This window comes from Robertmurraya sp. (assembly GCF_036676585.1).
GTDB lineage: Bacteria > Bacillota > Bacilli > Bacillales > Cytobacillaceae > Robertmurraya_A.
On sequence record NZ_JAKFCQ010000039.1, the window covers coordinates 1 to 40,431 of the forward strand.

Here is a 40,431-nt window from a genome sequence, read left to right on the forward strand (position 1 = left end):
ACTCTTTTCGAACGAATTGAGGAAAAGTTGGCAAGGTTCACTGTAAATACGGATATACGCCAAATTCAAGCTTTTAACAATGAGGTTTATCAAGCAGCTGTTGCGATTTGGAGTTACAAAAGAAAGGTATTAGGATTAACTTTAAGATGTGAAATTCGAACAAATAACTTTCCGTTGTTAGTTGACCATGTTAGCCGAGAAGCTGCTTATTTTGCTAACCGATTAAAAGAACTTAATGAAGGAAAACTTGCCCCCCAACCTGACTCGATTATCCAAGAAAACTTGTTCTTTTTAAAAATTATGGCTGACCATGCGAAATTTATCGGACATCTATTAGATCCTTCTGAAAGAAAGCTAGTGGACCAAGCGAGAGAATTTAGTCATGATTTTGATCAACTGGTTTTTCAGGCAGTGGATTTGGACTCTATGCGTCCTCAATCTGAAACGGTTCCCATTTTGGACCAATTCTTAGATCAAAACAAAGTTTCCGTAACCTCATTAAGAGATTTTAAGAAAACAGCAAGAGACTTAATAGAGGCCTGCCGTATTAAGAGTAATATTCATCCACTTCTTGCTGATCATACATTTAGAGAAGCAGAAAGATTTTTAGAAATTATAGATTTATTTGAGGCTCATCTCACAGGACGCAAGTAATACATTCGTTTACTACGAAACACTATGATGGAGGCTATGCAATCTCACGAAGGCCAAACAGCTATAAAAAGGTGGTAGAATGGTTGAAATTCTACCACCTTATTTTTTAATGCCGTAATAATTTCGTATCATTTGCAAAACTGAACACCTTTTAACTACCCAGAGTAAGAACTGGATATAAAGTATGAATCAATAATAATATGAGTCTTATTTAATATGATATAATTATTGCTATTAGGTACAAACCTAAAATTTTCATATTATTAAAGGAACGGTGAAGATTTCTTTGGACAGTAGTATTTGGGCTTCCATATTAATTGTTTTAATCCTTATTGTAGCAAACGGTGTATTTGCTATGACGGAAATTTCTATTGTAACCTCCAAGAAGAACAGGCTTGAAAAACTAAAAGCAGAAGGCGACTCGCGGGCAGGTTACGCTTTAAAATTAGCCGAAAACCCTAACCAATTATTGTCAACTATTCAAATTGGGATTACGTTAATTGGTGTTATTACGGGGGCATATGGTGGTGCCACAATAGCTGGGCAGTTAGCTGTCTATGTTAAACAAGTTGAGGTACTTGCGCCTTTTAGTAACGAGTTGAGTTTTGCAGTAGTTGTCGGCCTTTCCACTTATCTATCATTAATTATCGGTGAGTTAGTTCCGAAAAGGATTGGAATGGGAAACCCTGAGAAAGTGGCTTGTTTAGTTGCTAAACCAATGTTCTATTTTTCTAAAATTGGAAAACCTGTTATTTGGTTTTTAAGTAAATCTACAGAAGTAGTACTGAAATTATTAAGAATAAAACCAAACGATGAACCTGATGTAACAGAAGAAGAAATTACCCAATTAATTGAACAAGGTGTCTATAGTGGAGTTTTAGACGAAATTGAGCAGGATCTTGTTGAGCAAATTTTTCATTTGGGAGACAAACATCTAGGGAACATCTTAACTCCAAGAACAAAGCTTGTTTGGATTGATATAGAAGACTCATTTGAAGAAAATATAAAAATAATGACAGAAAGTTCGTATTCGAAGTTTCCTGTTGGGCAAGGAAGTTTAGATAATTTTCGGGGAATCATTCATACAAAAGATGTTTTCTCTAAAGTCATGCAGAAGAAAGAATTTAAATTAGTAGATTGTATTGAAAAAACGCTTGTACTTCCTGAATCTATGAAAGTATTCCAAGCACTAGAAAGTTTAAAAAAGGCTGGCCAACATCATGCAATGGTCATAGATGAATATGGTGGAATTGAAGGGATGGTTACTCTTCATGACATTTTAGAAAATATAGTCGGTGACATGCCTGAAGAAGATGAGACTGAACCTCAAATTATTGAAAGAAATGAAACTTCATGGTTAGCAGATGGACTTGTTTCATTTGATGCGTTTATAAGATATTTTGATTTAGAAGATATACCAATCCAGTCGAGTAGCAAAACCTTTCACACTTTAGGCGGTTTTATTACGAATCAAATTGGGGATATACCTTCTGTCAAAGATATTGTACAAGTCAAGGATTTGCAGTTAGAAGTAGTAGACATGGATCAGTATAGAGTAGATAAAGTAATGATTTCAAAGGTGGAAGTTAAAGAGATCGTATAATAATTTTCAAATAAACATGGTTATGAATTTATTCCCTCTATTGTTAGACAGGAATGGCAAAGGTTGCCCAGTCTAGAATAGAGGGTTTCTTTTTAACAACGACTTTTAGCTATCTATTATTACGCATTTTTTTCATAATAAAGCTTACAATTAAAACTAATATTATAGAACCACTAATGATCATCTACTTAACCATATTCATTAGAATAGAAAGAATGTGATTAACCCTCTGTCAAGAATAGGTCATAAAAGGAGTCTTTAAAATGGGGGAAAGTGCCGAACAAATTAAAACCACTAAACAAAAACTTTCTATCATTATTGCGCTAGCTGTACCAGCAATGATAGAAAATATATTACAAACGATCGTTGGTTTTGTTGATACGCTATTTGTTGCAAAGTTAGGCTTGAATGAAGTAACGGCAGTAGGTGTAGCGAATGCCGTCCTAGCTGTATATATGGCGATCTTTATGGCGATAGGGGTAGGAACTTCATCCCTTATTGCTAGAAGCATTGGGGCCGGAGACATTACTAAGGCGAAATTGATTGCTAGACAATCGACGATTATATCAGGAATGATTGGATTGTTGTTTGGTTTGATTTCGCTATTTTTTAGCGAACCATTACTGCGTATGATGGGAGCTGAATCACAAGTATTAGTCGATGGTGTGACATACTTTCGAATAGTTGGGGTACCATCCATCTTTATTTCACTGATGTTTACCTTTGGGAGTATTCTTAGAGCTTCTGGAGACACGAAAACCCCAATGAAAGTTAGTTGGTGGATTAACATTGTCCATATTGGCCTGGATTACCTATTCATTTTTGGTTTCTTTGGAATGGAAGGGTTAGGGGTTGCGGGGGCAGCCTGGGCAACAGTCATTGTTCGTATCATTGGGACCATTGCGCTGTTTATTTATATAAGACGGTCACAAGTATCATTTTTATTATTTACAGAGGGTTCAAAAGAGGAATCTCTGTCCATTTTAAAGTTATCTACCCCAACTGCGTTAGAGCGAATAATTATGAGATTTGGACAGGTGCTTTATTTCGGCTTAATCCTTAAGATAGGAGCCGACACATATGCGGCCCATTCCATCGCGGGAAATATAGAAACTCTTTCATACATGCCTGGTTACGGTCTGGCTATAGCAGCAACTACTTTGGTGGGGCAAAGCATTGGGGGTAATAGATTTAAAGAAGCCTATCAGTACGGGATGCTTACCACAGGAATGGCTGTTATCTTTATGTCTTTTATAGGCCTCCTTTTATTCTTCTTATCTCCTTGGTTTGCCACTTGGTTTACGACAGATAAAAATGCGATTGATATGGTAGTAACAGCTTTAAGGATTGACGCTTTTGCGCAACCTGCATTAGCTGTGGGCTTAGTGTTGGCAGGTGCCCTACAAGGAGTAGGAGACACAAAAAGCCCGATGTACAGCACAGCAATAGGAATGTGGGTTTTTCGAGTGTTAGGAGTTTATTTCTTAGGTATACAATTAGAATTGGGTATTACAGGTATTTGGATTTCAATTGCAATAGACTTATATGTTCGAGCGATATACTTATTTTATAAATTTAAAAAAATGCATAAGTAAGAAGAGCCGAAGATCCCTTATGGATCAACGGCTTTTTTTGATGTAATCGTGAAAAAAATGTAACCAGTATTACTAATAGCAGGGGACTGATTAAATTAATTAAGTGCTTGCTTTAAAGCTTCAATATTTTTTTTCATAATAACAAAGTAATCTTCCGAATTCTCAATATTCTCATCTGTAATGGACTCAAGATTATGCAGTGTGAGAGCTTCTGTGCCTGTTTCATTTTTTACAATCTCAGCCACTTTATTCTCCAAATTCTGTTCGAAAAAGATATACTTTAGGTCATTTTCTTTAACCAGGTCAATTATATTGGATAATTGTTTTTGTGAAGGTTCGTCAGTTGGAGATAGACCACTGATCCCAATTTGCTTTAATCCATAAGCATCTTCCCAATATCCATAAGCAGAATGGGAAACAATAAAAGTTTTGGTTTTTGAACTATCTACCATATTATTAAATTCTGAATCCAAGTCTTCTAGTTCGGTTTTTAAAGCAGAGAAATTATCCTCGAACTCCTGTTTTCGTGCAGGTTTTAATTCCACTAGAGCATTTTTAATGTTTTCTGCAATAACAATAGCTCGTTCGGGATCCAACCATACATGAGGGTCCTGGTCAGAAGTATGTTCTTCATGTTCTTCATGTTCTTCTGCGGTTTCTTCGCTATGATTTTCCTCATCGTGTTCTTCATGTGTTGTTTCTTCGGCTTCTTCGTTATGTTCTTCCCTTTCTAGTGCACCTATAAATGAGACGTTCTCAGTGCCGTTGACAATGATTACATCTTCCTTCTCGAGTGAATCAATGACGGCATCTGCAAATCCTTCTACACCAGTTCCTGTATAAATGAAGGCATCGCTTTCTGCAACATCTACCATTGTTTTTGTCGTAACTTCGACACTATGCGCATCTGCACCAGGAGGTACTAAATTTTCTGTTGAAACATAATCTCCTCCGATTCTCTCGGTAAAATATTGCATCGGATAAATAGTTGTATAGATTTTGAGTTTGTCACTCGTGTTCTCACCATCACTTTCTGTTTGAGTGGCACTGTTACAAGCTGCCAATGTGAATACAATCATTAGAACAGCCATAAGTGAAAATGTTTTTTTCTTCAAGTTTATTCTCTCCCTTTTAAAATAAAGATCTCTCTAACTTAATAGGAATAATTTCGATTTACGTCGATTATAATAGTAATCATTACGATTTGCAATGTAAATATTTTTAGCAAAACAGCTCATAAAATATAGCTCGGGAAAATAAATCAAATGGCTAGGAACTTTTTCTAGATACAAAAAAGAGGACTTGTAATTATTTATTATTTTGTTTAGAATGTAAATCGTAATAATTACGATTAAAATAGGAGGTACATAAATGTTTGATTGGTTAGTTATTGGGGGAGGGATTCATGGCTGTACGATCTCAACCTATCTAATTAAACATAGGAAAGTTCAAAGTGAGAAACTATGTATAATTGATCCGCATTCCGAGCCGATGGCCAGATGGAAACGAAATACGGCAAGAATATCCATGCAATATCTACGTTCTCCGTCCGTTCATCACATTGATGTCCATCCTTTTAGTTTGCAGCATTTTGGCAAAATAGCCGAAGAACATAACCCATTTTATGGTATGTATAAACGCCCGTCGCTCCAATTATTTAATGAACATAGTGATAAAGTAATATTCGAAACAAACTTAACAAATAGTTGGCATAGAGGTTTAGTTACAAATGTTCAAAAAGTAATGGACTTTTGGGAAGTGACTACCGAAAAAGGAGAAATAATCAGGTCGAAAAATGTAATCATTGCTATTAGTGTGAATGAGCAACTATTGATACCTGATGGGGCAGAAGAACTTGCTGTCGAGTCTCCAAATCGAGTACACCATATATTTGATGATAATCTTGGTGATCTAACGGAGATGAGAGCACCAATTGCTATTATTGGTGGAGGGATTACTGCAGCACATCTTGCCATTAAAATGGCAAAAGAATACCCAGGGGAAGTGACTTTGATAAAACGTCATCCATTTCGGCTACACGACTTTGATAGTGATCCTGGGTGGTTAGGATTAAAACGACAGGGACCATATCGCAAGGTGAAAGATTATACCATTCGTCGAGAACAAATTAAAGAAGCTAGATTAAAAGGTTCCGTTCCTAGGGATGTACTACATAAAATAAAGAGATTAGAGATCGAGCATAAGCTACGAGTTGTTGACGGTGAGGTAAACTCTTATATTACCGAACAGGAGTATCTAAGGCTTAACGTAAACTCTCTTTCAATTAAAGTTCGAAATGTATTACTAGCAACAGGTTTTTTACCAACAAGACCTGGAGAATGGGTAGAAAAACTGATTGAAGCAGAAAATTTAAGTTGTGCGAATTGTGGCTACCCAATTGTAAATAAAGACCTCGAGTGGTGTCCTCATTTGTATGTCATGGGGCCGTTAGCAGAATTAGAGATAGGTCCAATTGCTAGAAATGTTTCTGGTGCTAGACAGGCAGCCGAGAGAATTGTGAGTAGTTTATAGAATTTAAATCGTAATGATTCCTAAAAATAAACACAAAGGGAGAGAAGATGATGAGAAAGGTACCAGTAACTGTTTTAAGTGGGTATTTAGGTTCGGGGAAGACGACATTATTAAATCATGTATTACAAAACAAAGAAAATTTAAAGGTTGCTGTCATTGTTAACGATATGAGTGAAGTAAATATTGATGCCTCGATGGTGAAAAAAGGTGGGTTTAGCCGTACAGATGAAAAGCTCGTTGAAATGCAGAATGGCTGTATTTGCTGTACACTGCGCGAGGATTTAATAGTGGAAGTGGAGCGACTTGTTAAAGCAGGAGACATTGATTACATCTTGATTGAATCATCGGGTATCTCTGAGCCTGTGCCAGTTGCGCAAACGTTTAGTTATTTTGATGAAGACCTGGGAATCAACCTGTCTGAGTATTGTCAACTTGATACGATGGTGACAGTGGTGGATGCGAATCGTTTTTGGCATGATTTTGCTTCAGGAGAAAGTCTTCTTGATAGAAAACAGGCCAATGACGAAACAGATTCACGGGAAGTGGTCGATCTTCTTATTGACCAGATAGAATTTGCGAATGTTCTAATTTTAAATAAAATTGATTTAGTCGATCGAGAAAGTATTGAGGAACTCAAAGCTGTGCTTCAAAAATTAAATCCTGAAGCGAACATTGTTGAAAGTGCACATTCGGTTGTTGCTTTATCGAACATCTTAAATACTGGACTTTTTAATTTTGACAAAGCCAGTCAAGCGGCTGGTTGGATTAAGGAATTAAATGAAGAGCATACACCAGAGACAGAGGAGTACGGAATCTCTTCCTTTGTCTATCGTAGAAGAAAGCCGTTCCATCCAGAAAGATGGAAGCAATGGTTAGAAAACTGGCCCGTAGAGATTGTACGCGCAAAGGGGTTCTTCTGGTTAGCGACTCGAAACAATATGACAGGTTTACTCTCGCAGGCTGGTCCCTCAATTATCTTTCAAGGAGCAGGAGAATGGATTGCTGCAGCTTCTCAAGAAGAACAAGCTAGAATTCTGGAGGAGGAACCAGAATTACGGGAACGTTGGGATGAGGAGTATGGTGACCGAATGAATGAACTGGTTTTTATCGGCATAGATTTTAACAAAGAAGAACTGATAGACAGTTTAGATGCCTGTTTATTAACAGAAGAGGAAATGGTTCAGGATTGGAACAAGCTAAGTGATCCACTGCCACCTTTTTATGTAGAAGAAGTAACGGTGTGAGGGAGATTTATGACTCGTTGGGTATCAAATAGGAGGTTCCAGAGGTCATAAAGTGAAAGTTATGACGTCTGGTGCATGGGAAAAGCAAGAGCAGAGGTCATAAAGAGAGTGTTATGACTTCCGGAGCGCGAAAAAGGAAGAGCATTTGTCATAAAAAATAATCTGAGGTGAAAAAAATGAAACCCAATACACATCCTAGTTACGATAAAGTAGTTTTTATGGACGTAAACAGTGGCTATAAATTTTTAACAGGTTCGACAAAGAAATCGAAGGAAATGATTGAATGGGAGGATGGAAAGACGTATCCCCTACTAAAAGTAGAAGTTAGCTCGGACACTCATCCATTTTACACAGGCAAGCAGAAGTTTGCGGATAAAGGGGGAAGAGTGGACCGTTTCCTTCAAAAATACAATATGAAGGATAAAAAATAAATCGTAATGATTTTGTTTATCATAGAGGAGGCAATCAAATATGGCAAAGAAGTCTAAAGTGGCAAAAGAGCTTAAGAGACAAAAGTTAGTGGAACAATACGCAGATATTAGAAGGGAACTAAAAGAAAAAGGGGATTATGAAGCATTGAGTAAGCTTCCACGTGATTCAGCACCATCCCGCCTTCACAATCGCTGTTTAGTGACCGGTAGACCAAGAGGATATTTAAGAAAATTTAAGATGTCACGGATTGCCTTTCGTGAACTTGCCCATAAAGGACAGATCCCTGGTGTAAAGAAATCGAGCTGGTAAGAGAAAGAAGGGTTTGGGCCATGAATGAAAAATTGATGGAGGTTTTTGTAAGAAATATTGTAGCCTCCTTGCCAAGGAATAGGAGAAAGCTGTACCAATTTATTGAAGGAATAGAAGATTCTCTTGCTCAGCAATCTGATACAAGAGAACAATTCCTAGCACTTCTTAGGGAACATTCACCACATCATCAAGCTGCCAAACGATTTAATATGTCAGTAGAGGAAACGGTAAGGTTTATGCATGACATTGAAGATGAAATTAGTGAAAAGCTTGAAAAAAAACTTAATAATTATACTTGGATTGATTTTACCGAACAATTACATGGTGACCAAGTTGAGACAAATAGAACAGTACAGTATTTCTTTGTTAACTCTTAGTTTGAATGGCTGATTTCAAAGGGAAATCAGCCTATTACTTATTTATTCACAATGAAAATAAAGGAAATATTTTAATAAATTCCTAGTTTTTCATTGTCAAATCGTAATCATTTCGATATAATGCAAATCATAATGATTACGATTATTAAATATATATTACGGAGAAGGAGATTAAAATGATTACCAATTCCCATAAATACATAGGAGTTAGCTTCCTAAAATTGGCTATCTTTTTGATATGTGTCACTTTGTTAAGTGCTTGTACAAAATCTTCAGATAGTAATGGAGCAGAAAACTCAAAAGGCAAGAACATTAGTTTTCTATATAATTTCTCGACTAACTCTCTTGATCCTCATGTTGATTCAAGCTACGTTCCATTAAGAGCAGGGATAACGGAAACATTAGTCCGACTAGACGAAGAAAATTTAACGATTGCCCCATGGCTAGCAGAAAGCTGGGAAGGGGAGGATGGACAACATTGGACGATTCATCTTCGTACAGATGTCACTTTCCATAATGGTAAAAAGATGGATGCGGAAGCAGTGAAAGCCTCACTCGAACGAGCACTGCAGGAGAGTGTGGCCATTCAAAATGCTTTAAAAATAGATTCGATTGAAGCGGAAGGTTATACGTTAAAAATCTCTACTAAAGAGGTTTTTCCAGAATTTGTTTCTGAACTCGTGAATCCCAATGTCTCCATCATCGATGTAACAGAAAAGGATATTGTTAATAAACCAATCGGTACAGGGCCATTTGCTCTTGAATCCTTTACACCAGGAAGCAAGCTTGAGGTAAAGCGCTATGATGAGTATTGGGATGGAGCTTCTAATCTTGATTCTGTGACATTTGCTTTTAATGAGGATGCAAATGCTCGTTCCCTTGCTTTGAAGTCTGGACAAGTGGATATTGTGTATCGTCCAGAGGTAGAAAGTTTAGAGTCGTTACGTGATAAAGAGGGAATCAAGGTGGAATCCACATCCACCTTCCGTGTGCATCAAATGACGATGAATATGGAACGTAAAAGTTTACAGGATGTGAATGTACGTCGTGCGGTTGATGCATTGATTGACCGCCAAAAGATTGTAGATACCATTCTTCTAGGATATGGGGAACCCGCAGTTGGACCGTTTTTACCATCCTTACCATTTGCTCCATCGTATGAGAAAAGCGAATCGGCAACAGCTGTTAAGTATTTAGAGGACGCAGGATATTCACTTGTAGATGGAAAAATGCAAAAAGATGGAGAACCACTAACCTTTACCTTATTAACCTATAGTGCGAGAGCAGACTTACCATTAATTGCTCAAGTCTTCCAATCAGATGCGAAACGAATTGGAATTGACGTGGAAATTCGCCAAATCGATACCCCTGAGGAATACATGGCGTCAAACCGTGATTGGGATTTAGCCACCTATAGTAATTTAACAGCTCCACGTGGGGATGCAGGCTACTACTTAAATGCCACCTATCACCCAACGGGCGCTCTTAACTTTAGTGGGGCAGAAGAGCCTGAACTGACGGCGATCATTGATCAACTGAATCAAACCGTCAGTCAAGAAGAACGAGCGGCACTTGCGGAGCAAGCGGCGGACTATGTCCATAACAATGTCATCAATTCCTTTGTTTTGCACCCGTCTACCATTGTTGCTTATGACGAAAACAAAGTGAAAAATTGGGTAACGACACGAAGTGAATACTATATGATCACAAACGAGTTGGATGTGAAGTAATGATCCAAATCATCACAAGGAAATTCTTTGAAGTATTAGTTTTTGTACTATTTATTACATTTGTTAGCTTTTTGTTTGTTCGAATGGCACCTGGCGATCCTGTATTGACGATTTTGAATGTGGATGAGCTATCCGTTAGTCAGGAGCAAGTAGAAGCGCTAAGAGAGGATATGGGGTTTAACAAACCATTAATCGTTCAATATGGATTATGGCTAATGAATTTTATTCAGTTTGATTTTGGGTTGTCCTATGCTACAGGGCAACCCGTATTGGATATGATTCTCATGGGGTTACCTGCCACCATCGAATTATCGGTTGGAGCATTGTTCGTCATGTTACTGGTATCCATCCCTCTAGGCTCCTTGTCTGCTCTTTATCGAAATAGCTGGATCGATCAAATCAGTAGAGTCTTATCCATTCTAGGTGCGGCTATTCCAAGTTTTTGGCTTGGTCTCATATTTATTGATCTATTCGGTGCGCGTCTAAATATCCTTCCGACCATGGGAAGAGATGGGTTGATCTCATTGATCTTGCCATCATTGACCCTAGGTCTGGCTATTTCAAGTGTGTACGTGCGTTTGCTTCGTTCTAGTTTACTAGATTCTCTTAGCCAAGAATTTATTAGAGCAGCTAGAGCTCGTGGATTATCAGAAACGCGAATTTTCTTCGCACATGCCCTTAGACACAGTCTCCCTCCAGTTATCACCGTATTTGGTGTGAGTTTAGGTAGCTTAATTGGTGGTGTTGTGGTGATTGAAGTGTTATTTGCGTATCCAGGGATAGGAAAGCTCGTTGTTGATGCGATTCGCCAACGTGATTATCCGCTTATTCAAGGATATATATTAATCATGGCCATCATTGTTTTTATAGTAAATACTTGTGTAGATCTATCCTACCGCTATTTAAATCCAGAAATGAAACTAAAAGAAAGGGAGACTAAGTAATGACTGGGTTGTCAATACGTTTGCCGAGGGCAAAAAAACATAGATTCCAAGCGGTAACAGCCTTATTATGTGTAGTCTTTTTTTCGGCAGTATTCATTTATACGTTTCTATATTTACGGCATGATCCAACCTTAACCGATCTTGATAGACGTCTTCTTGGGATGAGTTTGCAGCATCCACTTGGAACCGATCAACTCGGTCGGGATGTGATTACGAGGTTATTATTAGGTGGTCAACAAACCCTAGGGTTTAGCTTGCTAGCATTGATTGTTGCCCTTTTCATTGGAGTTCCTTTTGGATTGATTTCAGGATATAAACGAGGGCTCATTGACCGGGTGTTTATGAGAATAGGAGACGCATTTTTAGCTTTTCCAGATACCATTGTGGCCATTGTTCTTAGTGGGTTACTAGGGCCTGGAATCGGTAATCTAGTATTAGCAATCGTAATGGTGAAATGGGTGAGTTATGCCCGTCTGGTCCGCAGTACCGTATTAGCGGAATCCCAAAAAGATTATGTGTTGATCGCTCGAATCAACGGACTTTCTTCAAGAAAAATTATGCGTAAGCATTTGCTTCCACATGTCGTAGGACATGTTCTTGTTCTCGCAAGTCTTGACCTTGGGAAAATTATTTTGCTTATTTCTGCCTTTTCCTATATTGGACTGGGTGCGCAGCCTCCCATGCCTGAATGGGGAGCCATGTTAAATGACTCACGACCTTATTTTCAATCTAGACCAGAATTAATGATCTATCCTGGTTTAGCGATTGTAAGTGTTGTGTTACTAACCAATATGCTGGGCGATTATTTACGGGATCGTTTTGATGTAAAGAAAGAGGTACGGCAATGATATTATCACTGGAGCAAGTATCAATTGGCACTAGAGAAAAGAAAATTGTTGATCATGTATCGCTTTCCATTCGTGAAGGAGAGTGGTATGCATTAGTGGGACAAAGCGGAAGTGGAAAAAGCTTACTCTCACAGGCCATTGGACGTATGCTTTTACCTAATTTACAGGTAGAGGGAAAAATACTTTTTAAAGATCAAGATTTACTATCCTTATCACCCAAAGAAATGAGGGCGATCCGGGGCCAAAAGCTTGCGTATATTTTTCAAGATTATCAAGGATCTTTTACCCCTTTTCGAACCATCGGTCAGCATTTTGGGGAGTACCTGAAGGCTCACGGGAATCGTGATTCGAAAAGCAGGAAAGCGAAGACAATCGAAGCACTAGAATCGGTTGGCTTAGATGAAGCGTTATACAATAGATATCCTTTTCAGTTAAGTGGGGGACAGCTCCAGCGCGTTTCAATTGCGTTGGCCCTTTTATTGTCGCCTGATTTGATTATCGCTGATGAAATTACAACGGCTCTTGACAGTGTATCCGGGCACCGAGTCTTAGAATTACTTGCCAAAAGACAGAAGGAAACAGGATGTACGATTTTGTTCATTACTCATGATTGGCGTCATGTGAGACGCTATGCTTCACGATTAGCGGTCATGAAGGAAGGGAAAATCGTAGAATCAGGTGGAAAGCATCGAATCCTAGACCATCCGCAACATGAATATACGAAACAGTTAATACAAGCAGCACCGATCTTACAACGAGGGCTTCCATCAGGGTTAGAGGAGGTGGGAAGTGTATGAATTTACTTTCAGTGGAAAATCTAATGAAAACATTTCCTGGAGGAAAAACGGCAGTAAACAACCTTTCCTTTCAACTCAACAAGGGAGAATGTCTCGGCCTAGTCGGTGAAAGCGGCTGTGGCAAAAGTACATTGGCTCGGTGCCTACTGAGGATTGAATCAGTAGATAGCGGCTCTATTTATTTAAATGATATAGCCATAGAGAAACTGAACGAGCGTCAGTTATACCCTCATCGAAAAAAAATACAAATCGTATTTCAAAACCCAACAGCCGCTTTAAATCCAAAGCTGAAAATAAAAGATTCCATCATGGAACCTTACGAACAGTATAGGAAAGAACTGACCCTTAGCCATTTTTCGTATACATCAAGGGACGCATTCATCCAACAGCTTCTCGAAGCGGTTGAACTACCGTCAAATGTAGCGAATCAATATCCTCATGAGCTAAGTGGCGGGCAACGCCAACGTGTGACGATTGCCCGTTCGATCAGTATTGAGCCGGAGTTGATCGTCCTTGATGAGCCGACCGCAAGTCTGGATGTCATTTCCCAGGGGGCAGTGCTCACTCTTTTAACAGAACTTCGGGAAACATTACATCTTTCTTACTTGTTTATCTCACATGACCTAGCTGCAGTTAAGCAAATGAGCCAAAGAATTATGGTAATGAAAGATGGTAGGATCGTCGATAAGTTCAACCGAGAACATCTATTTAGTACGGATCGCCATCCTTATACAAAAGAACTAATATCAATTTTTTAATAGGATTAAAATTAGTAAGCGATGTTTTAAAAAAGCATCGCTTAATCTCTTTTTTTATTGTGTCCTTGACAAAGGTGCTAGTATAGATCTTACATACTTTTTATATTAAAGTGTGTAAGAACATAAATAGACATCCCTATAATAGGAATGCCTAGAAGTTTCTATTTTTATTTCTCGGAAAGCTCACTTTCTGTTACCCATTGATGATTGGTTACTTTTTCTCCATCTGTCGTCGATGTGTAATCAACCATGTATACAGTTGTTTGTTCTGCTGAATCGATTACAACAGTTGCACCCTCCATCCCTTCCATATGGTCAGCGTTTACGGTAACCTCATCACCAGTTTGATAAGGTTGGTCACCAGCATCTTTAATTTCTTCGTGAATAATCCATTTGTGATTCGTTACTTTTTCTCCGCCAGTTGTAGGTGTATAAGATATAGTATAGACGGTGGTATCATAAGCACCAACAATGGTTGCTTCAGCGCCGTTCATCCCTTCCATATGGTCTGCATTAATAATCGCTTGACTACCAACTGCAAATTTTGGATTTTCAGCATCTTGTAGGCCTTCAGGAATTTCCCCTGATCCAGAATGATCCATTCCTTCATGACCTCCGTGACCTTCACTGCTAGTATCCTGTTCTTGTCCTGTTTCCTCACTGCTGTTATTCGAATTGTCTTGTTCATTCTCCTGATTATTGGAACATGCTGCTAAAAAAACTGCGAAAATCAAGGAAAATAGAAATAAGGTAGTACGTTTAATACTCACTATAGCAACCTCCTTTATATTATTTACAATCATACTACTATAAAAATTTGCAGAAATTGTGGAGAATACCTACCGATTTTTGAGAAATCCTTTAACTTTTAAGAAGTTACATTATATTTACTTAGCTTATTAAATTCACAAAGCTGTCAAACTCCAAGTCGGATTCTGCAAATTTTCTGCACAAGTATTTACTATATTGAACTTACCAAAGATAAGGAGTGTTTATAGATGAAAAAAACCATTTTCATAAGCTTGTTATTATTATTTAGTATTACTCTAGCTGCATGTGGTAATACAGCAAATAATGTGGTGGAGGAGAAGAATACCGACACGATAAAAAATAATGAATCCAATCAGGATGGTAAAGAGCAAGAGAAAGCTTCGTTCTACTATACCGCGGAAAATGGAGGCATCACAAAAATCGACGCTACAACTAACAAGTCAGTGAAATCAATCGAAATTGAGGGTTCGGTTCATAATGTTCAACTTTCACCAAACGGAAAATTAATAGGAGCGACTGTTGCTCCTGAAACTGGTGAACATGGGGGACACGATAGTGGACATGAAGAAAAAACAGCAGGACTGGCGCTGTTTTATGATGCGGAAACAGATGAATTAATCAGTCAAGTGGAAGTCGGATCTCATCCTGCTCATATTGTGTTTACTGAGAATATGAAATATGCATTAGTAACAAACAATGAAGATAATCATGTATCTGTAATAGATGTAGAAACATATAAAGTGATTCAAAATATTTCAACAGGAAATGGACCACATGGTTTTAGAGTAGCAGTCGATAGTAAAACAGCTTATATTGCAAATATGGGTGAGAACACGGTAAGTGTAATAGATTTAGAGAGTATGAAAGAAACCAAAAAGATTGTAGTAGGGAATAATCCTGTTACATCAGGGATAACTCCAGATGGGAAAACACTTGTGGCAACGTTAAACGCTGAAAACTCCCTAGCCGTGATTAATCTCGATTCTGAAAAGGTTGAAAAGATTCAAGTGGGAGAAGGCCCTGCTCAAGTGTATATTCAATCAGACGGTAAATATGCATTCGTTGCAAATCAAGGAACGCCTGAAAATCCATCGAATAGTGTATCTAAAATCGAGCTAGAAACCAGAAAAGTGGTGGCAACCATTGAAGTGGGCGAAGGTGCCCATGGGATTGTGACGAGTGAAGACAACCAGTTCGTTTATGTAACCAATATGTATGATCATACAGTAAGCGTAATTAAAAATGATGATAACCAAGTAATTGCAACGTTAGAAGTTGGAGAGGAACCAAATGGGATCACCATAAAATGATATTTTTTTAAAAAACAAGAGTGTCAGTTTAGAAACCGTCTCTTTTCTAATAAGCAATACTTCATTGGTATTGATTGGAAAAAATATATTAGTCTATTATTATTCCTACCTCATATATTCAAATTAAGAGAGTTAAAACGCTAGACTTAAGGAGGAGTATATGAGGAATAAAAATAGCCAGATGGTTTTTATAGATCTTAAAACTGTTTTCGTTATCCTTTTCTTTATGATATTCTTACTCATTTTTATGATTAATTTTATTAATATTAAAGACAAATTTACGTCAGAGCTATTATATAGAACCAGTAATAGATTACCTACTGAGTTTTTTCTTGAGTTAACGTCTAATGAAATCGCTCTTTTAGGTGAATCCGATATAGTTGATGTTAGTAACGAATTACCATCACTCTCTGAATTTATTACAAGGTCTGTATTCGATATTCGGCACAAAGATATAACAACGTTGTTTGGTAACGAAATTCCTAGTTTTCGTACGTTTAATACAGAAATAGCAGTTGCAGGTATGGGAACAGATCTTTCGAATCTCCCAACGGAATCTTCCCCACCCCTAGACATCTTGCTGAAAGAAAGAGAACTGGCAGGTCAGGAATTGGAAGAATCGAATAGTAATCAGGGGAATACATTACCACCAAAAGAAACAGGAGAAGAAGAAATTTTTATTTACCATTCACATAGTTGGGAAGCGTTCTTACCGGAATTAAACGGCGTTACGGATCCAGATTCAGCTGTTAGCTTTAATGAAAATAAAAACATCATTGATGTCGGAAAAAGCTTACAAGAAGAATTGAATAAGAAAGGGATAGGTTCAAAGCATAGTACAACCAATGCGACGGAGGAATTAAAAAAGAAGGATTGGAATTATTACCAGTCTTATACTCTTTCTAGAGAAATTGTTCAACAAGTTATGGCACAGGAAAAGACCATCCAATATCTAATCGATATACACAGAGACTCGCAACCGCGGAGTGTCACAACAATGGATATCAGCGGGAAACCATATGCTAGATTATTCTTTGTGGTTGGGAAGGAAAATGCGAATTATGATAAAAATCTAAGTTTAGCTAAAGAACTGAATCAAAAACTGGAAGAAAAATATCCAGGCATTAGTAGGGGAGTGTTTGTAAAAACAAAAGATGATGGAAACGGAGTTTACAACCAAGACCTATCCAGCAAATCGATGCTGCTTGAGTTTGGCGGTGTTGAAAATACAAAGGAAGAACTCGACAATGCCATAAAAGCATTTGCAGAGGTTTTTAGTGAGTATTATTTGGATGCAGAACAAGTAAATGGGGGTTCAGAAGTGGATGGAGTTTAATTAACATAAGTATCTTTGGATAGAAATTTATTTAAACAAGAACCTTCTTTAGTAAAGGAGGTTTTTTTTGTGTTCTTTTATTGAAGTGGTAATACCTTCATTTTAAAAAAGAAGGCAATCATATGAACTGTTAGGTATTGGTGGACAATCAATATAATAATAGGTAAATAATATTTTGGTTAAAAATTGAAATGTAATTGACCAACATTAAAAAAGTTTAGTAATATAGGATTTACAATAGAAAACGTTTTCTTAATACCAAGGTGGTGATTTTATGTCAATTACTATTCAAGATATTGCTAAAGAGGCGAAAGTTTCAATTTCAACTGTTTCAAGAGTAATTAATGATTCAAAAACAGTTAGTCCAGAATTAAAAAAGAGAGTAGAAGAAGTTATAAAAAGAAACGATTTCAAGCCTAATTCTTTAGCAAGAGGTTTAATTACTAATAAAACAAACATTATCGGAATTATAGTACCAGATATATCAAATCCAGTATTCGGTGCTTTAACGAAGGGGATAAACAGTGTTTGTGAACAAAAAAACTATACTTTAATGGTTTGTGAATCAGGGGGAAAACAGGAAAAGGAAATCGAACTATTAAAGATATTAGGAGATAAAAAAATCGATGGTGTTTTATTTGCAGGAGTCGATGTTAACACCACTCTAATAGATGGAATGAAAAAGAATGAATTTCCTGTAGTTTTGGTCACTCAAGAAGCATCAGGTGGCGAAGAAATGTTATATACAGTCGTTCATGACAATATTCGGGCAACATACGATGCGGTCTCTTTTTTAATTGAAAATAATCATAAAAAAATCGCATTTATAGGTGGACCAGAAAATGATTATTCGTCTGGGCAAAAACGACTGACAGGATTTCAGTTAGCCTTAAAAGAAAACGAAATTGTAGTTCCAGATTCATATATTGAACATGGAGATTTCAGTTTCGACTCCGGCTATAATTGTATGAAAAGAATTTATGAAGAGAATTTAGTATTACCAACTGCTGTAATGGTCTGCAACGATGTAATGGCTATTGGGGCGATAAGATTTTTAAAGAGTGCTAATGTTTCAGTGCCTGATGATATTTCTATTTTAGGCTTCGATGACTCAGAGATAGGGAAATACTTTACCCCTGAATTATCGACGGTTAGAATTTCTTACTTTGATGAAGGTGTTAAAGCAGCAAAGACGCTATTTAAACTTATGAGTAAAAAGAATACACCGATACCAAAGACACAATTTGTACCACATAAAATAATCAGAAGAAATAGTGTGCGTAGAATTTAGATTTAACTTTAAAGAACAGGAAATCCTTTTCCTGTTCTTTTTGTTTTTTATATTATTTTTTGACTTAAATGATACGACTTTAAAAGATAGTGGGGAGAATTTGTAAAAATCTATCAAAATAATATGATTTTTTTAAAAATTTTGATTGATTTTGGACATTCTTATAATCTATAATTCTTATTAACAAAGGAAAACGTTTTCATATTAGGAAAAGGTTTTCCTAAGTGTTTTTCAAATTTAATTTAAGGTGGAGGATACTTAATGAAGCAAAAAGTAAAAAAATTATTGGCGCCATTAGTTGCAGGTTCACTCATTTTTTCTTTAGCAGCATGCAGTGGTACTACCTCATCTTCAAAAACGGATTCAAATGATCCGGTCACAATCACGTTCTCATTTGACCAAGGGATTGGAAAACCGGCTCAACAGCTGATTGATGAGTACAATGCGAGTCAAGACAAAGTGAAAGTTGAAACGAATATTTTGCCGCAGGATGCAAACGTGGTGCACGATGATTTCGTCAACAAGCTAGCATCTGGTGATAAAAGTGTAGACGTTATGGCTGTTGATGTTGTCTATATATCAGAGTTTGCTGCCGCTGGCTGGTTAGAAGATTTAACTCCCCATTTTGATCAATCTACACAAGATAAGTACCTACCTGGAACCATTGATGCCGCAACGTACGATGAAAAACTGGTTTCGTTCCCATGGTTCACAAATGCAAGCGCTCTATTTTACCGTAAGGACGTACTCGAACAATTGGGAGTACAACCGCCTACTACATACCAAGGATGGATGGACCTCTCAGAAAAAGCAAAAGGTGTGAACGGGGTTGAATATGTGGCGGATTTCCAAGCAGCACAATCCGAAGCTTTAGTATGTAACTGGGTAGAATTTATAGCAAATAATGGCGGGGAAGTATTAGACTCATCTGGCAAGCCTATTGTGAATTCTGAAAACAATATCGAAGCTACAAAAATTATGGCTGATTTAGTGAAAAATTATGCTCCAGAAGGAATTACCACTTATACAGAACCAGAAAGTGAACAAGTATTTTTAGATGGTAAAGCCTTATTTTTACGTGATTGGTCCGGATTCTGGAGCCAAGCGAACCGTGAGGGTTCAAAAGTAAAAGACCTAGTTGGGGTCACCACTTTACCAATTGGTCCAAATGGAGAAGAACCACATTCTACTTTAGGTGGTTTAAATCTAGTCATCAATAAAGCCATTGACGAAGACCAAAAAGAAGCAGCTGTTGACTTTATAAAGTATCTGTCTGGTGAGAAAGCGCAAAAAGAAATGAATTTAATTGCAGCACAACCACCAGTATTACAATCGGTATATACGGATCCAGAGGTTCTAGAAGTTAATCCGTTTTATGAAGAGTTTTATGGCATTATTATGAATGGTAAAGCAAGACCGATGTCTCCTAAGTACGCAAAGGTTTCTGATGCCATTCAACGAAACATTCACTCTGCTTTAACAGGGGAAGTGAGCGTGGAAAAGGCGCTAGATAAGACCCAAAGCGAACTTGAAGAGTTAAGCAAATAAAGAAAAAATGAATATCACCTGCAGAATACCTGGCTTTCTGCAGGTGATTTCATAAGAAAGGATAAATGTGGGAATGAAAAGTTCACTACAAAAACAGGAAACGAGAGACGCCTGGATCATGATGTCCCCAGCAATCATCATTTTGGTGATAATTGCTGTTTATCCAATCGTAAGAACCTTTTGGATTAGTTTACATGAAATGGTGTTGACAGATCCAGGTTCGGGATTTCCTTTTATCGGTTTAGAGAATTATATGAAATTGTTTCAAGATCCAAGAGCATTAGCTTCCATTGCTTTTACATTTAAATTCACGATTACGACCGTTGTCCTGGAATTGATCATTGGTGTAGGTGCTGCACTCATCATGAATAAAAAGTTTAAAGGACGGGGATTGGTTCGAGCAGCCATTTTGATTCCATGGGCGATTCCAACAACAGTATCTGCTCTAATGTGGAAATTTATCTATAATGACCAGTATGGTTTGTTTAATGATGTGTTATTTAGACTTGGTATTATTGATGGATATAAAGCTTGGTTAAGTACAGAAAGTGGCACCTTCATGGCACTTGTGATTACAGATGTGTGGAAGACGGCGCCCTTTATAGCTTTATTAATACTAGCTGGACTTCAAATGATCCCGAATGAATTATATGAATCTGCCAAAATTGATGGAGCAAATGCTTTTCAGTCGTTTGTGAAAATTACTTTGCCAATGGTAAAAAGTACGATATTAGTTGCATTGTTATTCAGAACCTTAGATGCATTTAGAGTCTTTGATTTGGTTTCGGTTATGACCGGTGGGGCAAATGGATCTGAAAGCGTATCTTTATATGCGTATAATAATCTGATGAAATTCCTTGATTTCGGATATGGTTCTGCATTGTCTATTCTGATTTTTATCATCGTCTTTATCATTAGTCTGATTTACATGAAAGCGTTAGGGAAAAATCTAGCTTAATTTCAGGAAAGGAAGGTATAAGATGGATGTTAAAACGAAGAGGATGCTAAAAAACTCCTTATTTTATGTCATGGTCTTATTGTTTTTAGTCTTTATTATGCTGCCGTTTATCTGGCAATTTTTAACGTCAATAAAACCACTGTCGGAAATAGCATCTATACCTGCAAAATGGTTTCCAAGCAAAATAAACGTCCAATTTTACTTTAACGTGTTTGAAAAACATCCGTTTGCACGGTATCTATTAAATAGTTTTATCGTTGCCTCGATAACGACATTTTTAAGCATTTTAATTGGTGCTTCTGCCTCCTATGCTTTGGCAAGGCTTCGCTTTAAAGGAAAAAAAGTACTGCTTATGGCTATTTTAAGCATTTCGATGTTTCCTACAATTTCAACCGTAAGTCCGTTGTTTTTAATTTTAAAGAATTTGGGATTATTGAATACATATGCCGGGTTAATCATTCCGTATATCACATTTGCCTTGCCGTTATCTATTTGGCTGTTAACTAATTTTTTCAGTCAATTGCCAAAAAGCTTCGAGGAAGCAGCTATTCTTGACGGGTGTACTAGGATTCAAATCTTCTTTAAGATTATGCTACCATTAATCAAGCCTGCCACATTCTCGGTAGCCTTGCTGGTGTTTATCAATTCATGGAATGAATATATTTATGGATTAACGTTTATGACAGATGACAATATGAGAACGGTACCGGTGGGGATTTCTCTATTCCCAAGCAACTATGAACTTCCATGGGGTGATATGGCTGCCGCTTCAATTGTTGTAACCGTACCGCTTATTATTTTAGTCTTATTATTCCAAAAGAGGATAATTGCAGGATTAACATCAGGTGGAGTAAAAGAATAAAGGAGGAGTCAACATGGAGAAAATTCGATTTGGACTAATAGGTTCTGGGTGGCGTGCTGAATTTTACATACGAATTGCAAGGGCGGTCCCTGATAAATTTGAATTAACAGAAGTATTGATAAGGGATAAGGAAAAAGGGGAGAAATTCGCTGAAACCTTTGGGGTAAAAGTAGTGAATTCTTTGGATGACTTGATGAAAAGTAATCCGGATTTTGTAGTATTATCCATCAAAAGAGGCGCTGTAACAGATTATTTGATTGATTTATTCAGAAAAGGGATTCCCGTTTTATGCGAAACACCTCCTGGCGAAACAATTGAATCGTTGGAAGACCTGTGGGAACATGCGAAAAAATACGATGCAAAAATACAAGTAGCCGAACAATATTTTCTTCAGCCTTTATATGCTTCCTGGCTGAAAGTCATTCAAGACGGAAAACTTGGAGAATTAAGCAACATTAGTATCTCATCGCTGCATGGATATCATGGAACGAGTATGATTCGAAAGTATCTCAATGTCGGTTTTGAAAATTGTGTGATGTACGGGAAAAGGTTTTCCTTTGATGTGACAGAGACCTATGGACGTGAAGGAATGCTTTTTGATGGAGAGGTTTTTTCCTGCACAAGAGACCGTTTGACATTAGAATTCGATAATGGGAAAGTTGCTTTTTTTGATTTTTCCGACCCAGCTCAGTACCACTCCTTTATTCGAACACGTCAATTGACCGTACAAGGAGGAAGAGGGGAAATTGATGATTTGACTGTTCGTTACCTTACACCTGAAAACGTACCTGTTACACAAGAATTAAATCGGATCGATTTAGGAAGATACAGCAATCAGGAATGGTCGCACTTCGCACTAATGCTTGGCGATGAATTTGTCTATAAAACTCCGTTTAGGAATGCTAGATTGAATGATGATGAAATTGCCGTGGCTACCTGCCTACTATTGATGGGTGAATATTTGTCTACCGGCAAGCCCTTTTATTCGTTAGATGAAGCCTTACAAGATACATATCTTTCTCTGATGATGGAAGAGGCTCTTAACCATCCGAATAAAGAAATTAGAACGTCAACCAGAGCGTGGGCGGAGGCGTAACATGTTTTGCTTAACCTCTTTTTTAAGAGATTCGTCGATTTCATCAAGTTGAAACAGATTCCGAAATGAATACGATGCTTTTAATGGGGAATTTTCTGTATTGGATTCGGCCAATGATGAAATCCGGCTTTTATGGAAAAAACATGATGTGCACTGCACGTTGTTTATCGATTTGAAAACAAATCAATCAGTCATTGACTATGTAGATGAAAACGGAAAAATTGCTCAATACTGCATATAAAAGGAGAGAGAATGGATATGAAATTACCAATCAATGAAAGTGGATTAGCGGCTAGTCAACTTATTTACGGATGCATGGGACTTGGAGGTGGATGGAACCGGGATCCGATCCAATCGGAGCATATTACGCAGGCACACGAAATAGTGGAAATGGCGCTGGAAAACGGAATCAATATGTTTGATCATGCCGATATTTATGCATTTGGTAAAGCGGAAACTGTCTTTGGTCAAGTATTGAAAGAAAAACCAACATTACGTGAAAACATGATAATTCAATCGAAACTGGGGATTCGCTTTCCTGATGAGGAAAAAGGCGTGCCTGCACGCTATGATTTTTCAAAGACTTATATTCTCAATAGCGTCGATAGCATTCTTTCTAGGTTAAATATAGATTACTTGGATGTTCTCTTGTTACACCGTCCAGATGTCCTCATGGATGCAAGAGAAGTAGGAGAGGCTTTTCACCAATTAAAATCTTCAGGAAAGGTCCGTTACTTTGGTGTTTCGAACATGAGTGCCGGGCAAATCCGTTTATTGCAAAGTCACTGCAATGAAAAACTTGTTGTTAACCAATTAGAAATGAGTTTAGATAAAATCGGTTGGCTTGAAACAGGAGTCCATGTGAATCAAGTGGCGGCACGTGACAATGTGTTCCCTGAAGGAACGCTTGAATATTGTCAATTAGAAAATATCCAACTGCAGGCGTGGGGTTCACTGGCAAAAGGAATATATACAGGGCGCGACCTTGAAAATGCAGGCGAGAATGTTAAGAATACGGCTTTGTTGGTGCAAAGGTTCGCAGAGGAAAAGCAAGTTTCGAGGGAAGCCATTGTGCTGTCGTGGTTGATGAAGCATCCAGCAGCGATACAACCGGTTATTGGAACAACAAACCTTGCCCGGATTCAGGGGTGTGTCGAGGCATTAAAGGTGACGCTTAGTCGAGACGAATGGTACAACTTGTATGTTAGTTCAAGAGGAGTAAGCTTGCCATAGAACAGTAAGAAACTATTAACCAAGAGAGCCAACAAGTAAAATAGATTACTAAACAAAGAAAGGGTCCTTATACAGGGCTCTTTTTATTTTGTCTCGAAGGTGGGACGGTGTCGGTTACGTTAGTGACTATAGAGAATTGCGGTAAAGTCCCACACGTGAGAAAAAACACTGTTAAATAATATGACCAAAACATTTAATATTCTGAAAATTAGTTATAGGATAACAATCATAGAAGAAAAGTTGGAAAAACAATTTCTTTCAGCTATTCAATACCAGCCGAATAGGGCTATATTTTTTTACCTCAAAAAATTGTATACAAAAATACAAGTATTCTTTATTGATTAAAGAACGAAATATTGGAGGGGGAACATGAATAAACAGAGTCGTTTGTTAACGAAGGATATTGCTTATTCGAATATAAAACAAAAAATCATTTTTGGTGAGCTGAAGTCTGATCAAATTGTAAGAGAGGAACAACTGGCTAGTATGTTAGACATTAGCCGCACCCCGTTAAGACAAGCCATTCAGATGCTAGAGATGGAGGAATTTTTAATTCGTCAAACGAATGGAAGGCTCAAGGTTGCATCTATTACGAAAGAGGAGGTAGAAGAGATTTTTATGATTCGTAGCATGCTAGAAGGAAAGATTGCCAACCATGCTGCAGGGAACGCGACAAAAGAGGATGAGGTTGTCCTTTCTGAGATATTGGATAAGATGAAATATTCATTTCGGTTAGGAAACAATCAAGATTTTGTCACCTATGGAAATGAATTTCATGATTATATTGCTGAAATAAGTGGACTTAAGACTACTATAAAACTCCTAAATATGGTTAAAGATCATGCGAACAGGTACTGTCATTTGGTTTCCATGTTTGGGAAATGGAATGAGAAAGCGGACGAGGAGCATGACTTAATTTTTCAGAGTATTAAGAAAAAGGATGGTGATGGTGCAGAAATGGCCATGAAGGATCACATCATGAGTAGTTTGAGAGATGTTCTTAATAGAATCCAAGAAAAAGAACAATTAGGCGAGTTGGTGTAAATATGGATATGAATTGGAGTATGGATACCCAAGTCATTCATTCGAATCACCAAGTATTCGAAAAGCCAAAGGCAATCTCACATAGCATTGTTCCAGCAGTTGCCTACGCTTTTCCAACTGTTGAATCGGCTGCTGATGTTGTTTCAGGGAATGTTGAGGGTTTCTATTATGGTCGATACGGCAATCCAACCTTACAAGTTCTGGAAACTAAAATAGCTGATTTAGAAAAAGGCGAAGCTGCATTAGGTGTAGCAAGTGGGATGGCTGCTATATCGATCGCGTTATTAGCTTATTTAGAAAAAGGGGACCATGCATTGGTGACAAAAGATGTGTATGGGGGAACGTATCATTTTTTAACATCATTGGCGCCTCGATTCGGAATCGAATTTGATTTTGTGGACTGTACGGATGTAGAAGCAATCATCACAGCGATCAAACCAAATACAAAAGTAATCTATATTGAAACACCATCGAATCCCACTTTAACCATACTGGATATTCCTTTAATTTCAGAAATTTGTCAACAAAACGAGCTTGCTTTAATTGTTGATAATACATTTATGAGTCCGTATTTGCAAAATCCGTTATCACTTGGAGCAGATGTAGTTGTCCATAGTGCGACGAAATATATTAACGGGCATGGAGATGTTCTTGCTGGTTTTATTGTTGGGAATAAGACTGACATTCAGTTCATGCGTAAGAAAATTATGGGCGATTTAGGTCAAAACTTAAATGCTTGGGAAGCCTCCTTAATACTAAGAGGATTAAAAACAATGGTTCTACGAGTTCAACGACACTGTGAAAATGCTCAACAAGTTGCTGAGTTTTTACAGGACCAACACTCTATTGCCAAAGTGTATTACCCGGGGTTACCCTCTCATCCCCAGTTCGAGCTTGCTCAACGTCAAATGAAAGGGATGGGTGGAATTGTTTCGTTTGAAGTAAAGGGAGGATTAGAGGCAGGAAAAAATTTGATAAATAGCTTAAAGCTAGCGATGATTTCCTTTAGTTTAGGCGATCCTGAAACCCTTGTTCAGCATCCAGCATCTATGACGCATGCTTCCATTCCTAGAGAAGAACGAGAAAAGTATGGAATTAATGATGGATTAATACGAATTTCAGTTGGATTAGAGGCTGCTAAAGATATTATAGCTGATTTAAGCCAAGCATTATCAGCTATAGAAGTAGAGGTAAAAATGAGGGGTGGAGCAGAATGACTATGATTGAAATGAAAGGCGTGTATAAAACCTATCAACGAAAAAACGTGACGACGGATGCTCTTAAAGGCATTGATTTACAAATACAAGAGGGAGATATTTTCGGGGTTATTGGTTACAGTGGTGCCGGAAAAAGCACATTGGTTCGCCTTGTCAATTATTTAGAGCAACCAACGAAAGGGGATGTAATGGTTAATGGCCAAGTGCTCGCTCATCTATCTAATGAGCAGCTTAGAGCAATGAAGAAACAAATAGGAATGATCTTTCAACACTTTAACCTACTAGAATCGAAGACTATTTTTGATAACGTGGCTATTCCACTCGTGCTGTCTAAAAAGCCGAAGCAAGAAATAAAAGCCCGTGTGATGGAGCTATTAGAGTTCGTCGGATTAAGTGATAAAGCAAAAAGTTATCCGAAGGAACTGTCAGGTGGTCAAAAGCAACGGGTGGGGATTGCTAGAGCATTAGCATCCAATCCGAAAATATTGCTTTGTGATGAAGCCACATCTGCGCTTGATCCACAGACGACTCAGTCGATCTTACAGCTACTAAAAAAGATTAATACAGATTACAAAATTACGATTATGATCATTACCCATGAGATGTCGGTTATACAGGAGGTGTGCAATCGGGTGGCTGTAATGGAGGATGGAAGGATCATTGAGCAAGGATCTGTCCTAGATGTGTTTGGTCACCCGAAACATCCAACCTCCAAGAATTTTGTTAAAACAGTGATTCACAATAGTATTCCGAACAGTGTGAAGCGCAACTTAATCCGATCGGAAAATAGCCGAGTGTTTAGACTGGAAGTGAAAGGTGATTCAGCATCTGAGCCAATAATCTATCAATTATTGAAAGATTATGAAGTAAAAGTGAATATTTTGTTTGCTAATATGACGGAAATTCAGGAGACCACCCTTGTGATTATGTACTTGCATTTCGATGGAGATACAACTGAAATTGATAAAGCCTTAGAGTTTGTGAGAGGAAAAGTTACTGGGATTGAGGAGGTCGTTGAACATTGTTAGAAACAACCATTACATTAGATCAGTTTATCCAAGCAAGTATTGATACGCTTTATATGGTAGGGGCTTCTTTACTCATAGGCTCATTAATAGGCATCCCATTAGGTATAGCTTTGGTCATTACAAGGCCGGGTGGAATTGTACAAAGTAAAATTTTCTATTCTATCTTGAATCCGATTATTAATATTGTTCGTTCTTTGCCATTTATCATCTTAATGGTAGCGATCATTCCGTTTACACGGATGCTTATTGGTACATCAATTGGAACAAATGCAGCGATTGTGCCACTCATTATTTTTATCTCTCCATTTATTGCTAGATTAGTAGAAAATTCTTTATTAGAAGTAAACCCAGGTATCATTGAAGCCGCGGAATCAATGGGTGCAACACCCTTTCAAATGATTTGGTATTTTTTACTTCCGGAAGCATTTGGTTCATTAATTCTATCGATTACTACAGCAACCATCGGATTAATCGGTGCAACTGCGATGGCAGGAACCGTTGGTGGCGGTGGTGTTGGTGATTTGGCAATTGTCTATGGGTATCAGCGCTTTGATACATTTGCGATGGTTTCTACCGTTATCATTCTTATCATTTTCGTACAAGGAATTCAATCATCCGGAAATGTGCTAGCACGTAAAGCCAGAAAAGAATAGAGAAAAGGGGAGTAAAAAATGACGAATTTAACGAAAATGCAACGATTTGAACAGCTTTTATCTGGAGAAAAGGCCGACCGACCCATTGTAAGTGGATGGCATCATTTTCTCGAAAAAGAACAAACAGCCACAGATCTAGCCGAAGCAACGATTACGTTTGCTAAACAATATGACTGGGATTGGATAAAAATTAATCCACGAGCTACTTATTTAGCCGAAGTCTTTGGAAATTCATATGATTTTAACGATTACAGATGGGTGTTTCCAAAGCAAAGTAAGCAAGTGATCCAAAAGTTCTCCGATATATGGGATGTGACAGAGGTCGATGTAGCTAAATCGGCAGCACTTCAAGAACAAATAGAGGCTGTAGGGTTAATTCGAGATGGTTTACCAGACGTTCCAATTATACAGACGGTTTTTTCACCACTAACGATTTTGATGTTTTTAACAGGAAACTCATCATATGTTGACCAAACGATGTATGGGAGTGAAGCACCGGTAGATTTTATGGAATTGTTAAAGACCGAACGGGCCGGTGTTCATCAAGCATTACATGCGATAGCGTTGACGATGGCTAACTATGTGAAGGAATTAGAAATAGTAGGCGTCAACGGGCTATTTTATGCAGTTACAGGAACGGCTCATCCTGAATTGTTTGATGAGGCTATATTTAATGAATTTTCAAGGCCCTATGATTCAATCGTTCTGCACGCGATGAAGAAAGGAAAACGAATCTTACATACATGTGGCACTTACTCACAGCCGGATCGATTTATCGATTACCCAATTGAGGGTATCAGTTGGGACACAGAAGCAGAAGGAAATCCTGGATTAGAAATCAAGTTAGATAAAACAAAAGTAGCAGGTGTGGACCATCGTATTTTTGAAGGAAGAGATGACTCCCTTATTGATCAGCAAGCAAAACAAGCAATCGATGTGATGGAGAATCAACCATTTTTATTGGTTCCTAACTGTGCAGTTTCTATAAAAGCCACTGAGGGAGCATTAAATACATTACGAAATAGTGTTTTATAGTATTCATGGTGTTTTATTTATAACCAATATATTAAAAAACTAAGAGGGGGCAAGAAGAATGAAGAAAGTGTTTTTGTTTTTGTCTATTATTCTGGTGTTGTTCTTAGCTGCGTGTGGAAGTGAGGAGTCTGCTGGTCAAGAAGAGAAAAAGGACCTTATTTTTGGATTTGGAGTGGGTACGTATGAAGAACAGTTTCGTAAAGGAATTTTACCAATCCTAGAAGAGAAGGGCTACAATGTAGAAATTAAAGTGTTCTCACAGAACATGCAGGTTAACCCAGCGATGGCAGAGGGAGCTATTGATGCGAGTGTCTTCCAAAGTACTTCATATATGGAAGGAATTAATAAGGAACTAAATGTAGAAATGGTTCGCCTTGCATTTTCTCCTGGTGCACCGCAAAGTTTACGCTCTGTGAAGCATGATTCACTTGATGCGGTTAAGGACGGTTCAACGGTTGCTTTACCTAATGATCCGGTCAACCAAGAACGAGCCGTTCGTATCTTAGAAGATTTGGGATGGGTTAGTGTAGAAAAGGATGCGGGGACAACAGATTTTAATTTAAATAGCGTGAAACCAGCTGCATATGACCTGGATTTCAAAGTATTAGATCCCGCACAAATATTAGCGTCTTTAGAGGATGTGGATTTCGGAGTTGTAAACGGAAACTATATTGCTAGTTCAGGATTAAAAATTTCAGATGCTTTACAAATTGAAAATACTCCTGAGGAGCATCGTATCATTGTATCTATTTTAAAAGAGAACTTAGATACACAATGGGCTAAGGATGTAAAAGCAGCCTTTGAATCACCTGAATTCGAAGAATCTATTTTATCAGAAGAAAAGTACGATGGCTTTATATTACCTGAGGTTTGGGAAACTAATTAAAAATGGTGTTTATGGAATAAGTAGAGGGATCCCCCTACTTATTCCACATAATATTTGACTTAAGGAGGTTGTTTCGATGATTCATTTTGTTGGTGGTGGACAAATGGTTGAAGCGATTATTCGTGCGAGTTTAAGAAATGGAACGCTAACAAAAGATCAAATTACCGTAACGGATGTGTCGGAAGAACGAAATACATATTTATATGCAACTTATCAGGTAAAAGCGAGTAAGGAACTAGAACCTTCTTTACAACAAGCGAATATGATCGTGATTGGAGTACGTCCACAGGATGACCTTGCATCTATTGGCGAAGCAGTACGAGAATATTCTAATAAGGATGCAATAATTGTATCCATTATTGCAGGTGTAACGATAAATAGGCTGGAGTCATTTTTGGGAGACGAGCGACCGATTGTCCGCGTGATTCCAAATACATTGACAGATACGGGATTTGGATATAGTGGAGTGGCTTTAAATGAACAAGCGTCTATAGAGCAAGTCGATGATTTTTTAAACGGATTTGGAAAAGTCATGTATATTGAAGAACGATTAATTGATATTTTTACAGGGTTCGGTGTGGCTGGGCCTAACTATGTCTATTATTTTATCGAATCGTTTGCAGATGCTGGGGTGTTAGCTGGTTTATCGCGAGAACAAGCATGGAAAATCACTTTGGAAAATATAGTAGGTTCTGTAGAGATGTTAAAGCAAACCGGAAAGCATCCACGTCAATTATTGGATATTAATAATTCTGCTGGGGGAGTCGGAATTAATGCCTTACATGAGCTAAATGGTTCAGACTTTGCTGCTGGTTTGCAAAGAAGTGTATTAAAGGCGGTCAAGCGGACGACGGAGTTAGGGTCTTAAATTTGGAGGTGGTAAGATGGTAAACTTAAAATGGGATCATACGGTTCATTATGTTAACAGCTTAGAGTCAGCGATTAAGAAGTTCCGAGAGAATGGGTTAATCGCCTTTCAAGGTGGTTCTCATAAGCAATGGGGTACATACAATGCATTAAGTTATTTTGACCTCTGTTATATAGAATTTCTTGGAGTGGAAAATCGAGAATTAGCCGAAAACGTTGTAGAACCAAATGAGGTGGTACGAGATTCGGTTAAGTTATTACCAGGTCAGGAAGTGTTAAGCAGAGTAGCTTTGCGAACGGATGATATCGAGGAAGTAGCAAGCCATTTAACCAAGCTCAATTTGGATGTTTCACCCATTATGGATGGAAAGCGATTAGACGCACAAGGCAATTTGATTGAATGGCGGATGATGACCATTGCTGGGGACTATCAAGGATTGCCGTATCCATTTGTTATTCAATGGAACGAGACGGATGAAGTACGGAGAGAAAGATTAATAGATTCAGGAATTATTAAAGAACATCATACAGGTGAAGTGACGATAAAGAGTGCTGTATTCCAAGTGAGTAATCCGTCAGCAGTAGCGATACACTGGCATCGGTTGTTTGGATTTGAAATGTTTGAACAGAATGTTTCTTCTGATTCGGATAAATGGATGTTGGTGGTAGGGAATCAAACCTTTATTTTTATTAAAGGTGATGAAAACCGAATGCAACAACTAGTTTTTAACACTGCAGCTCCTGATTTAAAAGGAAAATTGATCACAATTGGAGAAGGGGAATATTTATTCGAAGGGTGAAGCACCAAAAAAGTCATCATTCATAAGAACAGATGAAGGTTTTATTAAATAAATTTTCATCTGTTTTTTTAATTTACGAGAGGAACAGACCATTTTCGAGACCCCCTTTATGGTATAATTTGTATCATAATAGAGTAAGAATTGACAGCTTACCAGTTTCAGAGGAGAGAGAACATTGAGCAGAAAAGGGGAAGAAAATGACAAGATTCACCCTATGAGGAAAGATTGGTTAAAGGTTTCTCTTATTGTGTTATACGTCCTGGGTATCGCTTTTATTATTGGTCTTTTTATAAACGACGTGTTCTTTACTGATCATTCATCAAAAAATACAACTAATAATAATGTACCAGCAGCTGAAACTCAACCAAAGAATACAAACACAAAAGCACCCACACTGACCACACTGGTGGTTGAACCGATTGTTACGGATCCAACCATTATCAGTATAGTAAAACACGTTTTCTATTTTTTAGTTTGGATTCTGTTGTTTTTACTATTCCCAATAGGATTTACTAGGTTAAAGAGGTTAAAGCTTTTTAATTTTGAGTTAGAAGTTGAAAAGCAGACGGAGAATTTGATTGATGTCATCAATGTCACAACCCAAAAAATAAATTTTCTATCCAAATGGGCTACCGAAGAATACGCTAATGGTTATGCTAGTATAGCAAAGGATTTCACCCAAATTGATGATGGCATGGGGATTGTTTTGAAGTCTCTAACCGACTATTATTCTGAAAATTGGCAAGGAAACGTGGAGTATAAGATTTACCCCACAAAGACTTTTGAATCAACAAGAAGAATACCCAAGGTAGTTCGTGATTCATATAAAGCTTCTTTAGCAAGAGCGCAAGCCATACCAATTAACAAAGAAAATAAGGACCAGGCTTACATAAAAAATTATCTTCTATTAGCGATTTCCTATGAAAATACAGAATATGCGATTACTTTATCGAGTTATTCTTTGGAGTTCGACGAATATGATGCCGTATTACTATATGGACTTATATCATTGGCTATCCAATATTATGAACGGACCGAAATGCTGGGGTTACTAGAACGGATTGATATCGAGCAAGCTTGAACAATATTTTCAAATACAGTAAAATAATGATAAGAGGTGATGGAGATGGCTAAAAACACTACCGTTACAGTTATAGTAGAAGAAAACGATCCAGCACTAAAAGATTTTCAGAAATACACAAACAAGGCTAAAACCATCCTTAATGGTAAACATTCTTCGAACAACAGCGTCCCAAACATTAAGATTACGAAGGATAGCATTATTGTTAAAAAACTCGTTCACCAATAAAAGGTGGTAGAATCGTTGATGATTCTACCACTTTATTTTTTTATGCGGTAATATTTTGCTATCACATGCTGAACACGTTCATTATTTCCAAACCAATTTGTCGCTCTTTTAATATTCGTCATTTCCCAAGGCTTAACCTGCAAATCAGGATTGACATCTGTATGTAGGATGTTTTTAGCCTTATTAATTAGTCTATTTTTATTACTAATGTCCACATCCATCATCCTCCTCTTTATAGTGTATTAAGAACCTTTTTAAATATCCCTTTTAGGTATTTAAAATCGATTATTTAATTGCTTTAAGAGTAGGGTACAGGATGTTTAAGGTAGGAAAGAAGTACCTAAATTCCAAACAAGAACAACAAGCATACCTATTATGTACCGAATTTCGTCAAAATCATGTCCATCCATTAGCGTTGAAGCAATTATAGAAGGTAGATCTGATCCTACTGAATGGTTTTGTCATACCTATGTTTTTCCTTGTAACTATAAGGTGTCTCATGAAACAATTCTTTGAATTTTTTATAAAAAAACGTAACACTTGAATATCCGACTTCCTCTGCTATTTGTGGAATAGGAAGATCAGAATGAGATAAGAACAAGGCTGCCTGATTTAACCGTTGAATTTGGAGAAGTTCTTTGAACGATTTTCCTGTTCCTTTTTTAAGCAAGGTGGAAAGGTAACTTGGATGGAAGCCGAACGTCTGACCCATATCCACTAGGGAACAGTCCCTAAAATGCTCTTCAATATATCTCAAAAATTCTAACAGAGAAGCATCCTTATTTTCTTTCGAGTACTCATTTCTAGTAGGGTAAGTGTTATAACGAAGGAGTGTGGAAAATAAAACGATCATGTAAGAGTCTATAATTTCTTCAGAACAGAAATCCCGATCAAAAAATTCACACATCATATTCTCCATAACTTCTATGATTTTCGTCTGTTCACCAGGACGGAAAATTAGACAGTGATTTTGTTTCCGTTTGCTGACTAGCGATTCAATCATAAATTGAGAGATAATGCTTTTTTGCGACAATCTTCTTAGAAAACTTGGAGAAAGATAGTCCTGCTTCATGATCATATTTATAACGATATCCTTCTTCGTGGTAGCATCCACACTATGAGGTGTTTCTTTGTTAATGAAAAGCAGTTCTCCTTTTTTCAAAACCACCTTTTTTCCTCTTACTGTAACGGTACAACTACCTCTGTAGACAAACATCATTTCAATATAATCATGCATATGGAGCGGAATTACCGAGTGATATGGCTGCTGTGAAATAGAGATGTTCTCTTCAATCGGTGAATCGTTAATATCAAATCCTTTGCTAAAGAGAAACACTTCCTCTCCATCTACTGTCATTATGGAGGGTTTATACTCCTTTAAGACTTTTTCCTCATCGACCTCAAAATGTACTGATTTCAAATAGCTTTCCAGTTCTAAACGTTCCATGGCTTCGCACCCTTTTTCGATTCGAGTAATCATTTTCCTAATTCTAATATAAAAAGTGATCGGTGTTAACCCTGAAACTTTTTATCATTCATGAAAGTGTCATTCAAAAAGAAATCTATGATTCGAGCAATCAATTCCTTGTATTTTAACATTATCTGAACGGAAAGCGTTTGCTACTATCAAAGTATAGCCTTGTAAAATATCATTCGGAGGTAACTTACTATGAAATATACATTTCCTGAATCTTTCCTATGGGGAACAGCGACATCTGCCTACCAGGTAGAAGGAAACAATGATCGATCAGATATGTGGGCAGAAGAGTATTCAGAAGGATCACCGTATAAAGATTTTTCCGGTGATGCGGTCGATCATTACAATAGATACAAAGAGGATATTGAACTGATGGCGAGTCTAGGGTTAAACAGTTACCGTTTTTCAATCGAGTGGTCAAGAATTGAACCGGAGCCAGGTGTGTATTCCAAAGAAGAAATGGACCACTATCGTGATGTGATCAAAGTTTGTTATGACAACAACCTCACACCTGTTGTGACCATGATGCACTTTACTTCTCCACAGTGGCTAATGCAGATGGGCGGGTGGAGAAATCCAAAAACGGCAGACCTTTTTGCCCAGTATTGCGAGGTTGTGTTTAAAGAGCTGGGGCAGGACATCCCTTATGTGTTGACGATGAATGAAGTCAATTTACCGGTGATGTTAAAAGAACTGTTCATTAATCTAGACTTTATGCCGCCTGTTGGTATGGATGCTAAGTCATGGACAGCACCCGGCTGGCGTGAATCAACTGCCCAAAAATGCGGAACAACGGTAGATGAATATTTCACTTTTCATATGGCTTCTGATGAGCAGTCTTTAAAAATTGTGAAAGATGCTCATTGTAAAGCCCGTGCGGTTATGAAGAAAATAAACCCCTTAACCAAAGTAGGATTATCCTTGGCACTTCCAGAAATTCAAGCAGTTGAAGGTGGGGAAGAACAGGCGGCAAAGGTTTGGCATGATTACTTTGGACAATTTACATCCGCTATTAAAGGAGATGATTTCATCGGCGTACAAAACTACACCCGGGAAATTTACGGCCCACAAGGACAAGTTCCGGTTGCGGAAGGAACAGAAGTGACGGCGATGGGGTATGAGTACTATCCGGAAGCTTTGGCCGGTACGATTAGGAATGTGGCTAAAGAGCTGGATATCCCTGTGATGGTGACAGAACACGGCATAGCCACGAATGATGACAGCCGCCGGGTCGAATTTATCCAACGAGGACTGAAAGGGCTACATTCGTGTATTGAGGATGGTATTCAAGTAATAGGGTACCTTTATTGGTCCACATTTGATAACTATGAATGGACGTTTGGATATGAACCGAAATTTGGGATTATCGGGGTGAATCGAGATACGCAAGAGAGACAGGTGAAAGAAAGCGGACGTGTGTTAGGGGCTATTTCAAAGAACAATGCTGTACGCGGGTAGGTTGACGCAAACTTTTTAACATAGAAGGAGATTTATCATGAAGTATACCAATCCTATTATTTCTGGCTTTCATCCAGATCCAAGCATTTGTAAAGTGGGAGAAGATTTTTATCTTGTGACTAGTTCATTTGAATATTTCCCAGGTGTCCCGATTTTTCATTCGAAGGATCTCGTGAATTGGAAACAAATAGGCCATTGCTTAACACGTGAAAGCCAATTGCCGCTGCATCAAGCCAAAAGTTCCATGGGGATATTTGCCCCGACGATTCGATACAACAATGGTCGTTTTTATATGATTACGACGAATTTGACCATCGGAAAGAACTTTTTTGTTTGGACGGATAATCCAAAAGGTCCTTGGTCTGAACCGATTTTTCTGGATTGGCCAGGCATTGATCCTTCGTTATTGTTTGATGAAGATGGAAAGGTGTATCTAAGCGGTACACAAGATATTTTTAGCGGTGAACCTATGGGGATTTATCAAGCAGAAATGGATATGGAGACGGGTAATCTGCTTTCTGAACGACGGTTGATTTGGGAAGGAACGGGCGGTGCTCATCCTGAAGGACCGCATCTTTACAATATTAACGGGACCTACTATTTACTGATTGCTGAAGGAGGAACAGAATACGGGCATATGGTGACGATGGCTAGAAGCCAACAGCCATTTGGACCGTTTGAAAGTCATCCGAATAATCCGATCCTTACCCACCGGAGTAGTTCAAAGCCCATTCAAGCTACTGGCCACGCTGATTTCATTCAATATACCGATGGCAGTTGGTGGACGGTATGTTTAGGAATACGACCAGCCCCTATTCCTTTTAGTGGAAAACACCATCATCTAGGGCGAGAAACGTTCTTGGCACCTGTTGAATGGAACGAGGATGGCTGGCCAACTATTGGTGGACCAATTGAATTAGAAATGGACGGAAAATCACTCCCGATAGAGGAAAGAGTACAGTGGAAAGTAAAGGACGATTTTGATGGGAGTACGTTAGATTTTCCCTGGAGTTTCTTAAGAAATCCTAACAAAGATAGTTGGTCCTTATCTGACCGACCTGGTTACCTTACGTTATATGGCTCTTCGATTCGTTTAGATGACTTGGATTCCCCGTCATTTGTCGGCAGAAGACAACAGCATTTTGATTGCAACATCTCAACACTTCTGGAGTTCTCTCCAACAGAGGAAGGGGAGGAGGCTGGGCTGACCCTCTTCATGAATGAACGATTTCATTATGAGATCGCGGTGGGAATCCGTGATGGGGTGAAAAAGGTCTTCATCAGACGAAGAATTGGTTCACTTTGGAAAGTAGAGTCGGAGTATGAGTATGCACAAGATGCTATTATTCTATCGGTTCAGGCAGATGCCAAAAACTATACATTCAGCTATCAACAGCCAGACGGAGAGTCCATTACTTTAGGTTCGGGAGAATGCTCTCTCTTATCGACAGAAGTAGCGGGTGGATTTACAGGAGTATTCTTTGGACTTTATGCTACTGGGAACGGACGTCATGCTACAACCCCGGCGTATTTTGATTGGTTTGAGTATCGATTGTAATTGTTCAGAGAGCACCGTAACTTATGGTGCTCTTTTTGGTCGTTTGAGGTGCCTTAAGCCTTGTGTCTTGCCAAATAATACTTTATAAAAAACTGCGTCAACCCATAAGCAATTCCTGAAATGGTTATATCTATAAAGAATAGGTGAACAATTGTAAATCCCTTAGTGATGGAGACGAGACCTAATAACTTCTCTATAGGTGCAAAACCCAAAGCAAATAAGGCGCTAAGTCCAGTAGTCCATAAAATGAAAGGTTTTTCTTGATTTATACAATATTGATAAAGAAGCATAAAGGAAACAGGTAAAAGAGATGCTGTTATTCCAAAAGCTTGTGGCAAGAATGGCATGAGGAAATAATAATGGTCTATATAGCCCTGTCTAATAAGTGCTAGATCTGTATATGTCCATAACATATGTACTGTATAACCAAAGAAAAGAATTTCAAAGGTTCTATTTCGGTCAAGCTTAATCAGAAGCACAATCAGTGGAACAAGTAAGCAGAGAAGTAAGACCCAGAACTGCCAGTTTCCCCAGTCAGAATGCTCATACCAATAAGAATACATTAGAGAGGTAACTTTCTTACTCGCCTCGTTTATTTCCTTCCAATATTGCATAACTGGCATGCTAACACCTCTTTTTAAGCTGAAAAGCCACCAATATCCGAGTAATGGAAGCCTTTCCTTCTATTTACATTTTTCTGCAATAATCGCATGTTATTAAATTAGCCAAGCACCTTCTTTTTATACTAAAATACAGTAAAAGTAATGGAGAATTTATTTGGGATAAGGTTTTGAACGAAAACTTTTATACCTAAAATCATTGAATTATTTTAAAGCGAAAATCCCAGGACATTAGCGTTTGCTTATAAAAGGTTATGTTTTATAAGACGATTTAAAATTTAGTTTTTTATATTTTCAAATAAATCTAAATGTAAGCGTTGACAATCTTTGCGAGATTTAGTAGTTTTATATAGAAATCTATATCATTCAAAGGAATGTTACCTCTTTTGGGCATAACCTGGACAGATTTGAATCACACTCGTGTTTCATTCTGTTCGGGTTTTTTGTTTTTAAAAAGAAAGTGAGGTGTTTAGATACATAGGCCATAACCTATTGAATGACATCAAAAAAGTAACGTTCATTCTGAGTGATTAAGATTTTAGTATGATTCATTTTTCAAATAAATTTCTAGAAGGAGTGGGGGAAAAGTGAAAAGAGTTTTTAATTATTTACTGGCTTTAGCACTCGCTGTAGGTTTAGTAGGTAGTAATGTATCAGCTGCATCTTTAACATCTACAAATGTAACGGAAGAAGTTTCATTCTCTCAAACTTATAAAAAAGGAATCACACAAGAAACAAATTACGGAAATGTAAAAGGATATGTGAATGTAGAAGAAAATGCGTTGGTATGGAAGGGAATTCCTTATGCAAAAGCTCCAGTTGGGGATTTGAGATGGAAAGCTCCAGAAGACCCAGCACCATTTGAAGGTACCTTTGATGCAACGAAGGCTGGAAATATTGCCATTCAGTCATCTGCTCAAGGGATTATCGGGAGCGAAGATAGCCTGAATATAGACATTTATCGACCGAATACAAATAAAAAGAATCTTCCTGTTTTATTTTTCATTCACGGAGGTAATAATCAAACGGGGAAATCCGAAGAAATAACAGGTGAATCGTTTGTTAATGACTTAGACGCTATTTTTGTTTCGGTCAATTACCGACTTGGGCCATTAGGTTTTAATCCTCTACCAGCCCTAAATACAGGTAACGGGTTAGAGGATTCAGGAAACTATGCGTTATTAGATATTGCTAAATCCCTAGATTGGGTAAAGGAAAATATAAAAAGCTTTGGAGGCGATCCAAACAACGTAACGATCTCTGGATTTTCTGCTGGCGGTAGAGATGTCATGGCTGCGTTAGCCTCTCCCATCTTTGAAGGGAAATTTCAAAAGGCCATTGCCTTCAGCGGTGGAATGACTATGGCAGATCAAGATGATAGTATTAAAGTCTTTGCGAAAGCAATCGCTCCATTAGTCGTACAGGATGGAGTCAAATCTTCAGAAGAAGAAGCATACCAATGGCTTCAGACTAAGGATGAGAAAGTAAAAGATTATCTCTATTCATTATCTGCTGATAGATTAAGTGGATTAATGAGTAACGCAGCCATTCGAATGAGTGTTTTCCCTCATCTGTATAATGATGGTGTGGTTCTTCCAAAGCAAAAGTTTGATACAAAGAATTATAATTCTGTTCCTTTAATCATGCTGACTGGAGCATCAGAATTCTCCTTCTTTGCATGGGGAGATCCATACTTTGCAAGTAGTGTTCAAGATGGTAGTTTACTAACGGACGAAACGAAGTATGCTGAATACACTTTTGCTAAGAAATATGGAAGTGATCTATACAGATTGTTTAACACTCAGGAATCAGCTGAAAAAATGTATGATAGCTATAAGGCACCTATTTACACTGTTGAAATGCCTTTTGGGGAAGAACTTACTGGAGCCACGGATATGATGTCTGTTTTCGGATCCTTCCATGGTGTCTTTGTCCCTCTATTAGACAGTAACAATAAAAGTTATTTATCTATGATGAAGGAATCATATAGTCTAGATGGAGCGAAGGAACTGAGCGTTCAGTTCAAAGAATATTTGGCTAACTTCCTTCATAAGGGTAATCCTAATGGCAAAAAGTTAACAGAATGGGAAACCTGGACGAAAAAGAAGCCAGCTACCCTGGTATTAACTGCGAATGAAACAAATGCCTTGGCAGAAATGTCTGTGGTTTCTACTGATAAATTAGATGTGATAAATGAGATAGAAAAAGATACTTCTATTTCTTCAGAGGCCAAGAAAAAGATCATTAGTGA

The 40,431-nt window shown here is 37.9% G+C and carries 40 protein-coding genes; 35 read left to right on the forward strand and 5 right to left on the reverse strand.

Going from position 1 to position 40,431, the window contains the following annotated elements:
• The 3 genes from ACGLXV_RS04560 to ACGLXV_RS04570 all read left to right on the forward strand — a co-directional run.
• Positions 1–654: DUF2935 domain-containing protein (locus ACGLXV_RS04560; protein WP_391557694.1), on the forward strand; the 654-nt coding region annotated here is incomplete at its 5' end.
• 286 nt (positions 655–940) lie between these two features.
• Complete coding sequence (locus ACGLXV_RS04565) at positions 941–2,257, forward strand: hemolysin family protein (RefSeq protein WP_391557695.1); 1,317 nt, start codon at positions 941–943, stop codon at positions 2,255–2,257.
• Positions 2,258–2,520: 263 nt separating this feature from the next.
• Entirely contained in the window at positions 2,521–3,852 is a 1,332-nt protein-coding gene (locus tag ACGLXV_RS04570) for an MATE family efflux transporter (RefSeq protein WP_391557696.1), read from the forward strand.
• Between the two features lie 95 nt (positions 3,853–3,947).
• On the opposite strand, the gene ACGLXV_RS04575 is transcribed toward ACGLXV_RS04570, so the two are convergent.
• Complete coding sequence (locus ACGLXV_RS04575; protein WP_391557697.1) at positions 3,948–4,967, reverse strand: metal ABC transporter solute-binding protein, Zn/Mn family; 1,020 nt, start codon at positions 4,965–4,967, stop codon at positions 3,948–3,950.
• A gap of 256 nt (positions 4,968–5,223) precedes the next feature.
• Between ACGLXV_RS04575 and ACGLXV_RS04580 the strand changes: the two genes are divergently transcribed.
• The 10 genes from ACGLXV_RS04580 to ACGLXV_RS04625 all read left to right on the forward strand — a co-directional run bounded on the left by ACGLXV_RS04580 (position 5,224) and on the right by ACGLXV_RS04625 (position 13,823).
• On the forward strand, positions 5,224–6,384 hold the full coding sequence (locus tag ACGLXV_RS04580; protein ID WP_391557698.1) for a Rossmann-fold NAD(P)-binding domain-containing protein: 1,161 nt from the start codon (positions 5,224–5,226) through the stop codon (positions 6,382–6,384).
• A 47-nt stretch (positions 6,385–6,431) separates the two neighbouring features.
• On the forward strand, positions 6,432–7,628 hold the full coding sequence (locus tag ACGLXV_RS04585) for a GTP-binding protein (protein ID WP_391557699.1): 1,197 nt from the start codon (positions 6,432–6,434) through the stop codon (positions 7,626–7,628).
• A gap of 176 nt (positions 7,629–7,804) precedes the next feature.
• A complete protein-coding gene (locus ACGLXV_RS04590; protein ID WP_391557700.1) occupies positions 7,805–8,059 on the forward strand; it encodes a type B 50S ribosomal protein L31 in 255 nt (84 codons plus the stop codon).
• Between the two features lie 40 nt (positions 8,060–8,099).
• The gene (rpsN, locus tag ACGLXV_RS04595; protein ID WP_391557701.1) at positions 8,100–8,369 is read left to right on the forward strand and encodes a 30S ribosomal protein S14; all 270 of its coding nucleotides are present in this window, start codon (positions 8,100–8,102) and stop codon (positions 8,367–8,369) included.
• A gap of 20 nt (positions 8,370–8,389) precedes the next feature.
• Positions 8,390–8,746: a hypothetical protein gene (locus tag ACGLXV_RS04600; RefSeq protein ID WP_391557702.1), complete on the forward strand. Its 357-nt coding sequence runs from the start codon at positions 8,390–8,392 to the stop codon at positions 8,744–8,746.
• A 176-nt stretch (positions 8,747–8,922) separates the two neighbouring features.
• Positions 8,923–10,476, forward strand: a complete 1,554-nt coding sequence (gene nikA / locus ACGLXV_RS04605) for a nickel ABC transporter substrate-binding protein (RefSeq protein ID WP_391557703.1) — start codon at positions 8,923–8,925, stop codon at positions 10,474–10,476.
• Positions 10,476–11,420, forward strand: a complete 945-nt coding sequence (nikB, locus tag ACGLXV_RS04610; RefSeq protein ID WP_391557704.1) for a nickel ABC transporter permease — start codon at positions 10,476–10,478, stop codon at positions 11,418–11,420. The genes nikA and nikB overlap by 1 nt, the downstream gene beginning before the upstream one ends.
• Complete coding sequence (gene nikC, locus ACGLXV_RS04615; protein WP_391557705.1) at positions 11,420–12,268, forward strand: nickel transporter permease; 849 nt, start codon at positions 11,420–11,422, stop codon at positions 12,266–12,268. The genes nikB and nikC overlap by 1 nt, the downstream gene beginning before the upstream one ends.
• Positions 12,265–13,065, forward strand: a complete 801-nt coding sequence (locus ACGLXV_RS04620; protein WP_391557706.1) for an ABC transporter ATP-binding protein — start codon at positions 12,265–12,267, stop codon at positions 13,063–13,065. Before nikC ends, ACGLXV_RS04620 begins: the two co-directional genes overlap by 4 nt.
• Entirely contained in the window at positions 13,062–13,823 is a 762-nt protein-coding gene (locus tag ACGLXV_RS04625) for an ABC transporter ATP-binding protein (protein WP_391557707.1), read from the forward strand. The genes ACGLXV_RS04620 and ACGLXV_RS04625 overlap by 4 nt, the downstream gene beginning before the upstream one ends.
• A 167-nt stretch (positions 13,824–13,990) precedes the next feature.
• Here ACGLXV_RS04625 and ACGLXV_RS04630 read toward each other — a convergent pair whose 3' ends face one another.
• Positions 13,991–14,587 (reverse strand): YdhK family protein, encoded by a 597-nt coding sequence (locus ACGLXV_RS04630; RefSeq protein ID WP_391557731.1) that lies wholly within the window; start codon positions 14,585–14,587, stop codon positions 13,991–13,993.
• A 234-nt stretch (positions 14,588–14,821) separates the two neighbouring features.
• On the opposite strand from ACGLXV_RS04630, the gene ACGLXV_RS04635 reads away from it, so the two are divergent.
• From ACGLXV_RS04635 to ACGLXV_RS04725, 19 genes are all read left to right on the forward strand, one after another.
• Positions 14,822–15,904: a YncE family protein gene (locus ACGLXV_RS04635; RefSeq protein ID WP_391557708.1), complete on the forward strand. Its 1,083-nt coding sequence runs from the start codon at positions 14,822–14,824 to the stop codon at positions 15,902–15,904.
• Between the two features lie 160 nt (positions 15,905–16,064).
• Entirely contained in the window at positions 16,065–17,240 is a 1,176-nt protein-coding gene (gene spoIIP, locus ACGLXV_RS04640) for a stage II sporulation protein P (protein ID WP_391557709.1), read from the forward strand.
• 274 nt (positions 17,241–17,514) lie between these two features.
• A complete protein-coding gene (locus ACGLXV_RS04645) occupies positions 17,515–18,531 on the forward strand; it encodes a LacI family DNA-binding transcriptional regulator (protein WP_391557710.1) in 1,017 nt (338 codons plus the stop codon).
• Positions 18,532–18,792: 261 nt separating this feature from the next.
• Positions 18,793–20,079 (forward strand): ABC transporter substrate-binding protein, encoded by a 1,287-nt coding sequence (locus ACGLXV_RS04650; protein ID WP_391557711.1) that lies wholly within the window; start codon positions 18,793–18,795, stop codon positions 20,077–20,079.
• Between the two features lie 73 nt (positions 20,080–20,152).
• The gene (locus ACGLXV_RS04655; protein ID WP_391557712.1) at positions 20,153–21,037 is read left to right on the forward strand and encodes a carbohydrate ABC transporter permease; all 885 of its coding nucleotides are present in this window, start codon (positions 20,153–20,155) and stop codon (positions 21,035–21,037) included.
• A gap of 22 nt (positions 21,038–21,059) precedes the next feature.
• Entirely contained in the window at positions 21,060–21,899 is an 840-nt protein-coding gene (locus ACGLXV_RS04660) for a carbohydrate ABC transporter permease (protein WP_391557713.1), read from the forward strand.
• A gap of 13 nt (positions 21,900–21,912) precedes the next feature.
• Entirely contained in the window at positions 21,913–22,995 is a 1,083-nt protein-coding gene (locus ACGLXV_RS04665; protein WP_391557714.1) for a Gfo/Idh/MocA family protein, read from the forward strand.
• A 100-nt stretch (positions 22,996–23,095) separates the two neighbouring features.
• A complete protein-coding gene (locus ACGLXV_RS04670; protein WP_391557715.1) occupies positions 23,096–23,236 on the forward strand; it encodes a hypothetical protein in 141 nt (46 codons plus the stop codon).
• Positions 23,237–23,247: 11 nt separating this feature from the next.
• Positions 23,248–24,228 (forward strand): aldo/keto reductase, encoded by a 981-nt coding sequence (locus ACGLXV_RS04675; protein WP_391557716.1) that lies wholly within the window; start codon positions 23,248–23,250, stop codon positions 24,226–24,228.
• 369 nt (positions 24,229–24,597) lie between these two features.
• Complete coding sequence (locus ACGLXV_RS04680) at positions 24,598–25,272, forward strand: GntR family transcriptional regulator (RefSeq protein ID WP_391557717.1); 675 nt, start codon at positions 24,598–24,600, stop codon at positions 25,270–25,272.
• A gap of 2 nt (positions 25,273–25,274) precedes the next feature.
• Positions 25,275–26,489: a trans-sulfuration enzyme family protein gene (locus tag ACGLXV_RS04685; protein ID WP_391557718.1), complete on the forward strand. Its 1,215-nt coding sequence runs from the start codon at positions 25,275–25,277 to the stop codon at positions 26,487–26,489.
• Positions 26,490–26,491: 2 nt separating this feature from the next.
• Complete coding sequence (locus tag ACGLXV_RS04690; protein WP_391557732.1) at positions 26,492–27,517, forward strand: methionine ABC transporter ATP-binding protein; 1,026 nt, start codon at positions 26,492–26,494, stop codon at positions 27,515–27,517.
• Positions 27,518–27,570: 53 nt separating this feature from the next.
• Positions 27,571–28,170 carry a methionine ABC transporter permease gene (locus ACGLXV_RS04695; protein WP_391557733.1) on the forward strand — a complete coding sequence of 200 codons (600 nt, stop codon included), beginning with the start codon at positions 27,571–27,573 and terminating at the stop codon, positions 28,168–28,170.
• Between the two features lie 18 nt (positions 28,171–28,188).
• Positions 28,189–29,205 (forward strand): uroporphyrinogen decarboxylase family protein, encoded by a 1,017-nt coding sequence (locus ACGLXV_RS04700; RefSeq protein ID WP_391557719.1) that lies wholly within the window; start codon positions 28,189–28,191, stop codon positions 29,203–29,205.
• 58 nt (positions 29,206–29,263) lie between these two features.
• Positions 29,264–30,091 (forward strand): MetQ/NlpA family ABC transporter substrate-binding protein, encoded by an 828-nt coding sequence (locus tag ACGLXV_RS04705; protein WP_391557720.1) that lies wholly within the window; start codon positions 29,264–29,266, stop codon positions 30,089–30,091.
• Between the two features lie 76 nt (positions 30,092–30,167).
• Complete coding sequence (locus tag ACGLXV_RS04710; RefSeq protein WP_391557721.1) at positions 30,168–30,959, forward strand: pyrroline-5-carboxylate reductase family protein; 792 nt, start codon at positions 30,168–30,170, stop codon at positions 30,957–30,959.
• Positions 30,960–30,975: 16 nt separating this feature from the next.
• Positions 30,976–31,758, forward strand: coding sequence for a VOC family protein (locus ACGLXV_RS04715; RefSeq protein ID WP_391557722.1), 783 nt, complete (start codon positions 30,976–30,978; stop codon positions 31,756–31,758).
• 175 nt (positions 31,759–31,933) lie between these two features.
• Positions 31,934–32,839 carry a hypothetical protein gene (locus ACGLXV_RS04720; protein WP_391557723.1) on the forward strand — a complete coding sequence of 302 codons (906 nt, stop codon included), beginning with the start codon at positions 31,934–31,936 and terminating at the stop codon, positions 32,837–32,839.
• Between the two features lie 45 nt (positions 32,840–32,884).
• Entirely contained in the window at positions 32,885–33,067 is a 183-nt protein-coding gene (locus ACGLXV_RS04725) for a hypothetical protein (protein WP_391557724.1), read from the forward strand.
• Positions 33,068–33,099: 32 nt separating this feature from the next.
• Here the strand turns inward: ACGLXV_RS04725 and ACGLXV_RS04730 are convergent, their stop codons facing one another.
• On the reverse strand, positions 33,100–33,282 hold the full coding sequence (locus ACGLXV_RS04730; protein ID WP_391557725.1) for a hypothetical protein: 183 nt from the start codon (positions 33,280–33,282) through the stop codon (positions 33,100–33,102).
• Between the two features lie 230 nt (positions 33,283–33,512).
• On the reverse strand, positions 33,513–34,514 hold the full coding sequence (locus ACGLXV_RS04735) for an AraC family transcriptional regulator (protein WP_391557726.1): 1,002 nt from the start codon (positions 34,512–34,514) through the stop codon (positions 33,513–33,515).
• A 222-nt stretch (positions 34,515–34,736) separates the two neighbouring features.
• Here ACGLXV_RS04735 and ACGLXV_RS04740 point away from each other — a divergent pair, with 222 nt between their 5' ends.
• Together ACGLXV_RS04740 and ACGLXV_RS04745 are read left to right on the forward strand one after the other, a co-directional pair.
• Positions 34,737–36,002, forward strand: coding sequence for a glycoside hydrolase family 1 protein (locus tag ACGLXV_RS04740; RefSeq protein WP_391557727.1), 1,266 nt, complete (start codon positions 34,737–34,739; stop codon positions 36,000–36,002).
• Between the two features lie 37 nt (positions 36,003–36,039).
• Entirely contained in the window at positions 36,040–37,560 is a 1,521-nt protein-coding gene (locus ACGLXV_RS04745) for a glycoside hydrolase family 43 protein (RefSeq protein ID WP_391557728.1), read from the forward strand.
• A gap of 53 nt (positions 37,561–37,613) precedes the next feature.
• On the opposite strand, the gene ACGLXV_RS04750 is transcribed toward ACGLXV_RS04745, so the two are convergent.
• On the reverse strand, positions 37,614–38,183 hold the full coding sequence (locus ACGLXV_RS04750; RefSeq protein WP_391557729.1) for a hypothetical protein: 570 nt from the start codon (positions 38,181–38,183) through the stop codon (positions 37,614–37,616).
• Between the two features lie 584 nt (positions 38,184–38,767).
• Between ACGLXV_RS04750 and ACGLXV_RS04755 the strand changes: the two genes are divergently transcribed.
• The coding region (locus ACGLXV_RS04755; protein ID WP_391557730.1) for a carboxylesterase family protein at positions 38,768–40,431 on the forward strand (1,664 nt) is incomplete at its 3' end.

Bases quoted from the DNA above. Each gene is read 5' to 3' on its own strand.
- ACGLXV_RS04570 (WP_391557696.1), top strand. From the start codon at position 2,521: ATGGGGGAAAGTGCCGAACAAATTAAAACCACTAAACAAAAACTTTCT.
- ACGLXV_RS04580 (WP_391557698.1), top strand. From the start codon at position 5,224: ATGTTTGATTGGTTAGTTATTGGGGGAGGGATTCATGGCTGTACGATC.
- ACGLXV_RS04585 (WP_391557699.1), top strand. From the start codon at position 6,432: ATGATGAGAAAGGTACCAGTAACTGTTTTAAGTGGGTATTTAGGTTCG.
- ACGLXV_RS04590 (WP_391557700.1), top strand. From the start codon at position 7,805: ATGAAACCCAATACACATCCTAGTTACGATAAAGTAGTTTTTATGGAC.
- rpsN (WP_391557701.1), top strand. From the start codon at position 8,100: ATGGCAAAGAAGTCTAAAGTGGCAAAAGAGCTTAAGAGACAAAAGTTA.
- ACGLXV_RS04600 (WP_391557702.1), top strand. From the start codon at position 8,390: ATGAATGAAAAATTGATGGAGGTTTTTGTAAGAAATATTGTAGCCTCC.
- nikA (WP_391557703.1), top strand. From the start codon at position 8,923: ATGATTACCAATTCCCATAAATACATAGGAGTTAGCTTCCTAAAATTG.
- nikB (WP_391557704.1), top strand. From the start codon at position 10,476: ATGATCCAAATCATCACAAGGAAATTCTTTGAAGTATTAGTTTTTGTA.
- nikC (WP_391557705.1), top strand. From the start codon at position 11,420: ATGACTGGGTTGTCAATACGTTTGCCGAGGGCAAAAAAACATAGATTC.
- ACGLXV_RS04620 (WP_391557706.1), top strand. From the start codon at position 12,265: ATGATATTATCACTGGAGCAAGTATCAATTGGCACTAGAGAAAAGAAA.
- ACGLXV_RS04625 (WP_391557707.1), top strand. From the start codon at position 13,062: ATGAATTTACTTTCAGTGGAAAATCTAATGAAAACATTTCCTGGAGGA.
- ACGLXV_RS04635 (WP_391557708.1), top strand. From the start codon at position 14,822: ATGAAAAAAACCATTTTCATAAGCTTGTTATTATTATTTAGTATTACT.
- spoIIP (WP_391557709.1), top strand. From the start codon at position 16,065: ATGAGGAATAAAAATAGCCAGATGGTTTTTATAGATCTTAAAACTGTT.
- ACGLXV_RS04645 (WP_391557710.1), top strand. From the start codon at position 17,515: ATGTCAATTACTATTCAAGATATTGCTAAAGAGGCGAAAGTTTCAATT.
- ACGLXV_RS04650 (WP_391557711.1), top strand. From the start codon at position 18,793: ATGAAGCAAAAAGTAAAAAAATTATTGGCGCCATTAGTTGCAGGTTCA.
- ACGLXV_RS04655 (WP_391557712.1), top strand. From the start codon at position 20,153: ATGAAAAGTTCACTACAAAAACAGGAAACGAGAGACGCCTGGATCATG.
- ACGLXV_RS04660 (WP_391557713.1), top strand. From the start codon at position 21,060: ATGGATGTTAAAACGAAGAGGATGCTAAAAAACTCCTTATTTTATGTC.
- ACGLXV_RS04665 (WP_391557714.1), top strand. From the start codon at position 21,913: ATGGAGAAAATTCGATTTGGACTAATAGGTTCTGGGTGGCGTGCTGAA.
- ACGLXV_RS04675 (WP_391557716.1), top strand. From the start codon at position 23,248: ATGGATATGAAATTACCAATCAATGAAAGTGGATTAGCGGCTAGTCAA.
- ACGLXV_RS04680 (WP_391557717.1), top strand. From the start codon at position 24,598: ATGAATAAACAGAGTCGTTTGTTAACGAAGGATATTGCTTATTCGAAT.
- ACGLXV_RS04685 (WP_391557718.1), top strand. From the start codon at position 25,275: ATGGATATGAATTGGAGTATGGATACCCAAGTCATTCATTCGAATCAC.
- ACGLXV_RS04690 (WP_391557732.1), top strand. From the start codon at position 26,492: ATGATTGAAATGAAAGGCGTGTATAAAACCTATCAACGAAAAAACGTG.
- ACGLXV_RS04695 (WP_391557733.1), top strand. From the start codon at position 27,571: ATGGTAGGGGCTTCTTTACTCATAGGCTCATTAATAGGCATCCCATTA.
- ACGLXV_RS04700 (WP_391557719.1), top strand. From the start codon at position 28,189: ATGACGAATTTAACGAAAATGCAACGATTTGAACAGCTTTTATCTGGA.
- ACGLXV_RS04705 (WP_391557720.1), top strand. From the start codon at position 29,264: ATGAAGAAAGTGTTTTTGTTTTTGTCTATTATTCTGGTGTTGTTCTTA.
- ACGLXV_RS04710 (WP_391557721.1), top strand. From the start codon at position 30,168: ATGATTCATTTTGTTGGTGGTGGACAAATGGTTGAAGCGATTATTCGT.
- ACGLXV_RS04715 (WP_391557722.1), top strand. From the start codon at position 30,976: ATGGTAAACTTAAAATGGGATCATACGGTTCATTATGTTAACAGCTTA.
- ACGLXV_RS04725 (WP_391557724.1), top strand. From the start codon at position 32,885: ATGGCTAAAAACACTACCGTTACAGTTATAGTAGAAGAAAACGATCCA.
- ACGLXV_RS04735 (WP_391557726.1), bottom strand. From the start codon at position 34,514: ATGGAACGTTTAGAACTGGAAAGCTATTTGAAATCAGTACATTTTGAG.
- ACGLXV_RS04740 (WP_391557727.1), top strand. From the start codon at position 34,737: ATGAAATATACATTTCCTGAATCTTTCCTATGGGGAACAGCGACATCT.
- ACGLXV_RS04745 (WP_391557728.1), top strand. From the start codon at position 36,040: ATGAAGTATACCAATCCTATTATTTCTGGCTTTCATCCAGATCCAAGC.
- ACGLXV_RS04750 (WP_391557729.1), bottom strand. From the start codon at position 38,183: ATGCCAGTTATGCAATATTGGAAGGAAATAAACGAGGCGAGTAAGAAA.